Genomic DNA, 57,671 nt, shown 5'->3' with positions numbered 1-57,671 from the left:
TAATGCCGCCTTCGTTGACCGGCTGTAGCAAACGCGCCACGCGGATCGCCTCGCCGCGATACTCGGTATGATAGAACCACGCCAGCGCCGGATAAAGCCGGGTACGGGGCGTAGCGGGCGGCATGACGGGCAGATCGTTATAACCGGAAATGACCTTTCCGGAAGGGTCGACGACTTTGTAATAGAGTCGATCATTCATATTAAGCTCGAAGCTATCCAGCACCACCCAGGGCACGTTAACTTCCAGATGGTTATTGCGCACCACCAGCCGTTCCGATACCGTTCGCGCCGAGGAGAGCAACGTACGATCATAAGCCTGAGTGGCGGCCTGTAGCGCATTGACATAGCTGTTAAACGCCGACAGCCCCCATAGCAGAATCAGCGGCAACCCCAGGAACAGTAAGAGTTGCAGGTACAACGATTGCGGCTTAACCCACTTCATCGCCGCGCTCCAGCACATAACCCAGGCCGCGCAGCGTCGTAATTCGTACATCGCTTCCCTGAAGTTTTTTACGCAGTCGATGAATATAAAGTTCGATGCTTTCAGGGCTTACCTCATCGTTCAGGCTGAACACCTGTTCAAAAAGCTGCTGACGCGAGACCGGCCGCGTTCGTCGGTACATCAATACGATTAAGAGCGCCTGCTCACGCGGCGTCAGCGCTAACGGCTGTCCCTGTAACAGAAAATACCCTTCATCATGAAAGATCAATTCACCCAGTTGCTGAACTTCATGAACCTGCCCAGCGCTGCGTCGGAGCAAGGCCCGTAAACGAGCATCCAGCTCTTCCAGTTCAAAGGGTTTCGGCAGATAGTCATCCGCGCCGACGTTGAGACCTTTTACGCGATCCGCCACCGCGCTTCGCGCCGTGAGCAACAAAACGGGCAAGGTCTGACCGCGTTTACGCAGCCGTTGCACCACCTCCAGTCCATCCATTCCCGGCATATTGATATCCAGCACCGCCAGAGCGTACATTTCACTGTGCAGAAGATGGTCAGCCGCCAGGCCGTCAAATACGCAGTCCACGGCAAAGCCGTTTTGCACCAGCGCTTTCTCCAGCCAGTGAGCCAGCTCACGGTTATCTTCCGCCAATAAGAGACGCATATCACATCCTGTAAAGTTTCTGCCGCATTGAAAGGGAATTGAAAGGTTATTGTTTTAACAATCACGCAACCGAACTGCTACATGTCGGCTCACATAATCACAAAAATCTTCTTCCGAACCTGAAAAATCCGGACGTCCGGCGTGAGGATAAAAAATGAAAAAACAATTACTTCGTACCCTTACTGCAAGCATTTTATTAATGAGTACCTCTGTTCTGGCACAGGAGGCGCCGTCGCGAACGGAATGTATCGCGCCAGCCAAACCTGGCGGCGGTTTCGACCTCACCTGTAAGCTGATTCAGGTGAGTTTGCTGGAGACTGGCGCTATCGAGAAACCCATGCGGGTAACGTATATGCCCGGCGGCGTCGGCGCTGTGGCCTATAACGCGATAGTCGCCCAACGCCCTGGCGAACCCGGGACTGTGGTCGCCTTTTCCGGCGGTTCGCTGCTCAACCTGTCGCAGGGGAAATTTGGTCGCTACGGCGTGGATGATGTGCGCTGGCTGGCAAGCGTGGGCACTGATTACGGCATGATCGCCGTGCGTGCGGATTCCCCGTGGAAAACGCTGAAAGATCTGATGACGGCGATGGAAAAAGATCCCAACAGCGTGGTCATCGGCGCTGGCGCCTCTATTGGCAGCCAGGACTGGATGAAGTCGGCGTTGCTGGCGCAAAAGGCGAACGTCGACCCGCACAAGATGCGCTACGTTGCCTTTGAGGGCGGCGGCGAGCCGGTGACGGCATTGATGGGCAACCATGTTCAGGTTGTCTCCGGCGATCTCAGTGAAATGGTGCCTTATCTGGGCGGCGACAAAATCCGCGTCCTTGCCGTCTTTTCAGAAAATCGTCTGCCGGGCCAGCTTGCCAATGTCCCTACCGCTAAAGAACAGGGCTACGACCTGGTGTGGCCGATTATTCGCGGCTTCTACGTCGGGCCAAAAGTCAGCGATGCCGATTACCAGTGGTGGGTGGATACCTTCAAGAAGCTCCAGCAAACCGACGAGTTTAAAAAGCAGCGCGATCTGCGCGGCCTGTTTGAGTTCGACATGACCGGCCAGCAGCTCGATGACTACGTGAAAAAACAGGTTACTGATTACCGTGAACAGGCGAAAGCCTTCGGACTCGCGAAATAATCGCGGAGGCAATGATGAGCGATCGTATCTTTGCGGGTATCTGGCTGTTGCTCTGTATCGCCGGGCTATTCATCGCCTGGCAGATCCAAAGCGAATACAGCTATGAACCCGTCGGCCCCCGCCCTTTTCCGCTGGGGATTATCGGCCTGATGGCGCTCTGCGCGCTGGCGCTGTTATTACGCCATCCCGACACGGTGAGCTGGCCGCGCCGCCATGTTCTGCAAAAGCTAATTACCATGATCATCATCCTGTTGATGTATGCCTGGGGATTCGAATGGCTGGGTTTTCCCATCGCCACCGCGCTTCTCACCATGGTTATCGGGATGCTGTTCGGCGCCACGATTCCGGCGGCGGGTATCTCCGGCGCGGTATTGGGTATTCTGCTGTGGTATGCCTTTGACCGGCTGCTTGATGTCACCTTACCTCTCGGCGCCTGGCTGAGTTAACGGAGCAACGATGGATACCTGGATATATCTTTCTCAGGGCTTTGCGGTGGCGATGACGCCGGAAAACCTGGTTATCGCGTTGATTGGCTGCTTCGTGGGCACGATTGTCGGTCTGCTGCCGGGCCTGGGACCGATCAACGGCGTGGCAATCTTACTGCCGCTGGCCTTTGCGTTGCATCTGCCTGCGGAGTCGGCGCTAATTCTGCTGGCGACGGTGTACATTGGCTGTGAGTATGGCGGCAGGATCTCCTCCATATTGCTCAACGTCCCCGGCGATGCGGCGGCGATCATGACGGCGCTGGACGGTTACCCGATGGCGCAGCAAGGGAAAGGCGGCGTAGCGCTGTCGATTTCCGCAGTCAGCTCATTTTTCGGTTCATTAATCGCTATCGGCGGCATCATTCTGTTCGCCCCTTTACTGGCGCAATGGTCGCTGGCCTTTGGTCCGGCGGAATATTTCGCCTTAATGGTTTTTGCCATCGCCTGTCTTGGCAGCATGATGGCGCAAAACCCGCTTAAATCATTTCTGGCAGCGCTGATCGGTCTTGGCCTTGCGACCGTCGGCGTGGACGCCAACACCGGGGTTTATCGCTTTACCTTTGACAGCGTTCATCTTTCCGACGGCGTACAGTTTATCGTCGTGGTGATCGGCCTGTTCTCGGTATCAGAAATACTTTTAATGCTGGAACATACCAGCAGCGGGCAAACAATGGTCCGCAAAACGGGTCGAATGTTGTTCAACCTGAAAGAAGGCGCGCAGTGTATCGGCACCACCCTGCGTTCCTCCGTGATCGGCTTTTTTGTCGGCGTATTGCCCGGCGCCGGGGCGACCATCGCCAGCGCCATTACCTATATGACCGAGAAAAAACTCAGCGGCAACAGCGATAGCTTCGGCAAAGGGGATATTCGCGGCGTCGCGGCGCCGGAGGCGGCAAACAACGCCTCTGCCTGCGGCTCCTTCATCCCGATGCTGACGCTGGGCGTTCCCGGTTCCGGCACTACGGCAGTGATGATGGGGGCGCTGACGCTGTACAACATCACGCCAGGCCCGGCGATGTTCACCGAACAGCCGGATATCGTCTGGGGACTCATCGCTGCGCTGCTGATTGCGAACGTGATGCTGCTGATCATGAATATCCCGTTGATCGGTCTGTTCACCCGTATGCTCACCATTCCGCTGTGGTTCCTGGTACCCGCCATCGCTGCCGTATCGGCGGTAGGGGTGTATGCGGTACACAGCACCACCTTCGATCTGGTGCTGATGGTCGCACTTGGCGTGTTAGGGTACATTTTACGTAAAATGCACTTCCCCATGTCGCCGCTGATCCTGGGATTCGTACTGGGGGAAATGCTGGAGCAGAACCTGCGTCGCGCACTCTCCATCAGTAACGGCAATATGGCGATTTTGTGGCAAAGCGGCGTTGCCAAAGCCCTGCTGCTCATGGCGATCATGGTCATTGTCGTACCGCCAGTGTTACGTCTGATCCGTAAACACAGCCGTAAACCGCAGGTTGACGCCGGTTAATTGACTGCTGAAATACGTTGTACTTGTCCGGCCTACGCGCTCATGTGCCAGGCCGGGCAACCCCGCCAGCATCACTCTCCCCATAACTCGCTCATTTTACACCCCTTCTTGCCGTTGTCAGGCTCGTGGCGCCGTTAACCTCACCTTTCGTATTGTTAAATATTTATTGTTTTTGATCACAATAATTAAACAAAAACGGTTATTTCATACGCGTTCCTGGAAAATGTCGATATTTTTAATTTATGGCTACGAAATGAGCATCGCCATGTCTCCCTGACCATCTACCGAGAGGAATGATTCTGATGAATGCACTGACTGCCGTAAAAGCGAACACAGATGATTTAGCCCAACGCCATATTGGTTTCACTCTTGCCCCTTCGGCGCAGTCGCCGCGTCTGCTGGCGTTAACGTTTACGGCGGATACCACAAGACAATTTCTCCATCAGGTCGCGCAGTGGCCGGTGCAGGCGCTGGAATACAAATCTTTCTTACGTTTCAAAATCGGCAAGATCCTCGACGATCTGTGCGGCAATCAGCTACAACCGCTGTTGATCAAAACGCTACTCAATCGTGCACAAGGCGCGCTGTTGATCAGCGCCGAAGGGATCGATGATGTCGCACAGGCAGAAGAGATGGTCAAACTGGCGACGGCGGTGGCGCATCTTATTGGTCGCTCCAACTACGATGCGATGAGCGGCCAGTATTACGCGCGTTTCGTGGTCAAAAACGTCGACAACTCCGACAGTTATCTGCGCCAGCCCCACCGCGTAATGGAACTGCACAATGACGGTACCTATGTTGAGGAGGTGACCGACTACGTGCTGATGATGAAAATCGACGAACAGAATATGGAAGGCGGTAACTCGCTGCTGCTACACCTTGATGACTGGGAACATCTGGAGTCGTTTTTTACCCATCCGCTGGCGCGTCGCGTCATGCGCTGGGCGGCGCCGCCAAGCAAGAATGTTAGCCATGACGTCTGGCACCCGGTGTTTGATGTCGACCAACAAGGCCGCCCGGTCATGCGTTATATCGACCAGTTCGTCCAGCCAAAAGACTTTGAAGAAGGCGTCTGGCTCAGCGAACTTTCAGACGCGCTGGAAACCAGTCAAAACATCCTCTCCGTGCCGGTACCGGTCGGCAAATTCCTGCTGATTAACAATCTGTTCTGGCTACATGGACGCGATCGTTTTACGCCGCATCCTGACTTGCGTCGCGAACTGATGCGCCAGCGCGGTTACTTCGCCTACGCCGCCAGCCATTATCAAACTCACCAATAAGCGCCACGGCGAAGGAATTACGCGGATGTATGATTTTGTGATTATCGGCGGCGGCATTATCGGCATGTCGACCGCCATGCAACTTATTGATCTCTATCCGGATGCGCGCATCGCGTTGCTGGAAAAAGAGTCCGCGCCAGCCTGCCACCAGACCGGGCATAACAGCGGCGTGATCCATGCCGGGGTGTACTACACGCCCGGCAGCCTCAAAGCGCGGTTTTGTCTGGCGGGCAATCAGGCGACCAAAACCTTTTGCGATCAAAACAACATCCGCTACGACACCTGCGGCAAAATGTTGGTCGCCACCTCGGAGCTGGAAATGGCGCGGATGCGCGCGCTATGGGAGCGGACGGCGGCCAACGGCTTAGAGCGCGAGTGGTTAAGCGCGGCGGAGCTGCGTGAACGCGAACCCAATATCATTGGCCTGGGCGGGATTTTTGTCCCTTCCAGCGGGATTGTCAGCTATCGCGATGTCGCGACGGCCATGGCGAACCGCTTTCAGGCCAAAGGCGGCGAGATCATCTACCATGCCGAGGTCAGCGCGCTAACAGAACATGCCGCTGGCGTTATCATTCGCACCTCGCAAGGCCGAGAAATCGAAACCGCTACGCTTATCGGCTGTGCAGGGCTGATGGCGGATCGGCTGGTCAAAATGCTGGGCGTGGAGCCCGGTTTTATTATCTGCCCTTTCCGCGGCGAGTACTTTCGTCTGGCCCCGCGACACAACCGGATCGTTAACCATTTGATCTACCCGATCCCCGATCCGGCAATGCCGTTTCTCGGCGTCCACCTTACCCGCATGATCGACGGCAGCGTCACGGTCGGGCCGAATGCGGTGCTGGCGCTTAAACGCGAAGGCTACCGTAAGCGCGACGTTTCCTTCACCGACACCCTGGAGATTTTCCGCTCCGCCGGCATCCGCCGCGTACTGCAAAATCATCTGCTTTCCGGGCTGGGCGAGATGAAAAACTCGCTGTGCAAAAGCGGCTATTTGCGGCGAGTACAAAAGTATTGCCCCAGCCTGACCGTCAACGATCTCCAGCCCTGGCCGGCAGGCGTGCGGGCGCAGGCGGTTTCGCCGGACGGCAAACTGATTGATGATTTTCTGTTTGTTACGACGCCGCGTTCCATTCACACCTGTAACGCCCCCTCCCCGGCGGCGACATCCGCGATACCTATCGGCGCGCATATCGTCAGCAAAGTTCAGGCGCTACGCGAAAGCCAGAGCAACCCCGGACGTGCGCTGCGTGCGGCACGCAGCGTGGACGCATTACACGCCGCATTTACCCGTTAACCCTTCAGACAGGAAGCAATTATGCAACTTAACGACTCTACCCTGTTCCGTCAGCAGGCCTTTATCGATGGTGACTGGCGCGACGCGCGCGGCGGCGATGTCATCCCCGTTAGCAACCCCGCCAACGGGAAACCGCTCGGCAATGTGCCAAAAATGGGGGCGGAAGAGACGCGCGACGCCATCGACGCCGCCAATCGCGCCCTGCCCGCCTGGCGCGCGCTCACCGCCAAAGAGCGAGCCAATATCCTGCGTCGCTGGTTCAATCTGATGATGGAACATCAGGACGATTTGGCGCGTCTGATGACGCTGGAACAGGGTAAACCGCTGGCGGAAGCGAAAGGCGAAATTAGCTACGCCGCCTCGTTTATTGAATGGTTCGCCGAAGAGGGCAAGCGTATCTATGGCGACACGATTCCAGGTCATCAGGCCGATAAACGGCTGCTGGTGATTAAACAGCCCATCGGCGTCACCGCCGCGATTACCCCGTGGAACTTTCCCTCAGCGATGATCACCCGTAAAGCCGGCCCCGCGCTGGCCGCAGGCTGCACAATGGTACTCAAACCCGCCAGCCAGACGCCGTTTTCCGCGCTGGCGCTGGCGGAACTGGCCCGGCGCGCCGGAATTCCCGCAGGCGTATTTAACGTCGTTACCGGTTCGGCAGGCGATATAGGCGGCGAGCTGACCAGCAACCCGCTGGTACGCAAACTGTCGTTTACCGGCTCGACGGAGATTGGCCGCCAGCTAATGGAACAATGCGCCAAAGACATTAAAAAAGTATCACTGGAGTTGGGCGGTAATGCGCCGTTTATCGTCTTTGACGATGCCGATCTGGATAAAGCCGTCGAGGGCGCGCTGGCTTCGAAGTTTCGCAACGCCGGGCAGACCTGTGTCTGCGCCAATAGATTGTATGTACAGGACGGCGTTTACGATCGTTTTGCGGAAAAACTCAACCAGGCGGTAAATAAGCTCGCGGTCGGCGACGGTCTGCAAGCCGACGTTGCTATCGGGCCGCTGATTGATGAAAAAGCCGTGGCGAAAGTCCAGGAGCATATCGCCGATGCGCTGGAAAAAGGCGCCCGCGTCATTACGGGCGGTGAAGCGCACAAATTAGGCGGCAACTTCTTTCAACCGACCATTCTGGCGGATGTTCCTGATAACGCGAAAGTCGCCAAAGAAGAGACATTCGGGCCGCTCGCGCCTCTGTTCCGCTTCAGCGACGAGGCGGATGTCATCAGGCAGGCTAACGATACCGAGTTCGGCCTGGCAGCCTATTTTTATGCACGCGATTTAAGCCGCGTTTTCCGCGTCGGCGAAGCGCTGGAATACGGCATCGTCGGTATTAATACCGGCATTATCTCCAACGAAGTCGCGCCTTTCGGCGGCATTAAGGCCTCCGGATTAGGCCGAGAAGGTTCCAAATACGGCATCGAAGATTATTTAGAAATCAAATATATGTGCATCGGCCTTTAACAGGAGAGTCGCTAATGAATACCAATAACGCTTTAATGCAGCGCCGTCATAACGCTGTTCCTCGCGGCGTGGGGCAGATTCACCCGATTTTCGCCGAGCGGGCGGAAAATTGTCGGGTGTGGGATGTCGAAGGCCGTGAGTATCTCGATTTCGCGGGCGGCATTGCCGTCCTGAACACCGGTCATTTACATCCGGGCATTGTTTCAGCGGTCGAAGCGCAGTTGAAGAAATTGTCGCATACCTGTTTTCAGGTGCTGGCCTATGAACCGTACCTGGCGTTGTGCGAACGCATGAACCAGAAGGTACCGGGCGATTTCGCCAAAAAAACGTTGCTGGTCACGACCGGTTCAGAAGCGGTTGAAAACGCGGTGAAAATCGCCCGCGCGGCGACAAAACGCAGCGGCGCTATCGCGTTTAGCGGCGCTTACCACGGTCGTACCCACTACACGCTCTCTCTGACCGGGAAAGTACACCCGTACTCTGCTGGTATGGGATTGATGCCAGGCCATGTCTACCGCGCGCTTTATCCTTGCCCGCTACACAACATCAGCGACGACGACGCGATCGCCAGCATTGAACGCATCTTTAAAAATGATGCCGCGCCGGAAGATATCGCCGCCATTATTATTGAGCCGGTACAGGGCGAAGGCGGATTTTACGCCGCCTCTCCCGCGTTTATGCAGCGACTGCGCGCGCTATGCGACCAACACGGCATTATGTTGATTGCCGACGAAGTGCAAAGCGGCGCGGGCCGGACCGGTACGCTGTTCGCCATGGAACAGATGGGCGTTGCGGCAGATATTACCACGTTTGCGAAATCGATCGCCGGCGGCTTTCCGCTGGCAGGCGTTACCGGCCGGGCAGACGTGATGGACGCTATCGCGCCGGGCGGGCTGGGCGGCACCTATGCCGGAAACCCGATTGCCTGCGCCGCCGCGCTGGCGGTACTGGACATTTTCGAGCAGGAAAATCTACTGCAAAAGGCGAATACGCTTGGCAAAACGCTGCGCGATGGCCTGATGGAGATAGCGGAAACGCACCGTGAGATTGGCGACGTGCGCGGACTGGGCGCCATGATCGCCATTGAGTTGTTCGAAAATGGCGACCCCGGCAAACCGAACGCGGCTCTGACCGCCGACATTGTGGCCCGCGCCCGCGAGAAGGGGTTAATTCTGCTCTCCTGCGGTCCTTACTACAACATCTTGCGCATCCTCGTTCCACTCACTATTGAGGCCTCGCAGATTCGGCAAGGCCTGGAGATTATCGCCCAGTGCTTTGATGAGGCGAAACAAGCGTAATGTCCAATAAGCAGCGTCGGATGGCGACGTAACTGTCTTATCCGGCCTACAAAAACCGTTTCGATTGTAGGCCGAATAAGCCAGGCGCCATCCGGTAAACGAGCGCAATAACAATAAAGAGGTTTTAGGATGGGGCAATTGTCAGAATCACATGCATTAGGGGGCGGGCTGAAATCACGCCACGTCACCATGTTATCGATCGCCGGCGTCATCGGCGCCAGCCTGTTTGTCGGTTCCAGCGTGGCGATTGCAGAGGCCGGCCCTGCGGTACTGCTGGCCTATCTGTTCGCAGGACTTTTAGTCGTCATGATTATGCGAATGCTGGCTGAAATGGCCGTCGCCACGCCGGATACCGGTTCTTTTTCCACCTATGCGGATAAAGCGATTGGCCCCTGGGCCGGGTATACCATCGGCTGGTTATACTGGTGGTTTTGGGTGCTGGTTATTCCGCTGGAGGCCAATATTGCCGCCATTATTCTGAATTCATGGATACCAGGTATTCCGGTGTGGCTATTTTCATTAGTGATTACGCTTGCCTTAACCGGAAGCAATTTATTGAGCGTCAAAAATTACGGCGAGTTCGAATTCTGGCTGGCGCTATGTAAAGTAATTGCCATTCTGGCGTTTATCGCGCTGGGCGCGACGGCGATTAGCGGTTTTTATCCGTATGCCGAGGTAAGCGGTATCTCCCGGCTATGGGATCACGGTGGTTTTATGCCTAACGGCTTCGGCGCGGTGTTAAGCGCCATGTTGATCACCATGTTCTCTTTTATGGGCGCGGAAATCGTCACTATTGCTGCCGCGGAATCCGATACGCCGGATAAACATATCGTACGCGCCACCAATTCTGTTATCTGGCGAATTTCCATCTTTTACCTGTGTTCCATTTTTGTGGTGGTGGCGCTGATCCCGTGGAATATGCCGGGTCTGAAAAGCGTAGGTTCGTACCGTTCGGTACTGGAGCTGCTTCATATTCCGCACGCAAAATTCATTATGGACTGCGTGATTTTGTTGTCAGTGACCAGTTGTCTGAACTCCGCATTATATACCGCCTCCCGGATGCTCTATTCCCTTAGCCGCCGCGGCGATGCGCCTGCGATAATGGGAAAAACTAACCGTAGCAAAACGCCCTGGGTGGCGGTTCTCCTCTCTACTGGCGCGGCGTTTTTAACCGTTATCGTCAATTATTATGCCCCGGCAAAAGTGTTTAAATTTCTTATCGACAGTTCCGGCGCCATCGCGCTGCTGGTCTATCTGGTGATTGCGATTTCGCAATTGCGGATGCGTAAAATTCTGCTGGCGCAGGGCGGAGAAATTAAGTTGAAAATGTGGCTTTATCCGTGGCTCACCTGGCTGGTTATCGGCTTTATCTGCTTTGTTCTGGTGGTGATGCTATTTCGACCGGCACAGCAACTAGAAGTCATTTCAACGGGGCTGTTAGGGCTGGGCATAATAGGTACTGTCCCCATTATGTCTCGCTGGAAAAAACTGATAAGGTGGCAAAAAGCCCCCCTGCAAAACCTACGTTAGTTATTCCCGGCGTCAGCCGGGAAGCTTCTCAGGAGTAAAAGATGACCGCCCTTTCCCAACCGACGGCCATAGATGGCTATCGCTGGCTTAAAAATGACATTATTCGCGGCACTTATCAGCCGGATGAGAAACTGCGGATGAGTTTATTAACCGCCCGCTATGCGCTCGGCGTAGGGCCGCTGCGTGAGGCGCTGTCGCAACTGGTGGCGGAACGGCTGGTCACCGTGGTGAATCAAAAAGGCTATCGCGTGGCGTCCATGTCAGAGGCGGAACTCCTCGATATTTTTGACGCGCGCGCCAATATGGAAGCGATGCTGGTACGCCTGGCGATTGAACGCGGCGATGATGCGTGGGAGGCGGAGATCCTGGCGCGAGCGCATATGCTCAGTAAACTGGAAGCCAGCGATGCCAGTGAACATATGCTCGATGAATGGGATCAGCGCCACCAGGCGTTCCATTCCGCCATTGTCGCCGGGTGCGGCTCCCACTATCTGCTACAGATGCGCGAACGCTTATTTGACCTGGCGGCCCGCTACCGCTTTATTTGGTTACGTGAAACCGTTCTGTCCGTCGAGATGCTGGAAGATAAACATATCCAGCATCACACGCTAACCGAAGCGATACTGGCGCGCGAGGCGGCACGCGCCAGCGAATTAATGCGTCAGCATTTGCTGACGCCGATTCCCATTATTCGCCAGGCGATGGCAGGGAAAATGTAGCCTGGCGCGACCTGATAGCCATTATTCTTCAGGAATACGCAACACTTGTCCCGGATATATTTTTTCCGGGCTTTTCAGCATCGGTTTATTTGCCTCGAAGATTTTATTATACAGATTGGCGTTACCATACACTTGCTTTGAAATAGCGCTCAGGGTGTCGCCTGATTTTACGGTATAAAACTGACTTTCAGCCGCTGGCGTCGTGGTTTTAACCTGATCGTCAACGCTGCTAATCCCGGCGATATTCCCCACGGCAACCAGAATTTTTTCTTTTGCCTCCTGACTCAGCCCATCCCCCGTCACTGTCGCTTTTCCATCCGCAATTTGCACATTCACTTTGTCAGCGTCGGGTATTCCCGTTTTATTTAAATGTTCCTGGACTTTTTTCGCCTGATCGTCCTTATCATGATTAGCGGTTACCGCGTCCCAGAGTTTTTCACCTGCATCTTTTACAAAATTGAAAAGTCCCATATTCACCTCGCTTGTCAAAAATACACACAAAGAAAAGTGTAGCAGAGGGAATGAGGTTATCCTGATAAGCGGCGCTTATGCGCCGCCGGTGGCCGGTAATTAATGACGCATCTGAACCCAAAATGCGTGGATAAGCCCCGGAATATATCCGAGTAATGTCAGCAGGATATTAAGGATAAATGCCCAACCGAACCCTTTTCCTAAAAGTACGCCGAGCGGAGGCAAAATAATCGTAAATACAATTCTCCAGAAACCCATATACACTCCATACAAGCAAAATTAGTCATTGTTTAAAAAGAGATTTTATCTCTAAGCATAGTCAGTTTACCTGAGCCTGCCAGTCGCGCGCCGCGCTTTTACCCTCCTTTACGCTCTTTACGCTGGCATTAGGTTGATGTTTATTTTAGAATTAACTAAATTTAGAAAATACTTAAATAACTATGACAGAGCTTGAACAACTTCAGGCCAGCGCAGAACAGGCGGCGGCCCTGCTCAAAGCGATGAGCCACCCAAAAAGATTACTGATTTTATGTATGCTTTGCGGTTCGCCAAAAACCAGCGCAGGCGAACTGGCGCGCATTACCGGGCTAAGCCCCTCCGCGACGTCGCAGCATCTGGCGCGGATGCGGGAAGAAGGGCTGATTGATAGTCAACGCGATGCCCAGCGCATTCACTATTTCATTAAAAATGAGGCGGTTAATACGATTATCGCCACGTTAAAGAATCTCTATTGTCCATAAGGAGGCACGATGTCCATTGGGATAGTTTCCCCCCGTGAGGCGCAAGCGCTGATAGCGCAAGGCGCGAAACTGATTGATGTGCGCGACGCCGATGAATATCTGCGCGAGCATATTCCACATGCGCAACTGGCGCCGCTTTCCCGGCTTGAACAGGGCGATTTGCCCGCCAACCTGCGAGCGGAACAGATTATTTTTCACTGTCAGTCAGGTAAACGAACCAGCAGCAATGCAGCAAAACTACAGGCCATTGCCGCCCCAGCTCAGGTCAGTCTACTGGAAGGCGGTATCGACGGATGGAAAGCGGCAGGATTGCCCGTCACAGAAGACAAATCGCAACCGTTGCCACTGATGCGTCAGGTGCAAATCGCCGCCGGCGGGTTGACGTTGCTTGGGGTGATTCTGGGCTATACGGTCCACGGCGGCTTTTTCCTCATTAGCGGTTTTGTCGGGGCCGGGTTAATGCTGGCAGGCATGACCGGCTTCTGCGGAATGGCGCGACTACTGGAAAAAATGCCCTGGAATACCCGTACTCATTAAGCGGTACCTTCACCGCGCGTCGGTAGGTGTGTAGTAGACTGAAGGCGGGTTTATACCATTGTTCAACAGGAGAGCGTGATGTTCACACCAGGCGATATCGTACAGCCCCGAATGGGGGGGCCGAAACTGAAAGTGATTGAAGTCAACGAGGATCATATTGTCGCGGTACAGGTCGGTAATGAGCCGGGCGAAAAATTGATCCTCAAAGCGGCAGATGTCACCCCCTATTGCGAAGAGGGCGATTTTGGCGTGTGCTGATTTATCAGAATGAGCATGGCGCAACGTTCCCGGAGTCCCGATTAATAGAGACAGGAAACGAAGCGCCATCTGTTAAAAGCTATCCGTGATTAGATTAAGAAATCATCCAGAGATTTCCCCGCCGCCAGCGCCTGGGCAATCGGTTTAGGCGTACGACCTTGTCCGGTCCAGGTTTTTTCTTCGCCATTGAAATCAGTAAAACGATATTTTGCCGGACGCGGCTGGCGCTTTTTAGCAGAACGCGGCATTGCTGAATCCATGGCAAATAACTCTTCCGGGTTAATACCGTCTGCTTTCATCAGCTCCAGAAAGGCATTAATTTTCTCCTGCTTCTCGGCAAGCTGGCGTTGCTGCAATTCTTCTTCTTCGCGTCTTTCTTTAGTGACAACCCTGAATTTTTCGAGCATTTCTTCAAGAACGTCAATGGAGAATTCGCGAGCCATAGCGCGCAGCGTGCGGATATTATTTAAGTTCTGTAACATCAAATTCATATCAATAAAAACCTTTTAACGCAGAAAACAAAAACTATTACAGGCGGTATTGTATGCGATTATTGATTATATTTCCAGATCCTAAAGTTCATACAGATATACTCAGTATAACTCGATTAATTATATTAATCTGTTAACCAGAAGGTTATATTCATTACCCCCTGTGTGTTTCAGGTTATTCTGCCTACGGTATATCTGTAGGTTTCCCGTTCGGCTGTTTATAGCGTATTGCGTATCTCAGTAACCGCGATGGCCCTCACGGTGGCTGACCTTATACAGAAGTGAATATTTCAGCACAATAAGAGATTAACCATTCAAAAATCATCATCAGAGCTTTATGCTAAAAATCACCCTGCAATAGCTATAATTATGCTGAGAAAAGTAGAGCGCGTGCCGTTAGCCGAGAATACATCGCATCTGACAACATTTGGAATGTGGCTGAAAATCGCCAGAAAAACAATGCATTATAATGCATTGATTTAAAAGTAATTAATGGCTAACAACAACGAAAATCTCGCCGCGAGCAAAAAACACACAATCACAGAGTATTTTATCGACAAAAAGCCTATAAATAAAAATATTACACTAGTTGATAGTTATTATATAGGGATATACTCTATGCAAAGACAAAAGTGCTTTATGATTTCACTACCAACCATCGCCTCATTCTGATCGATACGCTACAAGGAGCATTAACATGTTCTCTCCACAGTCACGCTTGCGTCATGCCGTAGCAGACACGTTTGCGATGGTTGTTTACTGTTCTGTTGTGAACATGTTGATCGAGATATTCCTCTCCGGAATGAGCTTTGAGCAGTCGCTTTCTTCCAGGCTGGTGGCGATACCTGTCAACATTTTGATTGCATGGCCATACGGCGTTTACCGCGATCTGATTATGCGCGTCGCGCGTAAGGCAAGCCCGGCGGGATGGGCCAAAAACCTGGCGGATGTATTGGCTTATGTCACCTTTCAGTCACCCGTTTATATTATCATCTTGCTGACCGTCGGTGCCGGCTGGCATCAGATAGTGGCCGCCGTGAGTTCAAACATTGTTGTTTCAATGTTAATGGGCGCGGTTTATGGCTACTTCCTGGATTATTGTCGCCGCCTGTTTAAAGTGAGCAGCTATCATCAGGCTAAGGCGTAAGTTAACGTCGCGACTGGCATTGCCAGTCGCGCTTTTAGTCGCTTTTTTCGTCGCCAAAAAGCCCGTTCAGATAACGTTCTAACGCTATTCGGGAGCTAAAGCCGTGGGGAATACCGTAATGTTCGTGGGTCTCGCCGCCTAAATAGAGCGGAAAATTTTGGTAATGATCGCAGGTTTTAATATCCGAAGCCGGGTCAGCCAGTGATGAGCTACGGTCTTTTAATCTGGGATGAATGATCAGCGCGGTACGCCCCATACGCGCCTCGCGGTTAACATAAACATAATTCTCGCCGCGTCGATAACCATACGTCTTATTCGTCACCACATCGACGGTAAACCCTGCCTTTTCCAGTACCCGCGCCACCTCGTCAGGTCGTAAATACATATTTTATCCTCATTCTCTTGTACTGCGGGCTTACCTTACCCGATAGCGCGTTATCAACGCTTTCAGAAAAGTCCAGAAACGCATGATATCGCCGTAACAAGCCTCAGCAGGTAAAAATATGAACTACACTGAAAGCTACATCGAAATCAATGGAGGATCATATGCTTAACAAACCGAACCGAAACGACGTCGATGATGGTGTTCAGGATATTCAGAATGATGTCAATCGATTAGCCGACAGTCTGGAAGATGTCCTTAAATCCTGGGGAAGCGATGCGAAAGACGAAGCCGAGGCTGCGCGACGTAAAGCACAGGCGTTGCTGAAAGAGACCCGGGCGCGGATGCAGGGTCGTACTCGCGTAAAACAAGCCGCCTGTGATGCGATGGGGTGCGCGGATACGTTTGTGCGTGAAAAACCCTGGTGTAGCGTAGGAACCGCCGCAGCGGTGGGGATTTTTATCGGGGCGCTGCTTAGCCTGCGTCGCTAACGACGTGCGCTGCCGGATGGCGACATACTTTATTGGGCCTGCATCATTGCCACAGGCCCAGGTCGCGCCATTCGGCGAAACGGTTACTGTATCGCCTGTCGAAGCTGCCACGCGACCTGTTTCGCCATGCCAGCGGAAGTAATATTGGTAAACGACAGTAAAATGCCCCCCTTTCCTGATGAAACCACTCGCCAACGGCTTAGCGCCTGTACCGCCAGTCCGGCCTGATTCGCTTTTGCTACCTGCGCTTTATCATCGCCTTCAACCTCAATAACCAATTGAATACCGCCTTTCTGTAATGTCACGACAAATCCCTGTTCCGCCAGCGCCTCTTCAATCCATAACCGTCGCTGAGCATAATGTTGACGCATCTTTTTCAGATGCCGCCAGAAATGGCCATCACGGATAAAATCAGCCAGCGTGTGCTGCCATAACAACGGTACGCTACAGGGCATCAGCGACACCTGCTGGCGGAAATGCTCAATCTGCTTTATCGGCACCACCAGCCAGGCGGTACGTAATGCCGGAAAGAGCGACTTACTGAACGTTCCGGCGTAAATCACTCGCTGCGGGGCATCCAGACTCTTGAGCGGCGGAAGCGGTTTACCGTGATAACGAAATTCGCTGTCGTAGTCATCTTCAATAATCCAGGCCTGCACATTCGCCGCCCATGCCAGAAGTTGCCGTCGGCGAGTTAACGACAGCGCCACCCCCAACGGACTTTGGTGGGCGGGCGTCACCAATGCAAAGCGCCCCTGCGGGCAATCCCGCATCCCCGCCGCGACATTCAGCCCATCGGCATCGACCGGAATCGGCGCCAGCGTAATCCCCTCCTGCGTTATCACCGGGCGAATTAACGGAAAACCGGGATCTTCCACTCACATGCTGTCTCCCGGCACAGACAATGTACGCAGGATTAGCCGCATAGAATCCGCATATCCGGAGGTAATAAATACCTGTTCCGGCAGGCATTCAATGCTACGCGAAACCCGCAGGTAATCGACTATCGCCTGGCGCAAAATCACCTCGCCGCAGACGTCGCCTAATGCCAGATCGAAGCGCGTCTGCGTGCGCAACCGACGTCCCATCACTCGCGCCCACTTCTCGCGTGGAAAGAGATCCAGCGCCGGTAACCCCATCTGAAAGGGTTTCGGTTCCGGACTTTCTCCGGCAAAAACAGCGGGTATCGGCGGCGCCGTCTCAAACCGTAGAGCGTTGCTCACAAACGTGCCTGCCTGGCCACGTCGCTCCAGCCAGCCCTGCGCCACCAGCTCGCCATAGGCATTTTCCACCGTGGCGCGAGAAACGCCAAGTTCCTGCGCCCACGTCCGACTGGAAGGCAAACGCGTTCCGGGCGCGAGTTCTCCTTGCTCAATGGCCGTTTTTAACTGACGAGCGATGTGCTGATAGCGCGGCATATGGTCTGCTTTTTCTGTAAAAATATGGCCCTCTTTTACAGACCATTATAGTGCTACAGTGCTCGTCATCAACACGAGGAGAAACATGATGACAACGTTACGCCAACCCTATTATGAACTGAGCCCGGAGGTTTATAGCGCTCTGGTGCAGGCGAAAAACGCGCTGGAAAAGAGCACGCTTGACCTCACTCTGATGGAGCTGATTTACCTGCGTGTTTCGCAAATAAATGGTTGTGCATTTTGCCTGGAGATGCACAGTAAAGCGCTGCGTAAGGCTGGCGTAAATCAAGCTAAATTAGATGCGCTGGCAGGATGGCGGGTAAGCCACCATTTCAGCGAGCAAGAGTGCGCGGCGTTAGCCTGGGCGGAATCGGTGACGCACATTGCTGAGACCCACGCCGAAGATAATGTTTACCTGCCGCTGCTCGATCATTTCAGCGCGCGTGAAATCAGCGATCTGACCTTCGCCATCGGTTTAATGAACTGCTTTAACCGTCTGGCGATCGGTATGCGAATGTGACGCATTGTTGCCGGATGGCGCGGATGCCAGCCAACTCTGTTATGCGTCAACCTGCAGGCCGGATCGGGCGTTCACGCCGCCATCCGGCAAAAATTAGCCATGCCGCCCCTACCCCGCTGCGTTCATCAGCGGCGTTAAAATCAATCGAAAATTCCCATATCTTGTATGGTTGAATCTTAATTCAACTACATCTAGTATTTCCTGTATCAACACCCGACAATCCGACGCGTTTCATCGCGCCGTTTTCTCATTTTAAATGGAAATACGAATCATGAGCATTACTATTTACACTCGCAATAACTGTGTTCAGTGTCACGCCACAAAGCGGGCGATGGAAAGCCGTGGATTTGAATTTGAGATGGTGAACGTCGATCTGGTGCCGGACGCAGCGGATACGCTCCGGGCGCAAGGGTTTCGTCAATTACCGGTGGTGATGGCGGGCGATTTGAGCTGGTCTGGCTTCCGCCCGGACATGATTAACCGTCTGCACCCGACACCCCACGCGGCAAACGCATGAGCGCGCTCGTCTACTTCTCCAGCAGCTCTGAAAATACGCACCGTTTTATGCAGCGTCTGGGGCTGCCTGCCACGCGTATTCCGCTCAATGAACGGGAGCGAATTCAGGTAGACGAACCGTACATTCTGGTTGTGCCGTCATACGGCGGCGGCGGGATGGCCGGTGCGGTGCCACGACAGGTGATCCGCTTTTTAAATGATGAACACAACCGGGCGCGCATTCGCGGCGTTATCGCCTCCGGTAATCGCAATTTCGGCGATGCCTGGGGATGCGCTGGCGATGTGATAGCACAAAAATGCGGCGTACCCTGGCTGTACCGCTTTGAGCTCATGGGCACACAACGCGACATCGATAACGTCCGAAAAGGAGTAAATGAATTTTGGCAACAACTACCCCGGAGCGCGTAATGCAGGAAACCATGGATTACCACGCCCTGAACGCGATGCTGAATCTTTATGATAAAGCAGGCCATATTCAGTTCGACAAGGACCAGCAGGCGATCGACGCCTTCTTTGCCGCCCACGTCCGCCCGCATTCCGTGACGTTTGCCAGCCAGCATGAACGTCTGGAGACGCTGGTTCGGGAAGGGTATTACGATGACGCCGTCCTCGCGCGTTACGACCGCGCCTTCGTCCTCCGCCTGTTCGAGCACGCCCACGCCAGCGGCTTTCGCTTCCAGACGTTTCTTGGCGCCTGGAAGTTCTATACCAGTTACACGCTGAAAACCTTCGACGGCAAACGTTATCTGGAACACTTTGAAGATCGGGTGACAATGGTGGCGTTGACGCTGGCGCAGGGTGACGAAACGCTGGCCACCCAACTGACCGATGAAATGCTTTCTGGTCGCTTTCAGCCCGCCACCCCGACTTTTTTAAATTGCGGTAAACAGCAGCGTGGGGAACTGGTCTCCTGCTTCCTGCTCCGTATCGAAGACAACATGGAGTCGATCGGGCGGGCGGTGAATTCGGCGCTGCAACTCTCCAAACGCGGCGGCGGCGTCGCGTTTTTACTCTCCAATCTGCGCGAGGCGGGCGCGCCGATCAAACGCATTGAGAATCAGTCTTCCGGCGTGATCCCGGTGATGAAAATGCTGGAAGACGCGTTTTCGTATGCCAACCAACTTGGCGCGCGCCAGGGGGCCGGCGCGGTTTATCTCCATGCGCACCACCCGGATATTCTGCGTTTTCTGGATACCAAACGAGAAAACGCTGACGAAAAAATCCGGATCAAAACGCTCTCTCTCGGCGTGGTGATCCCGGATATCACCTTCCGGCTGGCGAAAGAAAACGCGCAAATGGCGCTCTTTTCGCCCTATGACATACAACGACGCTACGGCAAACCGTTTGGCGATATCGCCATTAGCGAACGGTACGATGAATTAATTGCCGATCCGCACGTGCGCAAAACCTATATTAACGCCCGTGACTTTTTTCAAACACTGGCGGAGATTCAGTTCGAATCCGGGTATCCCTACATCATGTTTGAAGATACGGTAAACCGCGCGAATCCTATTGCTGGTCGCATTAATATGAGCAACCTGTGCTCGGAAATTTTACAGGTCAATAGCGCCTCTCGTTACGACGATAACCTTGACTATACCCACATCGGGCATGACATCTCCTGCAATCTCGGCTCGCTGAATATCGCTCACGTCATGGATTCACCGGACATTGGCCGTACCGTAGAAACCGCTATTCGCGGCCTGACGGCGGTGTCGGACATGAGCCATATACGCAGCGTGCCCTCAATAGCCGCCGGTAATGCCGCCTCTCATGCCATCGGTCTGGGCCAGATGAATCTGCATGGCTATCTGGCGAGGGAAGGTATTGCCTACGGTTCGCCGGAGGCGTTGGATTTCACCAATTTCTATTTTTACACCATTACCTGGCATGCCGTGCATACTTCAATGCGGCTGGCCCGCGAACGCGGCAAAACCTTCGCCGGATTTGCGCAGTCGCGCTATGCCAGCGGCGACTATTTTACGCAGTATTTACAGGACGACTGGCAACCGAAAACGGCGAAAGTCAGGGCGCTATTTGCCCGCAGCGGCATTACGCTGCCCACACGAAAAATGTGGCTAAAGCTGCGCGACGATGTGATGCGCTATGGCATCTATAACCAAAATTTGCAGGCGGTGCCGCCGACCGGTTCGATTTCTTACATTAATCATGCGACCTCCAGCATTCATCCGATTGTAGCCAAAATTGAGATTCGCAAAGAGGGCAAAACCGGGCGTGTGTATTACCCCGCGCCGTTTATGACCAATGAAAACCTGGACATGTATCAGGATGCTTACGATATCGGTCCGGAAAAAATTATTGATACCTATGCTGAGGCCACGCGCCACGTCGATCAAGGACTGTCGCTCACCCTGTTTTTCCCCGATACCGCCACGACCCGCGATATCAACAAAGCGCAGATCTATGCCTGGCGAAAAGGTATTAAGTCACTGTATTACATCCGGCTTCGCCAGTTGGCGCTGGAAGGTACTGAAATTGAAGGCTGCGTATCCTGCGCGCTATAAGGAAAGCCATATGAAATTATCTCGTATTAGCGCCATCAACTGGAACAAGATCCAGGACGACAAAGATCTGGAGGTATGGAACCGGCTGACCAGTAACTTCTGGCTGCCGGAAAAAGTGCCGTTATCGAATGATATTCCGGCCTGGCAGACGCTGAGCGCCGCCGAACAGCAGCTCACCATTCGCGTGTTTACGGGACTTACGCTGCTCGACACTATCCAGAACATCGCAGGCGCGCCGTCGTTAATGGCAGATGCCATCACGCCGCATGAAGAGGCAGTGCTGTCGAACATCAGCTTTATGGAAGCGGTACACGCCCGCTCTTACAGTTCTATTTTTTCCACGCTGTGCCAGACGAAAGAGGTTGATGCCGCCTACGCCTGGAGCGAAGAAAACCCGCCGCTTCAGCGTAAGGCGCAGATTATTTTGGCTCATTACGTCAGCGATGAACCGCTAAAGAAAAAGATTGCCAGCGTCTTTTTAGAGTCTTTTCTGTTCTATTCCGGCTTCTGGCTGCCGATGTATTTCTCCAGCCGCGGTAAGCTCACGAACACTGCCGACCTGATTCGTTTAATCATTCGCGATGAAGCGGTTCACGGTTATTATATTGGCTATAAGTATCAGATAGCGCTACAAAAACTATCGGCAATCGAGCGTGAAGAGTTAAAGCTTTTCGCGCTGGATTTGTTGATGGAACTGTACGACAACGAAATCTGCTACACAGAAGCGTTATATGCGGAAACCGGCTGGGTTAACGACGTCAAAGCCTTCTTGTGCTACAACGCCAATAAAGCCTTAATGAACCTGGGTTATGAGGCGTTATTTCCGCCGGAGATGGCAGACATGAATCCCGCAATCCTTGCCGCGCTCTCGCCGAATGCCGACGAAAACCATGATTTCTTTTCCGGCTCAGGTTCATCTTATGTGATGGGGAAAACAGTCGAAACCGAAGACGAAGACTGGAATTTTTAACCTTACGGGCATGGGAAATAACGTTACATTTCCCATGCCTTTATTTCAAGCAATACCGGGTTAAATCGCGCAAATATTACAACATGTTCTACACTCAATACGAGTGAGATTATTCACCTGGATTCCACCAATTCAGGTGGATTTTTGCTGGTTGTCTCAAAAAATATCTCTCCCTCCCCATTCGCGTTCAGCCCTTATATCATGGGAAATCACAGCCGATAGCACCTCGCAATATTCATGCCAGAAGCAAATTCAGGGTTGTCTCAGATTCTGAGTATGTTAGGGTAGAAAAAGGTAACTATTTCTATCAGGTAACATATCGACATAAGTAAATAACAGGAATCATTCTATTGCATGGCAATTAAATTAGAAGTGAAGAATCTGTATAAAATATTTGGAGAGCATCCACAGCGTGCCTTCAAATATATTGAAAAGGGACTATCGAAAGAGCAAATACTGGAAAAAACGGGGCTATCGCTTGGCGTTAAAGACGCCAGTCTGGCCATTGAAGAAGGCGAGATATTTGTCATCATGGGATTATCCGGCTCGGGTAAATCCACAATGGTACGCCTTCTCAATCGCCTGATTGAACCCACCCGCGGACAGGTACTGATCGACGGCGTTGATATTGCCAAAATATCAGACGCTGAGCTTCGCGAGGTGCGCAGGAAAAAGATTGCGATGGTCTTCCAGTCATTTGCGCTCATGCCGCATATGACCGTGCTGGATAATACGGCATTCGGTATGGAATTAGCGGGCATCGCGGCGCAAGAGCGTCGCGAAAAAGCGCTGGACGCCTTGCGTCAGGTGGGGCTTGAAAATTACGCTCATGCCTATCCGGATGAACTTTCCGGTGGGATGCGTCAGCGTGTTGGGCTTGCCCGTGCGCTGGCAATCAACCCTGATATCTTATTAATGGATGAAGCGTTTTCCGCCCTCGATCCATTAATTCGTACCGAAATGCAGGATGAGTTGGTGAAATTACAGGCGAAACATCAGCGCACCATTGTCTTTATTTCCCACGATCTTGATGAGGCTATGCGTATTGGCGACAGGATTGCCATTATGCAAAATGGCGAGGTCGTACAGGTTGGTACGCCGGATGAGATCCTGAATAATCCGGCAAATGATTATGTCCGCACGTTCTTCCGTGGCGTGGATATTAGTCAGGTCTTTAGCGCCAAAGATATTGCCCGTCGCAGTCCGGTCGGCTTAATTCGTAAAACGCCAGGTTTCGGTCCCCGTTCGGCACTGAAATTATTACAGGACGAAGACCGTGAATATGGTTACGTCATTGAGCGTGGCAATAAATTCGTGGGCGTCGTGTCCATCGACTCATTAAAAGCGGCATTAAGCCAGGCGCAAGGGATTGAAGCGGCGCTTATCGACGACCCTTTAGTCGTTGATGCGCAAACCCCACTCAGCGAGTTGCTCTCTCACGTCGGCCAGGCGCCCTGCGCGGTGCCGGTTGTCGATGAAGAACACCAGTATGTTGGCATTATTTCAAAACGTATGTTGCTACAGGCTTTAGATCGCGAGGGGGGTAACAATGGCTGATCAAACGAATCCGTGGGATACCGCACAGGTGGCCGATACTACGACGCAAACGGCTGATGCCTGGGGAACACCGGCAGGCGTAGCCACGGACGGCGGCAGTACCGACTGGTTGAACAGCGCGCCCGCGCCAGCCCCTGAACACTTTTCTCTTCTGGACCCGTTCCATAAGACGCTGATCCCGCTGGATAGCTGGGTCACAGAGGGAATCGACTGGGTCGTCACCCATTTCCGTCCCCTTTTTCAGGGGATTCGTGTGCCGGTGGATTACATCCTCAACGGCTTTCAGCAACTGCTGCTGGGAATGCCCGCCCCTGTGGCGATTATTCTCTTTGCGCTGATTGCCTGGCAGGTTTCCGGCGTGGGCATGGGGATCGCAACGCTGATATCGCTGATCGCCATCGGCGCGATCGGCGCCTGGTCGCAGGCGATGATTACCCTGGCGCTGGTGCTGACCGCCCTGTTGTTCTGCGTCGTGATCGGATTACCGATGGGAATCTGGCTGGCGCGCAGCCCGCGCGCGGCCAAAATAGTTCGTCCGCTGCTGGATGCGATGCAGACCACGCCCGCGTTTGTCTATCTGGTGCCGATTGTCATGTTATTCGGCATCGGTAACGTACCGGGCGTGGTGGTGACGATTATTTTTGCTCTACCGCCGATTATACGCCTGACGATCCTGGGCATTAACCAGGTGCCTGCCGACTTAATTGAAGCGTCGCGCTCGTTCGGCGCCAGCCCGCGCCAAATGTTGTTCAAAGTGCAGCTACCGCTGGCGATGCCCACCATTATGGCAGGCGTTAATCAGACGCTGATGCTGGCTCTCTCGATGGTCGTCATCGCCTCGATGATTGCGGTCGGTGGGCTTGGCCAGATGGTACTACGCGGCATTGGTCGTCTTGATATGGGGCTGGCAACCGTCGGCGGCGTCGGCATTGTGATTCTCGCCATCATTCTGGACCGTCTGACGCAGGCCGTCGGGCGCGACTCGCGTAGCCGCGGTAACCGTCGCTGGTATACCACCGGTCCTGTTGGGCTAATCACCCGCCCTTTCGTTAAGTAACTCTCCTGACGCCCGGTGACGCTACGCTTACCGGGCTTACAACTCCCTACCATAATTAAAGGAACAACGATGCGACATACTGTGATATTTGCCTCAGCGTTTGCCACCCTTGTCACCGCCAGCGCTTTCGCTGCCGACCTGCCTGGCAAAGGCATTACCGTTCAACCTATCCAAAGCACGATTTCTGAAGAGTCCTTCCAGACGTTACTGGTCAGCCGGGCGCTGGAAAAGTTGGGTTATACCGTAAATAAGCCGAGTGAAGTCGATTACAACGTAGGCTATACCTCCATCGCCTCTGGCGATGCGACGTTTACCGCCGTGAACTGGCAGCCGCTGCATGATGATATGTATGCCGCAGCAGGCGGAGACAAAAAGTTTTACCGCGAGGGCATCTTCGTCTCCGGCGCTGCGCAGGGCTATCTGATCGATAAAAAAACCGCCGAGCAGTACAACATCACCAATATCGCTCAGCTAAAAGATCCGAAAATCGCCAAAATCTTCGATACCAATGGCGACGGAAAAGCGGACATGATGGGCTGCTCGCCGGGCTGGGGCTGCGAAGCCGTGATCAATCACCAGAATAAAGCGTTTGATCTGCAAAAAACCGTTGAGGTCAGCCACGGTAACTATGCGGCGATGATGGCTGATACCATTACCCGTTTTAAAGAAGGCAAGCCGGTGCTGTATTACACCTGGACCCCGTACTGGGTGAGCGACGTAATGAAGCCGGGTAAAGATGTCGTCTGGCTACAGGTGCCGTTCTCCTCTCTGCCGGGCGAACAGAAAAATATTGATACTAAACTGCCGAACGGCGCGAACTATGGGTTCCCGGTTAATACCATGCATATTGTCGCCAATAAGGCATGGGCGGAGAAAAACCCGGCGGCGGCGAAACTGTTCGCCATCATGAAGCTGCCGCTGGCGGATATCAACGCACAGAACGCCATGATGCATGCCGGTAAATCGTCTGAAGCCGATGTTCAGGGCCACGTGGACGGCTGGATCAACGCCCACCAGCAGCAGTTTGACGGCTGGGTGAAAGAAGCGCTGGCCGCGCAGAAATAAGATCGTTTTTTATGCCGGATAAGGCGCAGTTCATGCGCCGCTATCCGGCCAACGCAATCTCTCCTCAAAGCGCACGATTCATCACGTCACCGTTCCCCTTTATTCATCAACATCCGCTATGATTGTTTTCCCAGGAAATAATTATCTGAATCACGATTACCATAATGACGAAACCCACTCATGAGCTTAGCCCGGCGCTGATCGTTTTAATGTCTGTGGCCACGGGTCTGGCGGTCGCCAGCAACTACTATGCCCAGCCGCTGCTTGATACCATCGCGCATCACTTTTCGCTTTCCGCCAGCTCCGCAGGGTTTATCGTTACCGCCGCGCAGTTGGGCTATGCCGCTGGCCTGTTGTTTCTGGTGCCGCTCGGCGACATGTTTGAACGCCGAACGCTGATTGTCTCCATGACGTTGCTGGCGGCTGGCGGAATGCTGATCACCGCCAGCAGTCAGTCGCTTAGCATGATGATACTCGGAACGGCCTTAACCGGACTGTTCTCCGTGGTGGCGCAGATTCTGGTTCCGCTGGCCGCCACACTTGCGACGCCCGCCACCCGCGGTAAAGTGGTCGGCACCATTATGAGCGGCCTGTTGCTGGGGATCCTGCTGGCGCGAACGGTCGCCGGACTGCTGGCAAACCTCGGCGGTTGGCGCACCGTATTTTGGGTAGCGTCGGCGCTGATGGCGCTGATGGCCGTCGCGTTATGGCGCGGACTGCCAAAGCTCAAATCCGACACCCATCTTAACTACCCGCAACTGTTGGGTTCTGTATTCAGCCTGTTTATTCACGATAAGCTGCTGCGTACCCGCGCACTGCTGGGCTGTCTGACCTTTGCTAATTTCAGCATCCTCTGGACATCAATGGCCTTTTTGCTCGCCGCGCCGCCGTTTAGCTACTCCGAGGGGATGATTGGCCTGTTTGGCCTGGCGGGGGCCGCCGGCGCTTTAGGCGCGCGTCCGGCTGGCGGATTTGCCGATAAAGGTAAATCTCACCTCACCACCACGTTCGGCTTACTGCTGCTGTTACTCTCCTGGCTGGCTATCTGGCTTGGGCACACCTCGGTACTGGCGCTGATTATTGGCATTCTGGTACTGGACCTCACCGTTCAGGGGGTACATATCACCAATCAGACGGTCATCTATCGTTTGCATCCGGATGCGCGTAACCGGCTCACCGCCGGCTATATGACCAGCTACTTTATCGGTGGCGCCGCGGGGTCGCTGATTTCCGCCTCCGCCTGGCAACATGCCGGCTGGGCCGGCGTTTGTCTGGCGGGTGTCACGGTAGCCTTACTTAATTTACTGGTCTGGTGGCGAGGTTTTCACCGACAGGAAGCCGTAAATTAAGCGGATAGTGAGCGTTTACCTTTGTTTAAGCTCCTTAGGGTGTTAAGGAGCTCCCCAGTCTGTTAAGGTTATGCTATTCATTTATCATGGTTATTTTTATACCGGTGAAGAATAATATAATTCTATGGAAAGCCCTGCATCCCCATCTGCTCCCAGGCCAATAGCGCCCGTTCAAGGATTCGAAGGTCGTTCACCGATGGCTATCCGTGATATTCCGGTGGCTTTTGCATCGGGTTGTAAGGCCGTTTACCCGGCTTTCGCCCCTCCCGCTTATCGTTCTCTCCTGATTTTTTCATGCAGGCACTCACGCTTTTCTCGTCATTCCTGGATTTGCCGCAGGCGGCGCTTTACCGGGCCCAATGTTCCCGCTGACGTCTCAGTCTGCGTATCATTGGTTGCTTTATAGCCTGAAAGAATGATTTTGTATTAATAATACATTTACTTTATTTGTCACTGTCGTTACTATATCGGCTGAAATTAATGAGGTCATGCCCAAATGGATAGTTCGTTTACGCCCATTGAACAAATGCTAAAATTTCGCGCCAGCCGTCACGAAGACTTTCCTTACCAGGAAATTCTTTTGACTCGTCTTTGTATGCACATGCAAGGCAAGCTCCTGGAAAACCGCAATAAAATGCTGAAGGCTCAAGGGATTAACGAGACGTTGTTTATGGCGTTGATTACGCTGGAGTCTCAGGAAAACCACAGTATTCAGCCGTCTGAATTAAGCTGCGCGCTGGGTTCATCTCGCACCAATGCGACACGCATTGCAGATGAGCTGGAAAAACGCGGCTGGATTGAGCGTCGTGAGAGCGATAACGACCGCCGTTGCCTGCATCTGCAATTAACGGAGAAAGGCCAGGCATTTTTGCAAGAAGTGCTTCCGCCTCAGCATCATTGTCTGCATCAACTCTGGTCATCACTTAGCACAGCCGAAAAAGATCAACTTGAGCACATCACTCGTAAACTCCTGACGCGTCTTGATCAAATGGAGCAGGAAGGCACTGTTCTTGAGGCGCTGCGCTAAAGCGCCGACCCGCTCAAAAATCCAGATTAATAACAGGAAAGCGGACAGGCCGGCACGCATTACTGCGGCCTTTCTGACAACAGGTCGGCTCAGCCGATGTGAATAATAAGATCGTGGAGAACAACATGAGCGCAAATGCGGAGATCCAAACCCCGCAGCAACCGGCTAAGAAGAAAGGCAAACGCAAAACAGCGCTGCTACTTCTTACCTTGCTCTTTGTTATTATTGCCGTGGCATATGGAATTTATTGGTTTTTAGTATTGCGTCATATTGAAGAGACAGATGATGCTTACGTGGCAGGGAACCAGGTTCAAATCATGGCGCAGGTGTCAGGCAGCGTGACGAAAGTCTGGGCTGATAACACCGACTTTGTAAAAGAGGGCGATGTTCTGGTCACGCTCGATCAGACTGACGCCAAACAAGCGTTTGAAAGAGCCAAAACGGCGCTGGCCTCCAGCGTGCGCCAAACGCACCAGTTGATGATTAACAGTAAGCAGTTGCAGGCGAATATCGACGTGCAAAAAACCGCCCTGGCGCAAGCGCAGAGCGACCTTAACCGTCGTGTGCCGCTGGGTAATGCCAATCTTATTGGCCGGGAAGAGCTGCAACACGCCCGCGATGCCGTCGCCAGCGCGCAGGCACAGCTGGATGTCGCCATTCAACAGTACAATGCCAACCAGGCAATGATACTCAACAGTAATCTGGAAGATCAGCCTGCGGTTCAACAAGCGGCGACCGAAGTGCGTAACGCCTGGCTGGCGCTGGAGCGTACTCGCATCGTCAGTCCAATGACCGGTTATGTCTCCCGCCGCGCCGTCCAGCCTGGCGCGCAGATCAGCCCCACCACGCCGCTGATGGCCGTGGTGCCTGCAACCGATCTGTGGGTGGACGCTAACTTTAAAGAGACCCAATTAGCGAATATGCGCATTGGGCAGCCAGTGACGATTATTACTGACATTTATGGCGACGACGTAAAATACACCGGTAAAGTCGTCGGTCTGGATATGGGAACAGGCAGCGCCTTCTCCCTGCTGCCCGCGCAAAATGCGACGGGTAACTGGATTAAAGTGGTTCAACGTCTGCCGGTACGCGTCGAACTGGACGCCCGCCAGTTAGAACAACATCCGCTGCGCATTGGTTTATCGACGCTGGTCACCGTGGATACCGCTAATCGCGACGGTCAGGTACTGGCCAGCCAGGTACGAACGACGCCGGTTGCCGAAAGTAACGCACGCGAAATTAATCTCGCGCCGGTCAATAAACTGATCGACGACATCGTACAGGCTAACGCGGGTTAATCCTGAGGTGCGTGTGATGCAACAGCAAAAACCGCTGGAAGGCGCGCAGCTCGTCATCATGACGATCGCGCTGTCGCTGGCGACATTCATGCAGGTGCTGGACTCCACCATTGCCAACGTGGCGATTCCGACCATCGCCGGGAACCTGGGTTCTTCCCTAAGCCAGGGGACATGGGTTATCACCTCTTTCGGGGTGGCGAACGCTATCTCGATTCCCTTAACCGGCTGGCTGGCGAAACGTTTTGGCGAAGTCAAACTGTTCATGTGGTCGACGGTCGCCTTTGCCGCGGCTTCCTGGGCCTGTGGCGTATCCAGCAGTCTGAATATGCTGATCTTCTTCCGCGTGGTGCAGGGCGTGGTCGCCGGGCCGCTGATTCCGCTCTCGCAAAGCCTGTTGCTGAATAACTATCCGCCTGCAAAGCGCTCCATTGCGCTGGCGCTCTGGTCAATGACCGTCATTGTCGCGCCGATTTGCGGCCCGATTCTGGGGGGCTACATCAGCGATAATTACCACTGGGGATGGATTTTCTTCATCAACGTGCCGATTGGCATCGCCGTCGTCCTGATGACGTTACACACGCTGCGCGGACGTGAAACGCATACCGAACGGCGACGTATTGACGCCGTCGGGCTGGCGCTACTGGTGATTGGCATCGGCAGCCTGCAAATTATGCTCGATCGCGGTAAAGAGCTGGACTGGTTCTCCTCACAGGAAATTATCATCCTGACCGTGGTCGCCGTCATCGCCATCAGTTTCCTGATCGTCTGGGAACTGACCGACGATCACCCTATCGTCGATCTTTCTCTTTTTAAATCGCGTAACTTCACGATTGGCTGCTTGTGCATCAGCCTTGCCTATATGCTCTATTTCGGCGCCATTGTTCTACTGCCGCAGCTTTTGCAAGAGGTGTACGGCTATACCGCAACGTGGGCAGGTCTGGCGTCGGCGCCAGTCGGCATTATTCCGGTAATTTTGTCGCCGATTATCGGACGCTTCGCGCATAAACTGGATATGCGCAGGCTGGTCACATTCAGCTTCATTATGTACGCCGTCTGTTTTTACTGGCGCGCCTGGACGTTCGAACCGGGTATGGATTTCGGCGCTTCCGCATGGCCGCAGTTTATTCAGGGATTTGCCGTCGCCTGCTTCTTTATGCCGCTGACCACCATTACGCTCTCCGGGTTACCGCCCGAACGGCTGGCGGCGGCATCAAGCCTGTCGAACTTCACGCGAACGCTGGCGGGCTCCATCGGCACCTCGATTACCACCACTATGTGGACCGATCGTGAGTCGCTACACCATGCTCAGCTCACGGAGTCGGTTACAGCGTATAATCCAAACGCTCAGGCTATGTACGATAAACTGGAAGGCTTAGGGATGACGCATCAACAGGCGTCAGGCTGGATAGCCCAGCAAATCACGAATCAGGGGCTGATTATTTCCGCCAACGAAATCTTCTGGATGTCAGCGGGGATCTTCCTGGTGCTGCTCGGCCTGGTGTGGTTCGCCAAACCGCCCTTCGGTGCGGGCGGCGGCGGTGGCGGCGCGCACTAACTATCTGATAAAAGGGATCTGCGGATCCCTTTTTTAGTAGACCAACAATCAGAAGAAATATTTGAATCTCAGACGCCCGCCGTAACGCGCATCTTCACTGTTATCGCCATTATTCGGATTGGCCTCTACCCATGAAGCATAGGCACCGAGGTAGATGTTAAAGTTTTTCATATCCATCACGTTGGGGAATAAATATGAGGCATGAATAGTGTGAATGTCATAATTGCCGGGATCGGTGATCCAACAATCGTCCTCACAAACGGCATCGATATTAGTAGCATTGAAGGCTTCGATTTTGTTATGCGCATAGATATAACCCAGTTCAAATCGATGCCACAGCGCATTCACCCCAGCGGTAAAATCTGTCTCATCGGTCGCATCCATATAGGCGGTATTCAGGTTAATCACTGCGCCATCTTCCGGGTCAGTTTTTTGACCATTCCAGGTCATGGTAAAACCATAGCCCGTACGATCTGACTGATCGATCCACTTCCCATTCTCATAATAGCCATAGGCGTTGTTAACGACGTTACTTTCCATCGCTATCGCCGTTGAAAAACGCCCGTTTTGCCAGGCGATAACCGGACGGACGTAAGCCACGTTTTTATCGTTGGTTAAATCCATTCCGTGGTACTGCTTCTCTGTATATAACGTACTGCCATTTTCCAGCAATGTGTTAACTTCGAAATACCAGTTGTCGATGGTTTTACTCAGCAGGAAGTTACCCCCACTGTCGCTACGTCCCCGTCCTTCTTTCATCATATAGATATAGCCGTAACCGTCACTGTAAAGATCGTTCGCTGTATTCCCCGAATATTCAATAAACGTATCCTGATTCAGCGGGAACATATCGTAGGCTTCAAAACGACCAACCTTAATTTTCCAGTCATTCTCACGACCAAAGAAGAAAACGGCATCATCAAGGTTCATTTTTCCGGTCAGGTCCGCCAGAGGCTGTACAGAGAATCCGGCAAAATTACCGTTGTCCAGCCGCTGGTAGCCATCAAAGCCCAGCAACAAGCGCCCGTTAATATCCCAGCGTTCATTGGTTCCTGATGCCCAATCTTTATTCGCTGACGTTCTCATCGAGGTCAGGCTACCGGAACGGCTTGCCGCATCCATATTAAATTCGACATCGCCATAGAACTTAATATCGCTGAATCCGGATAAGGTCAGCTTCGGCGGCGTTTTATCTGCTGCAATGGGCTCGGCGGACTGGACATTCACCGTCGGCGTAGCGGCGACCTGCTGCTGTTTCAACGAGCGAATTTGCGCCTCGGCATCGGATGCCCGTTTTTCAGCATTAACAACACGTTGCTCCAGTTCAGCCAGACGCTGCTCAATAGTGATATTATTCGCTGCCCAAAGGTTATGAGAAAAGCAAGCACCGATCATCAGCGCCAAATATTTAGCCTTCATTTTTTATCCCTTAAGTTTGATGTATACCAGATAAGATTTGCTAAAAACCCCATCGACCGGCTATTAGTAGAGTCTTGTTATTACCTGGATATCTGGCGCATTCCATTATGTTTTTCTATTAATTATTTATGATTTTTAGTTTATGTGATCAATACACTCTGGCATCGTGAGTTATCCGCCTTTTCTGTTTACCAGATCACATTTTATTATTTAACAGGCCAGGCATTACTTAATTTAAAATGTATTCTTGCCGCAAATATAATAAATACAAATTATATTAAGCAATAAAAAACCCCGGTCATAAACCGGGGTTAATTTAAATACTGGAACCGCTCACCAATAAGACTAAATATGCAATTCCTGCAGTTTTTCTTTCGGCAGCGCCAGCTCTTTATTGCTGTTCACGCGCACATCACGCTCCAGAATATGACGGGCAATGTCCTGCGCTTCACTGAGCGAGTGCATCTGATACGTACCGCACTGGTAAACGTTCAGCTCCGGGATCTGGTTTTGATCCTGCACTTTCAGCACATCCGCCATCGCCGCTTTCCACGCGTCGGCAACACGCTGCTCGTCCGGCGTGCCAATCAGGCTCATGTAGAAACCGGTACGGCAGCCCATCGGCGAGATATCGATAATCTCAACGCCGTTACCGTTGAGGTGGTCGCGCATAAAGCCAGCAAACAGATGCTCAAGCGTATGAATCCCTTTTTCCGGCATCACTTCTTTGTTCGGAATGCAAAAACGCAGATCAAACACGGTGATTGCGTCGCCATGCGGGGTGTTCATCGTTTTTGCAACCCGGACCGCCGGCGCTTGCATCCGGGTATGATCGACTGCGAAGCTATCTAATAATGGCATTTAGTCACCTCCGATAATTTTTTAAAAATAAACTGAACTCTTTGTTCCGGGGCGAGTCTGAGTATATGAAAGACGCGCATTTGTTATCATCATCCCTGTTTTCAGCGATGAAATTTTGGCCACTCAGTGAGTGGCCTTTTTCTTTTGGGTCAGGCGTGTTTTGCAAGCCACGCGGCAAACGGCTCGGTATCCGCCGCCTCAATCTCCTGCTGACGACGTACTGAAGCGTCACGTTCAGCAATAAACTCTTCTTCCTGTAAAATCTCCAGCGGCTCTTCGCGTAACAGATTACGGTAAGCCTCACCGAACGCTTTCCCGGTGCCGCCAATGCCTTCATCAATCATAGACCGTAGGATCCGGGCGGAGAATGTCAGTTCAGGATTATCAAAGCAGGCGACCAACTCATCACACACCTTTTGATACTCCTCTCCCCCGTGGATACTGTCCAGCGTTTGCGCCACGCGTTTCAGATCGCGGAAGAGATCTTTCCCTACTTTAGGCAGCGGGAACTGCGCGGTTTCACAGCCAATCCCCAGGGTAAGGCCCGGCTTACGCCCTTCCAGAATAACGCGATTCCAGTTAGTACGCGTACATAACAGCTCATCGCTACTCATTTCCGGCGCATCGGCCAATACGCACCAGACCATAAACAGATCGAGGAAGCGCACCTGTTGCTCGTCTACGCCGATCGGTGAGAACGGATTAATATCGAGAGAACGAACTTCGATGTACTCAATACCACCACGCAGAAGCGCATCTGAAGGCGATTCGCCGCTGCGCGTCACGCGCTTGGGACGAATGGGCGCGTACAGCTCATTTTCAATTTGCAGAACGTTGCTGTTAATCTGTAGCCGCTTACCGTCTTTTTCCACACCAATCCGCGCGTACTCCTCGGAAGGGGTTTTAATCGCCCGCTTCAGACCTGCCACATACTCATGCAAATCGTTAAACGTAATTCCGAGATTGCTTTGCGACTTATTGGTATAGCCCAAATCACTCAGACGCAGCGACGTCGCATATGGCAGGTAGTACATACCGCAGTCTGTTTTTTCAAACGGTAATGTGGTTGGCTTCCCTTGCAGGAAAGAGGAACAAATGGCCGGAGACGCGCCAAACAGATAGGGGATGACCCAGCCAAAACGGTAATAGTTGCGAATCAGACGAAAATAGCCGGCAGAAATTTTTTCTTTTGCCGCTTCGCCTTCCGTAACGCCGCATTTCGCCTGCCAGAACGCCATCGGTAATGAAAAATTGTAATGCACGCCGGAGATGGTTTGCATCAAAGCGCCATAACGATTTTTCAGCCCTTCGCGATAGAGCGTCTTAAAACGCCCGGTATTGGATGTGCCGTACTGCGCCAGCTCTATGTCCTGCCCTTCCGCAATATAGCAGGGCATACTTAATGGCCACATCCGCTCATCGCCCAGTTTCCTGGCCGTATACCGATGGAGATCGCGCATAAAGGTGAGCATATGCTGGATATCGCCATCGACTGGCGTAATAAACTCCAGTAGGGCTTCCGCAAAATCTGTGGTAATCCATTTATGGGTCAGCGCTGAACCTAACGCTTCAGGATGACCTGTTGTCGCCAGCGTGCCATCAGCATTGACACGCAGCGTTTCGCGCTCTAACCCGCGCTGTATCCCCTTTAACGCCTGAGGATGTTTTTCCAGCCAGGCCAGAGCCTGTGATACGTCCGGGATCAAATTGACCTCCCGCCTGTCCAAATCGTTTTAATAAGCATAACTGTAATGGCGGCCATACATGCCAAACCTACAATTATTACCACCACATCATGCCCTGAACCGTCGCCGCTGCGAGCGCAACATAGCGCAGCGCCTTACCAAGACACAAAAAAAGATCGTCCGCCCCCACGGGATGCGCATCCATCCCGCTAACAGGCACAACAAATCACCGATGACCGGCATCCAGCTTAATAATAGTGTGGCTGCGCCATAACGCTTTAGCCAGCCAGTCGCTTTTTCCTGCCAACGCGACGTTTTGCGCAGCGGAAAGAAACGCCCAAGAATAACGTTAGTTACCCCTCCAAGGCTATTACCCATTGTTGCTGTTAAGACTAAGACCCAGGGATGACTGACGCCGGAGACCAGCATAGCAACCAAAACCACCTCAGAATTACCGGGTAACAGCGTCGCGCTGAGAAAACTACTGGCAAACAGAGACAGGAGCGACAGTCCGTCACTCACAATAGTCGGACATCCACGGCATCCATTCCCGCCGCCCGCGCCGCCTGTAAACCAAAATCGGCATCTTCAAATACCACGCACTGCGTCGGCATGACGCCCATCCGCTGGGCGCACAGTAGGAAGGTGTCAGGCGCGGGTTTGTGATGCTGTACGTGATCTGCCGCCACAACCGCATCAAAATAACGACGCAGCCCCAGATGCGCTAACAGGGCTTCCGCGATAGCGCTTTCGCTACCGGTACCGACCGACATGGGACGCCGCCCATGCCACGCTTTGACCACCTCAACCAGCGGCAGCGGTTCTACGCAGTCCAGCAGGATGCTTTTTACCGCGTCGGTTTTCTCACGCGCCAGTGACAGGGGATCAAGATCGGCATGGTTAAGCTCAATGATTGACTGGGCGATAAGCCAGGTTGGCGAACCGTTAAGCGCGACCATTGCCTGTTCATCAAAACGAAGACCATAGCGCCCCAAAACCTCACGCCACGCTTTGCGATGCGTGGGTTCGGTATCCAGGAGAGTACCGTCCATATCAAAAATCAAACCAGCATAACGTGCGTACATCGTGTTCTCGCAAACCGAATAACCAGACAGTACTTTATCGCAATTGGTTGATTTTGTCGCTAATAGAGATGAAGAGGTATATTCAGGATAAGGGGAAAAGCGATTGCGGGGCAGTGACGTATCCGGGAGGATTATTCGCCTTATGGGCCGTTGCTGACGCAACGTTATCCTTCCTGGTGCCAGCGGGGATTATAGCTATCTTATCTGCATCTTCATCGCTGAAAGTACGGAGAATATGGTGCATCCGGGAGGATTCGAACCTCCGACCGCTCGGTTCGTAGCCGAGTACTCTATCCAGCTGAGCTACGGATGCATTGGGAAACTTGCTTTACTGCTGATATTGATACCGCGGTGAAAGCCGTATCAAGTAAGAGATGGTGCATCCGGGAGGATTCGAACCTCCGACCGCTCGGTTCGTAGCCGAGTACTCTATCCAGCTGAGCTACGGATGCATCGGAAAACTTGCTTTACTGCCGATATTGATACCGCGGTGAAAGCCGTATCAAGTAAGAGATGGTGCATCCGGGAGGATTCGAACCTCCGACCGCTCGGTTCGTAGCCGAGTACTCTATCCAGCTGAGCTACGGATGCATCGGGAAACTTACTTTACTGCAGATTTTGATACCGCGGGAAAGCCGTATCAAGTAAGAGATGGTGCATCCGGGAGGATTCGAACCTCCGACCGCTCGGTTCGTAGCCGAGTACTCTATCCAGCTGAGCTACGGATGCAAATGGCGGTGAGGCGGGGATTCGAACCCCGGATGCAGCTTTTGACCGCATACTCCCTTAGCAGGGGAGCGCCTTCAGCCTCTCGGCCACCTCACCACACGCCTCTTACGAGTGCTTCGAAGAACTTGTTCTGCTCATCGTCGCTGCGTGGCGCACATATTACTTTCTGGGACTTATAAGTCAAACAATTTTTCCAGAGCTTTTATCGTTTGCACACTTCACGCTCAATTAGTCTGTAAAAAAGCCAAAAAGAGTGTTTTATCAACAGATAATTTGATGACACGCTGGCCGCCAAAAGCGCACCATATCAACAGTGAGGTTGAAAAAAGTCATGAAGGGACAACGCGGGCGAGCGAGAAGAGAGGCTGCGTCTCACCCGAAAAGTGAGACGCGAAAACCTTAGTAACTGGACTGCTGGGATTTTTCAGCCTGGATACGCTGGTAGATCTCTTCACGATGGACAGAAACTTCTTTCGGGGCGTTCACGCCAATACGCACCTGGTTGCCCTTCACCCCTAAAACTGTCACGGTGACCTCATCGCCAATCATGAGGGTCTCACCAACTCGACGAGTCAGAATCAGCATTCTTTGCTCCTTGAAAGATTAAAAGAGTCGGGTCTCTCTGTATCCCGGCATTATCCATCATATAACGCCAAAAAGTAAGCGATGACAAACACCTTAGGTGTAAGCAGTCATGGCATTACATTCTGTTAAACCTAAGTTTAGCCGATATACAAAACTTCAACCTGACTTTATCGTTGTCGATAGCGTTGACGTAAACGCCGCAGCATGGGCTGCGGCGCCAACGAACGCTTATAATTATTGCAATTTTGCGCTGACCCAGCCTTGTACACTGGCTAACGCTGCAGGCAGAGCTGCCGCATCCGTACCACCGGCTTGCGCCATGTCCGGACGACCGCCACCCTTACCGCCCACCTGCTGAGCGACCATCCCAATCAATTCCCCTGCTTTAACCCGGTCGGTCACATCCTTCGACACGCCCGCAATCAGAGAAACCTTACCTTCAACAACCGTTGCCAGTACGATAACGGTAGACCCCAGTTGATTTTTCAGATCATCAACCATGGTTCGCAGCATTTTCGGCTCAATACCAGCAAGCTCGCTGACCAGGAGCTTCACGCCGTTGAGATCGACCGCTTTACTGGAAAGATTTGCACTCTCCTGCGCTGCGGCCTGGTCCTTCAACTGCTGCAACTCTTTTTCCAGCTGACGTGTACGTTCCAGCACGGCGCGCACTTTGTCGCCCAGATTCTGGCTGTCGCCCTTCAGCAGATGCGCAATATCGTTTAAGCGATCGCTTTGCGCATGAACGGTGGCCATAGCGCCTTCACCGGTTACCGCCTCAATACGACGAATGCCCGCTGCGGTGCCGGACTCAGAGATAATACGGAATAGACCGATATCACCGGTACGACTGGCGTGAGTACCGCCGCACAGTTCGGTAGAGAAATCGCCCATGCTCAGAACGCGTACACGTTCGTCGTATTTCTCGCCAAACAGCGCCATGGCCCCTTTCGCCTTCGCCGCGTCGAGATCCATGATGTTCGTTTCAATCGGCAGGTTGCGGCGAATTTGCGCATTCACCAAATCTTCAACCTCACGAATCTCCGACGACTTCATCGCTTCATTGTGCGAGAAGTCGAAGCGCAGCACTTTATCGCTAACCAGCGAGCCTTTCTGCGCAACGTGTGTCCCAAGCACCTGGCGCAACGCCGCGTGCATCAGGTGCGTGGCGGAGTGGTTCAGACGGATACGTGCGCGGCGCGCTTCATCTACGTCAGCCTGTACCACATCGCCCACTTTCAGAGCGCCCGCAGACAATTTGCCGAGGTGACCAATCGCCTGACCATATTTTTGCGTGTCGTCCACAGCGAAAGTAAATCCAGCGCCTTTCAGCTCGCCTTTATCGCCAACCTGACCGCCTGATTCCGCATAGAATGGGGTCTGATCCAGCACGACAACCGCTTCCTGTCCCGCGTTAATCACTTCAACCGCTTTACCATCGACAAACAGCGCGGTCACTTTGCCGTTCAGTTCCAGATGGTCATAACCTTTAAATTCAGAAGCGCTGTCAACGCGGATCATCGCGTTGTAGTCCGCGCCAAAACCGCTAGCTTCGCGCGCGCGACGGCGTTGCTCTTCCATAGCGGCTTCAAAACCGGCTTCGTCGACTTTGATGTTGCGCTCACGGCAGACGTCCGCCGTTAGATCGACCGGGAAACCATAAGTATCATACAGACGGAAAGCGGTTTCGCCGTCCAGGGTATCACCCTGCAATTTCGCCAGTTCTTCATCCAGCAGCGCCAGACCGCGCTCCAGCGTACGGGCGAACTGCTCTTCTTCCGTTTTCAGAACCTGCTCGACCTGCGCCTGCTGACGTTTCAACTCTTCGCCTGCGGAGCCCATTACCTCAATCAGCGGCCCAACCAGCTTGTAGAAGAAGGTCTCTTTCGCGCCCAGCATGTTGCCGTGACGAACCGCGCGACGAATAATGCGACGCAGCACATAACCACGGTTTTCATTCGACGGCAGCACGCCATCGGCAACCAGGAATGCGCAAGAACGGATGTGGTCGGCGATAACGCGCAGCGATTTATTACCCAGATCGGTAGCGCCGGTGACTTTCGCTACCGCTTCAATCAACGTGCGGAACAGGTCGATGTCATAGTTAGAGTTAACGTGCTGCAGTACCGCGGCAATACGCTCCAGCCCCATACCGGTATCTACAGACGGTTTCGGCAATGGTTCCATCGTCCCGTCAGCCTGACGGTTGAACTGCATAAAGACGATGTTCCAGATCTCAATATAGCGATCGCCGTCTTCTTCCGGGCTTCCCGGAGGGCCGCCCCAGATGTGGTCGCCATGATCGTAGAAGATTTCGGTGCACGGACCGCAGGGACCGGTGTCGCCCATCTGCCAGAAGTTATCCGATGCGTATGGCGCGCCTTTATTGTCGCCGATACGAATGATACGCTCGCGCGGGATGCCGACTTCTTTTTCCCAGATCTCATAGGCTTCGTCGTCGGTTTCATAGACGGTGACCCATAAACGCTCTTTTGGCAGAGCAAACCAGTTTTCACCGGTCAGTAATTCCCATGCGAACTGAATGGCGTCGTGTTTGAAGTAATCGCCGAAGCTGAAGTTGCCCAGCATTTCGAAGAAAGTATGGTGACGTGCAGTGTATCCGACGTTTTCCAGATCGTTGTGTTTACCCCCCGCGCGTACGCAACGCTGGGAAGTGGTTGCACGGGAATAATTACGTTTATCGAGCCCAAGGAAAACATCCTTGAACTGGTTCATCCCGGCATTGGTAAACAACAGAGTGGGGTCATTGTTAGGCACCAGGGAACTGCTGGCAACTACCTGATGCCCTTTACTATGGAAAAAGTCGAGAAACGCCTGACGGATCTCAGCGGTGCTCTTGCTCATAATTATCCTGAAATCAAGCTACACTTCATCCTTCAGGCCGCCTCTGCGTTGGCTGCGAGTTTCCCGGTCACGCGTTCCCGAGGCTCACTTGCCGCTTTGATGCGGCTTGAATGATTTTGTGTATTTAAGGAATATTCGTCGCAGACGCTGTTCGCCGTTAAGCAACCCGCGTCCAGACGGAAAAAGTGGGAATAAGATAAGTTTTCTTTACCGGGAAGTAAAATCCCGTATGCGCTCAATCTGCAAAATTTCGCCATATTTGCTGAATATCGTCCATCAGATACCCGCGATAGAGCAAAAAGCGCTGTACCTTAACCTTTTCTGAAAAGTTTGAAGGGAGCGGCTCGCCATATTTGCGAACGGCCTGTTCACGTGCCATTTCACTCCAGTCAATTTCACATTCTCGCATCGCTTTTTCAGTCGATTCACGGGAAATGCCTTTCTGATTCAACTCCTGGCGAATACGTGCCGGGCCATAGCCTTTGCGGCTACGACTGGCGATAAAGCGCATCACGAAGCGCTCGTCATCAAGATAGTGATGTTCGTGGCACCAGGCGATCACGCGTTCATAATCGTCTGCCGTCGCATCAATCTCTTCCGGCCCATTTTTGCCCATCACCGGCGCGGAGAGTTTACGCCGTAATTCCTGCTCGCTGTGATCGCGGACAGCAAGAATACGTACCGCACGATCAAGGAGACGAGCATAAGCGGGACGGCGCGATGTGGGTTCACTCATAAAAAACCTTAACAGGGGTAAATGCCAAAAGGGCCGCATAAATGCAGCCCTTGATGGTAATTTAACGTTTTGCTGAATGGCGGCTTCGTTTTGTCCGACCCACCATCACCTGATGATTAAAAATCTTCGTTGGTTTCTGCAACGCCTTCGCTATCGTCAACGGCGAAATCGGGCGTGGCATTCTGATTACTCAACAGTAATTCACGAACCCTTTTCTCGATCTCTTTCGCTGTCGCCGGGTTCTCTTTCAGCCAGGTAGTCGCGTTCGCTTTGCCCTGGCCAATCTTCTCGCCGTTGTAGCTGTACCATGCGCCCGCTTTCTCGATCAGCTTCTCTTTCACGCCCAGGTCAACCAGTTCGCCATAGAAGTTGATGCCTTCGCCGTAGAGGATCTGGAACTCGGCCTGCTTAAACGGCGCGGCGATTTTGTTTTTCACCACTTTCACACGTGTTTCGCTACCCACGACATTATCGCCCTCTTTCACCGCGCCAATACGACGGATATCAAGACGAACAGAGGCGTAGAATTTCAGCGCGTTACCGCCGGTGGTGGTTTCCGGGTTACCGAACATCACGCCAATCTTCATACGGATCTGGTTGATGAAAATCAACAGCGTGTTGGACTGTTTCAGGTTCCCCGCCAGCTTACGCATCGCCTGGCTCATCATACGCGCCGCGAGGCCCATGTGAGAGTCGCCGATTTCGCCTTCGATTTCCGCTTTCGGCGTTAGCGCCGCTACGGAGTCGACCACAATGACGTCCACCGCGCCTGAACGCGCCAGCGCGTCACAGATTTCCAGCGCCTGCTCGCCGGTATCCGGCTGAGAACAGAGCAGGTTATCGATATCGACGCCCAGCTTGCGTGCGTAAACGGGGTCAAGCGCGTGTTCCGCATCGATAAACGCACAGGTTTTACCTTCACGCTGCGCAGCGGCAATCACCTGCAGCGTCAGGGTCGTTTTACCGGAAGATTCCGGCCCGTAAATTTCGACGATACGCCCCATCGGCAGACCGCCCGCACCGAGTGCGATGTCCAGTGAAAGCGAACCGGTGGAGATAGTTTCCACATCCATAGAACGGTCTTCACCCAGACGCATGATGGAGCCTTTACCAAATTGCTTTTCAATTTGGCCCAGTGCTGCCGCCAACGCTTTCTGTTTGTTTTCGTCGATAGCCATTATTACTCCTGTCATGCAACTTGGTATTGAACCGGATAGTGAATTCGTACTGTTGAAGCAATTATACTGTATGCTCATACAGTATCAAGTGTTTTGTAGAAATTGTTGCCACAGGGTTTGTAGCGCGTACGTCGTCGCCTGTCGACGCACCGATTCACGGTCGCCGCTGAAGCATTCCCGACGCGTAATCCCTTCTCCGCTGACGCTGGCGAAAGCAAACCACACCGTACCAACCGGCTTTTCTTCACTGCCGCCATCCGGCCCGGCAATTCCGCTAATAGCGACAGCAAAATCGGCGCGAGCGGCCTTCAGCGCCCCGATCGCCATTTCGACCACTACGGGTTCGCTGACCGCGCCATGCTGCGCCAGAGTCTCTTCACGCACGCCAATCATCTGCGCTTTGGCTTCATTACTATAGGTGACAAAGCCGCGTTCAAACCAGGCGGAGCTTCCGGCGGTGTCGGTAATGGCTTTCGCCAGCCAGCCGCCGGTACAGGACTCTGCTGTCGTTACGGTCGCCCCGCGCGCTTTTAACGCCAGCCCGACCTGCTCGCTAAGCCGCATCAGTTCACTGTCAGTCATCATGACCTCTGTCAGTTAGAAATCCTGCCGCACAAGATAGCACTTTCTCACCAGAGGTGGGGACGAGCAGTCGATTTTACGAGTCGGATTCCGAAAAAATGCCAGCAGGTTATTTATGCAGAATGAAATGAGGTAGCACATGACTAAATAGCAGTACCATGTCGCTAAATTTACACGCACGGAGAGAAAGCAAGGATGTCACTCAAAAAAACGGAAAGCACACAGCACAAACTGAAACAAACCTGTCAACTACGGCTGTGGTTAATTGTGGGTGGAGTATGTTCATTAGGAATGGGAGTACTGAATATATTGTCGTCAGGCTATTTTGAACCGTATGACGGCGGTCAAATTATCTTAGGTCTGGGATGTCTGGGATATAATCTGGCACTATCAAAGAAGATATCCCACTTGCAGGCAGAGAATCAGCCCAAAAAGCCATAATAATAGCGGAGGGGGTGCTCCCCTCCCTAAGCGTAAATTAGCGCACCCGCGCCAGCGCTACCGCCTGTCCCAGTTGCCAAACCGCCATCGCATAATGCGTGCTGTGGTTATATCGGGTAATGGTGTAGAAGTTCGGCAGGCCGTACCAGTACTGGTAGCCCGTACCGATATCCAGACGCAGCAGGCTGGCTTCCTGATGATTGCCCAACGATTGCTGCGGCGTTAAGCCTGCGGCGGCAAGCTGAGAGAGGCTGTATTTTGTTTTGAAACCATTCGCCAGTCCCGGCGCCTGACCATTCGCCGGCACCGCAACCGTATCGCCTTTCACCCAACCATGCGCCTTGAAATAGTTCGCCACACTGCCGATGGCATCTACCGGATCCCACAAGTTAATGTGCCCATCGCCATTGAAATCGACCGCATATTCTTTATAGGAAGACGGCATAAACTGGCCGTAGCCCATCGCGCCGGCAAAGGAACCTTTCAGATTGAGCGGATCGTCTTGCTCATCGCGCGCCATGAGCAGGAAGGTTTCCAGCTCGCCGGAGAAATATTCCGCCCGGCGCGGATAGTTAAATGACAGCGTCGCCAGCGCGTCCAGAATCCGCGTTTTCCCCATGATACGTCCCCAGCGGGTTTCCACGCCGATAATCCCCACGATGATTTCCGGCGGTACACCGTATACCTGCCAGGCGCGGTTCAGCGCGTCTTCATACTGATTCCAGAACGCGACGCCGTTTTGCACGTTATCCGGCGTAATAAATTGTTTGCGGTAGCGCAACCAGGCGCCATTTGGTCCAGCGGGCGGCTGAGTGGTCGGCGCTTGTCTGTCCATCAGACGCAGGACGTAATCCAGTCTTTTAGACTGCGAGAGGATCTCTTGCAACTGCTGACGGTCGAAACCGTGTTTACTGACCATTTTATCAATGAACTGCTGCGCATTAGGGTTGTTGGCGAAGTCGCCGCCCATTTGCATGACGTTATGCTGCGGCTCAAGCAGGAAGCCGCCGGAAGGCGTGCCCGTCGTCGCTTGAGTCTCGGAAGATTTTGGCGTGCTGCTACAGGCAGCAAGCAATACGCAAAGTGGAAGTAACGCTACATAACGACGCTTGAACATGAGACATCCATTAAACAAATTCAGCCAGGGAGAAGTATGGTAAAGCATCCCCCGCCGCACAAGGAAGCGGCACAAGAGAATAAATCACCTTTCTCCTCTTTTCAGTTTGTATCCGCTCCCCCACCCCCGCAATCTTTCAACTTAAAATATTTTTCTTTTATTTTGCGATCACAATAACACTTTTGAATCTTTCAACATGATTACAATGAACAGGAAATTAGCAAGAAAACTAAAAACCCTACAGGAGAGAACAATGATCGAAACCATTACACATGGTGCGGAGTGGTTCATCGGGTTATTCCAGAAAGGCGGAGAGGTGTTTACCGGTATGGTGACAGGTATTCTTCCGCTACTGATAAGCCTGCTGGTTATCATGAATGCGCTCATCAATTTTATCGGCCAGCAGCGTATTGAGCGTTTTGCCCAACGCTGCGCCGGAAATCCGCTATCCCGCTACCTGCTTTTACCGTTTATCGGAACGTTTGTTTTTTGTAATCCGATGACCCTGAGTCTGGGACGCTTTATGCCGGAGAAGTACAAGCCGAGCTATTACGCGGCGGCCTCCTATAGCTGTCACTCCATGAACGGTCTGTTTCCGCATATCAATCCCGGCGAACTGTTTGTTTATCTGGGTATCGCCAGCGGACTCACCACGTTAGGGCTTCCTCTCGGCCCGCTCGCGGTGAGCTATCTGCTGGTAGGTCTGGTGACGAACTTCTTCCGCGGTTGGGTCACCGATCTCACCACCGCTATTTTTGAGAAAAAAATGGGGATTCAACTTGAGCAGAAAGTTCATCTGACAGGAGCGGTATCATGACACGGGTTCGCATTGAGAAAGGCGCCGGCGGCTGGGGCGGCCCGCTTGAACTGGACGTTACGCCAGACAAAAAGATCGTCTATATCACAGCCGGTACGCGCCCGGCGATCGTCGACAAACTGGCGCAACTAACAGGCTGGCAAGCGGTGGACGGCTTTAAAGAAGGCGAACCGCCGGAAGCGGAGATCGGCGCGGCCATTATCGACTGCGGCGGTACGCTGCGCTGCGGTATCTACCCGAAACGCCGGATCCCAACCATTAATATTCACTCGACGGGTAAGTCCGGCCCACTGGCGCAGTATATTGTTGAGGATATTTATGTCTCCGGCGTAAAAGAAGAAAACATTACTCTTGTCGGCGAAACGCCTGCCAGTCCCCAGCCTGCCAAAACGACATTAGGACGTGACTACGACACCAGCAAAAAAATCACCGAGCAGAGCGACGGGCTGCTGGCAAAAGTCGGTATGGGAATGGGCTCCGCCGTGGCGGTACTGTTCCAGTCCGGTCGCGACACCATTGATACGGTCCTGAAAACAATCCTGCCGTTTATGGCGTTCGTTTCGGCGCTGATCGGCATCATTATGGCCTCAGGTCTTGGCGACTGGATCGCCCACGGCCTGGCGCCATTAGCCAGCCATCCACTGGGGCTGGTGACGCTGGCATTGATCTGCTCGTTCCCGCTGCTGTCGCCCTTTCTCGGCCCAGGCGCGGTTATCGCTCAGGTTATTGGCGTTCTGATCGGCGTTCAGATAGGTCTGGGCAATATCCCCCCGCATCTGGCGCTGCCCGCCCTGTTCGCGATTAACGCGCAGGCGGCCTGCGACTTTATCCCGGTCGGCCTGTCACTGGCGGAAGCGAAACAAGACACCGTTCGCGTCGGCGTACCTTCTGTGCTGGTCGGACGCTTCCTGACTGGCGCGCCCACGGTACTTATCGCCTGGTTTGTTTCCGGCTTTATCTATCAATAAGAGGTTCAGACATGAGCGTGATTTATCAAACCACCATCACCCGTATCGGCCAGAGCGCGATGGAGGCGCTCGGCGAACAGATGCTGATTACGTTTCGGGAAGGCGCGCCGGCGGATATCGAAGAATTTTGCTTCATCCATTGTCATGGCGAACTGACCGGCGCGCTGCAGCCTGGCGCGCGGTGTGAATTGGGCCAACATTGCTATCCGGTCACGGCGGTCGGCAGCGTAGCCGAGCAAAACCTGCGTGAACTGGGGCATATCACTTTGCGCTTCGATGGTCTGCGTGAAGCGGAATTTCCCGGCACCGTACACGTTGCGGGGCCTGTACCGGACGATATCGCGCCGGGCTGTATTTTGACGTTTGTCGCTTAAGGAGAAAAAACATGAATCAAGTTGCCGTTGTCATTGGCGGAGGCCAGACCCTGGGGGCATTCCTTTGCCGTGGGCTTGCAGAAGAAGGATACCGCGTGGCGGTCGTTGATATTCAAAGCGATAAAGCCGCGAATGTCGCCCAGGAAATTAACGCCGATTTTGGCGAAGGTATGGCGTACGGTTTTGGCGCCGACGCCACCAGCGAGCAGAGCGTGCTGGCGCTTTCCCGCGGCGTAGACGAGATTTTCGGGCGCGTCGATCTGCTGGTTTACAGCGCGGGTATCGCCAAAGCGGCGTTTATCAGCGATTTCCAGTTGGGCGATTTTGACCGCTCGCTACAGGTGAATCTGGTGGGCTATTTCCTCTGCGCCCGTGAGTTTTCCCGCCTGATGATCCGCGACGGCATTCAGGGGCGCATTATTCAGATTAACTCTAAATCCGGCAAAGTGGGCAGTAAACACAACTCCGGCTACAGCGCGGCGAAATTCGGCGGCGTGGGGTTAACCCAGTCTCTGGCGCTGGATCTGGCGGAATACGGCATTACCGTACACTCGTTGATGCTCGGCAACCTGTTGAAATCGCCGATGTTCCAGTCACTGCTGCCGCAATACGCCACTAAACTGGGCATTAAGCCCGACGAGGTGGAGCAGTATTACATTGATAAGGTACCGCTCAAACGCGGGTGTGATTATCAGGATGTGCTGAACATGCTGCTATTTTATGCCAGCCCGAAAGCGTCTTATTGCACCGGGCAGTCGATCAACGTAACCGGCGGTCAAGTGATGTTCTGACCGTGAATTGCCGGATGGCGCCGTAAGCCGGATAAGACGGTTACGCCGCCATCCGGCAAAACAACAGGAGCACATTATGGTTTCCACTCTGATTACCGTCGCCGTTATCGCCTGGTGTGCGCAACTGGCGCTGGGCGGCTGGCAGATTTCCCGCTTTAATCGGGCCTTCGATAAACTTAGCCAACAGGGGCGGGTCGGCGTCGGGCGCTCCGGCGGGCGTTTTAAGCCCCGGGTGGTGGTTGCCGTGGCGCTGGACGAACAGCAGCGGGTGACGGACACTTTATTGATGAAAGGCCTTACGGTATTCGCCAGACCGGTTAAAATTGCCGCAATGCAAGGAAAACATTTGCATGAATTACAGCCTGATGTGATCTTTCCCCATGATTCGCTCGCGCAGAATGCACTATCATTGGCGCTTAAACTGAAACATGGGTAATTTCGTTGTGAATGCGTATAGCTTGCGAAATTATCATTTTGCAACCAATACCCTAAATAATTCGAGTTGCAGGAAGGCGGCGACGCAGTGAATCCCAGGAGCGTACATCAGTACGTGACCGGGGTGAGCGAGGAAAGCCAACGCACATGCAGCGTGAAGTATGACGGGTAAATACATAAGTCAGGGTAATCACGCCTATGAAACCTCGTCAGCGTCAGGCCGCGATTCTGGAGCACCTGCAAAAACAGGGAAAATGCTCGGTTGAAGAACTGGCCCAGTACTTTGACACGACAGGCACCACTATCCGTAAAGATCTGGTCATTCTGGAAAATGCCGGAACCGTCATCCGCACCTATGGCGGCGTGGTGTTGAATAAAGAAGAGTCCGATCCGCCTATTGATCACAAAACGCTTATCAACACCCACAAAAAAGCGCTGATAGCCGCAGCCGCTGTGAAATATATCCATGATGGCGATTCCATTATTCTGGACGCCGGAAGTACCGTGTTACAGATGGTGCCGTTGCTTTCGCGTTTTAGCAACATCACGGTGATGACCAACAGCCTCCATATTGTCAACGCGCTATCGGAACTGGACAACGAACAAACTATCCTGATGCCCGGCGGCACCTTCCGTAAAAAATCGGCGTCGTTTCACGGTCAACTGGCGGAAAACGCCTTTGAGCAATTCAGCTTTGATAAACTTTTCATGGGAACTGACGGTATTGACCTGAACGTCGGTGTGACCACGTTCAATGAGGTTTACACCGTCAGTAACGCAATGTGCAATGCAGCACGCGAGGTGATTCTGATGGCGGACTCCTCAAAATTTGGTCGTAAAAGCCCCAATGTGGTGTGCAGTCTGGAAACCGTCGACAAACTGATCACGGACGCGGGGATCGATCCGGCATTTCGTCAGGCGCTGGAAGCAAAAGGGATTGAAGTAATCATAACCGGAGAAAGCAATGAGTGATGCACTACTAAACGCGGGCCGTCAGACCTTAATGCTGGAGCTACAGGAAGCCAGCCGTCTGCCGGAGCGTCTGGGCGATGATTTTGTCCGCGCCGCCAATATCATTATTCACTGTGAAGGCAAAGTGATCGTTTCCGGCATTGGCAAGTCAGGTCATATTGGTAAAAAAATCGCCGCGACGCTTGCCAGTACCGGTACTCCCGCTTTTTTTGTTCATCCGGCGGAAGCACTGCATGGCGATCTGGGGATGATTGAAAGCCGCGACGTGATGTTATTTATCTCCTATTCCGGCGGCGCAAAAGAACTCGACCTCATCATCCCGCGTCTGGAAGATAAATCCGTCGCGCTGCTGGCGATGACCGGTAAACCTCACTCTCCGCTGGGGCGAGCGGCAAAAGCCGTTCTGGATATTTCCGTCGAGCGTGAAGCCTGTCCGATGCATCTGGCGCCGACATCCAGTACCGTCAATACGCTGATGATGGGCGATGCGCTGGCGATGGCGGTCATGCAGGCGCGCGGTTTTAACGAAGAAGATTTCGCCCGTTCGCATCCGGCTGGCGCACTGGGCGCGCGTTTGCTCAATAATGTGCATCACCTGATGCGCCAGGGCGATGCAATACCGCAGGTGATGCTCGCCACCAGCGTGATGGATGCCATGCTGGAACTTAGCCGTACCGGGCTGGGGCTGGTGGCGGTTTGCGATGAGCAACATGTTGTGAAAGGCGTCTTTACCGACGGCGACCTGCGTCGCTGGCTGGTAGGCGGCGGCGCGCTCACCACGCCAGTAAGCGAAGCCATGACGCCCAACGGTATTACGCTCCAGGCGCAAAGCCGCGCCATTGACGCCAAAGAGCTCCTGATGAAACGCAAAATTACCGCCGCGCCAGTGGTCGATGAAAACGGCAAACTCACCGGCGCCATTAACCTGCAGGATTTCTACCAGGCGGGGATTATCTAATCCTTCAGTCCCAGACGCTTCGCCAGCCGATGCAGGTTGGCGACGTCGGTTTCCAGCGCCCGCGCACTGGCCGCCCAGTTGTGATTATTTTGCGCCAGCGCCTGGCGAATCATCTCTCGCTGGAAGTTCTCCGTCGATTCGCGCAAATTGCGGCAGGCCGGCAGCGCCAGAAAGCTTTCCGCAGACGGCGCGGGTAAAACGTCCTCTGACAAGGCAAAATGCTGCTCCTCCAGTACCACCTCATCCCCTGCCCGGGTCGCTCTCGCCAGTACAACCGCACGGTGAATGGCATGTTCCAGCTCCCGGACGTTGCCCGGCCAGCCATAGTTGAGCAAATGGCGGCGCGCGCCGGGACTCAGCACCACGCGGGACAGCCCCAGCCGCAGTCGGTACTGCTCGCAAAAATAGCCCGCCAGCAGCACCACATCATCGCCGCGCTCGCGCAGCGGCGGCACAAAGAGCGGGAAAACGCTCAGGCGATGGAACAGATCGGCGCGAAAACGCCCCGCCAGCACCTCTTCACGCAGGTCACGGTTGGTCGCCGCCAACACCCGCACATCCACGCGCAGGCTACGATCGTCGCCGACGCGCTGAATATCGCCATACTGCAACACGCGAAGTAGCTTGGCCTGTAGCGCCAGCGACAGTTCGCCAATCTCATCCAGAAACAGCGTACCGTTGTCGGCCATTTCGAACTTTCCGCTACGGTGGCTGATGGCGCCGGTAAATGCGCCTTTTACATGGCCAAACAACTCGCTCTCCGCCACGCTTTCCGGCAGCGCGGCGCAGTTGAGATAGACCAGCGGATTGACCGCTCTGGGGGAGCCCTGGTGAATAGCTTTCGCCACCAGCTCTTTACCGGTCCCCGTTTCACCGCCGATCAGCACGTTAAGATCGGAGCCCGCCACAATCTCGATCTCTTTTTTCAACTGCGTCATCGCCGGCGACAGACCGATCATGTGCGTCTCTTTTATCGGTTCAAACACGCCTGACGACCCCGGCAGCATGTTCTGGCTTTCCAGTTGTTCAATTAACAGCGCATTACTCAATGCCCCAGCGGCCAGCGCGGCGACAAGCCGTAGCTCTTCATCGCTAAATACCTCGAACTGCTCCGGCGTCATAGCATCAAGGGTCAGCGCACCGATGAGGTTCTGTCCGGCAAACAGCGGCAGACCAACACAGGCGTGGACTTTCAGGCTTTCCTGTCCGGGAATTAACCCGTCATACGGATCGGGTAAATCGCTATCAGCCGGAAAACGCACCACGTCCCCCGCGCGGGCGATGGCTTCCAGGCGCGGATGCCCTTCCAGGGTAAAACGTCTGCCGAGGACGTCCTGCGCCAGGCCATCAATCGCCAGTGGAATAAATTGTCGTGATTCATAACGCAACAGCGCCGAGGCGTCGCACGCCAGCACCTGACGCAGCGTAGTAATCAGCCGCTGAAAACGATCCTGATGCCCAATGCCGCGTTGTAACTCAATGGCGATGCCCGCCAATACCTCCACGGAAAAACTCATGGTTACCTCATTGTCATTTTGACAACCTATAGTGTCATATTGACAGCATCATTTATAGTCTTTTTGACTACACCAAAAATAAAAAACCAATATAACTTAATACAAATCAATAAGATGAAAAGTTGGCATACTAGCTGCAATAAGCAAAACAACTTTTTGTAAACGTTGAATGAATTGAGGTGGTTATGTCTATTCTGGTTAAAAATAATATTCATTGGGTCGGCCAGCGCGACTGGGAAGTTCGTGATTTTCACGGAACCGAATACAAAACGCTGCGCGGCAGCAGCTATAACAGCTATCTCATTCGTGAAGAAAAGAATGTGCTGATCGATACCGTCGATCATAAGTTTAGCCGTGAGTTTGTGCAAAACCTGCGCAGTGAAATCGACCTCGCGGATATCGACTACATCATCATTAACCATGCCGAAGAAGACCATGCAGGCGCGCTGACCGAACTGATGGCGCAGATCCCGGACGCGCCTATCTACTGTACCGCCAACGCCATTGATTCTATCAACGGCCATCACCATCACCCGGAATGGAATTTTAAGGTGGTGAAAACCGGCGATACGCTGGATGTCGGCAACGGCAAGCAGTTGATCTTCGTGGAAACGCCGATGCTGCACTGGCCGGACAGCATGATGACCTATATGACCGGCGACGCGGTGTTATTCAGCAACGACGCCTTTGGTCAGCACTATTGCGACGAGCGCCTGTTCAATGATGAAGTGGACCAAACCGAACTGTTTGAACAATGCCAGCGCTACTACGCCAATATCCTGACGCCGTTCAGCCGTCTGGTAACGCCAAAAATTACCGAAATCCTCGGCTTCAACCTGCCGGTGGATATGATTGCCACCTCACACGGCGTGGTATGGCGCGACAACCCAACGCAAATCGTGGAACTGTATCTGAAATGGGCGGCAGATTATCAGGAAGATCGTATCACTATTTTCTACGATACCATGTCGAACAATACTCGCATGATGGCGGATGCCATCGCGCAGGGTATCAACGAAGTGGACCCCAACGTGGCGGTCAAAATCTTTAACGTCGCCCGCAGCGATAAAAATGAAATATTGACCAACGTCTTCCGTTCGAAAGGCGTGCTGGTCGGCACTTCTACCATGAACAACGTGATGATGCCGAAAATCGCTGGTCTGGTGGAAGAGATGACCGGCCTGCGCTTTCGCAACAAACGCGCCAGCGCCTTCGGTTCTCATGGCTGGAGCGGCGGCGCGGTGGATCGACTGTCCACGCGCTTACAGGATGCCGGTTTTGAAATGTCCCTGAGTCTGAAAGCGAAATGGCGTCCGGATCTGGATGCGCTGGAGTTGTGCCGTCAGCATGGTCGCGACATCGCCCGTCAGTGGGCGCTTGCTCCGCTGCCGGAAACCACACAGCAAATCGCGCCAGCCGAAGAAATCACAACCTGCGCCGCCGCAGACCTCGGCCCTAAAATGCAATGCAGCGTATGCCAGTGGATTTACGACCCTGCGCTGGGCGAGCCGTTGCAGGATGTCGCGCCGGGTACGCCGTGGAACGACGTGCCGGATAACTTCCTGTGCCCGGAATGTTCATTAGGTAAAGACGTGTTCGACGTACTGGCGACGGAGGCAAAATGAGTCGGGGAATCATCATTATTGGGTCGGGCTTCGCCGCCCGCCAGCTCGTCAAAAATATCCGTAAACAAGATGCGCATGTGCCGTTAACCCTGATTGCGGCGGACAGCATGGATGAGTACAACAAGCCCGATCTCAGCCACGTTATCAGCCAGTCGCAGCGCGCCGATGATCTCACCCGTCAGTTAGCGGGGGAATTTGCTGAACAGTTTAATCTGCGACTGTTCCCGCATACCTGGGTTGCTGACATTGATGCCGATGCCCATGTGGTGAAAAGTCAGGATAAGCAGTGGCAGTACGACAAGCTGGTACTGGCGACCGGGGCGGCAGCCTTTGTGCCGCCGATTGCAGGACGTGAGTTAATGCTTACTTTGAATAGCCAGCAGGAGTACCGCGCCTGTGAGACACAACTGCGCGACGCGCAGCGAGTGCTGATTGTCGGCGGCGGTCTCATTGGCAGTGAATTAGCGATGGATTTCTGCCGCGCCGGGAAAACGGTAACGCTGATGGATAACGCCGCCAGCCTTCTCGCCTCACTGATGCCACCGGAAGTGAGCAGTCGCTTACAGCATCACCTGACCGATATGGGGGTGCATCTGCTGCTGAAATCGCAGTTGCAAAAACTGGAGAAAACCGAAGCCGGTATCCGCGCTACGCTGGTAAGCCAGCATAGTATTGAGGTCGATGCGGTGATTGCCGCCACCGGCTTACGCCCGGAAACCGCTCTGGCGCGCCGCGCCGGGGTAGTCGTCAACCGCGGCGTCTGCGTGGATAGCTATCTACAGACCAGTCACCCGGATATTTATGCGATCGGCGACTGCGCGGAGATCAACGGTCAGGTGCTGCCCTTCCTGCAACCAATCCAGTTAAGCGCGATGTACCTGGCGAAAAATCTGCTTGGCGGCAACGCGCCGCTGAAGCTACCGGCGATGCTGGTCAAAGTCAAAACGCCGGAACTGCCGCTGCATCTGGCGGGAGAAACTCAGCGCCGCGATTTGAGCTGGCATATTACCGCAGAATCTGACGGTATGATTGCCAAAGGCATGAGTGGAGAAGGCCAACTACGCGCCTTTGTGGTGAGTGAAGACCGCATGAAAGAGGCCTTTGCACTGCTAAAAACGTTGTCGGTATAAGCCTGTGATGCCGGATGGCGCCGCTTCGCGTCTTATCCGGCCTACGAGTGAGCATCTGTTTACAGGCCGGATAAGGCGCAGCCGCCATCCGGCGCCCTACACTTCACTTAACGCTCGCGCTGCGGCAATCACGCCCTGTCCAAACGACAGCCCGCCGTCGCCCGCTGGTAACCGCTGCGGAAATAACAATTTAAAATCAGAAAGATAAAAGGCAAGACGCGCGCGAAGTAAGCGGTTGTGTATCACCCCGCCGCTGAAGACCAGAGTGGTTATCCCCCGCGCCGTAGCCTGCTGGCGCATTAGCGTGGCAAACCCGCACGCCAGCGCATCATGAAAAGCCCAGGCGCGTTGCGCGGGCGTGGCCTGCCAGTTCAACCATTGCCGCCAGAAAACAGCGACGTCCAGTTGAGCGCCGTTAAGCGGCATCGTTACCGGATGCTCAACGTTAGCGCATTGAGAGGCCAGCGCCTCCAGCGCGCAGGCGGCCTCGCCCTCATAGCTAAGCGATGCTGGCGCGCAGCGAAGCGCGGCAGCCACCGCGTCAAACAACCGCCCGCAGGAAGACGCCAATGGGGCATTGACGCCGCGCTCAATGGCGCGCGCCAGGACATTCCAGTTTTGCTGTTGCAGCCCCGCTGTCTCCGGATAATCCTGCCAGTCCGGCACAAAGCGCAGGCACTGCGCCAACAGATTACGCCACGGATGTTTGGCAGCCAGATCGCCTCCCGGCAGCGCCACGGCGGGTAAACCGCCTAAATGTTCGCACTCGCGATAATTGACCCGCAAACATTCTCCGCCCCATAGCGCGCCATTCTCACCCATGCCGATACCGTCTACCGTCAGGGCAATCACCTCTCCACCGTCCAGCGGCCAACCATGCTCGGCCAGGCAAGCCGCCGCATGGGCATGATGGTGTAACACCGTCTCTGTCGGTAGACGCATCTCACTGGCCCACTGACTGGAAACATAGCCCGGATGCGCATCACAGACGATACGCTCTGGGATAAAATCGTAGATTGACTGGATCAAACGCAATGCCTCGCGCCACTGCGCCTGGATACCGTCATCGCTGAGATCGCCTAAATGCTGGCTGACAACTGCCTGTTCGCCGCGTACCAGACAGAACGTGTTTTTCAGATCCGCGCCCAGACAAAGTATCGGCGGCACATCGCGAAATCCGGGCGGCAACGCAATCGCGTCCGGCACGTATCCCCGCGAACGACGCAGCATTTCGCCGCTGTCGCGCACGACAGAGTCGTCCATGCGCTGTACAATGTCGCGATTGTGCAACAGAAAACCATCGGCAATATCGTGTAAATCGTCCAGCGCCTGTTCGTTGGTGATGGCGGGCGGTTTGCCGCTCAGGTTGCCGGATGTCATCACCAGCGGGTAATTGAGCTCCTGCAACAAGAGGTGTTGCAATGGGTTGGCTGGCAGCATCACACCCACCTCCGTAAGTCCTGGCGCGATGCCCTCACTCAGCGAAGGTACATACTGCTTATCCACCAGCACAATCGGGGCCGCTGGCGTGGTCAGCAGCGAACGCGCCGCGCTCGGCAGCGTTTGCGCCGTGGGCAACATCACCGCCAATGGTTTCGCCGGGCGATGTTTACGCGCCCGCAGCATCGCCACTGCGTTATCGTTGCGCGCATCGCAGGCCAGATGAAAACCACCCAGCCCTTTAACGGCAATAATGCCTCCGGCGTTCAGTTGGGCGACCGCCGCCTGCAAAGCCGCCTCTTTTTCCGCTCGTTCATGTTGGCTCCGCCACTCAAGATGCGGCCCGCATGACGGACAGGCAACGGGCTGGGCATGAAAACGGCGATCGTACGGATCGCGGTATTCGCTGTCGCATTCCGGACACAAGGGAAACGCCGCCATCACCGTAAATGGCCGGTCATAGGGCATAGCACGAATAATGGTGAAGCGTGGTCCACAGTGGGTGCAATTGATGAAAGGATAACGGTAGCGCCGCTCGCCTGGGGTATTCATCTCGGCAAGACATGCCGGGCAGGTCGCCGCATCCGGCACGATTTGCGTGTTCATCGAACCGCCTGCGCTCTGACGAATAGCGAAATCCGTCGGCGCGCGCTCCCATACCAACGACGCGTGTTCAACGCTGTCAATGCGCGCCAGCGGCGGGCAATCCTGATAGAGCGCGGCAATAAATTGCGACGGTTCTTCCAGCAGCCGAACGACGACGCCGTCGCCGTCATTACACACGTCGCCGTGTAATCGCAACTGCTGCGCCAGCTGCCAGACAAAAGGACGAAAACCGACGCCCTGTACTTTGCCCCGAATGCGTAGCTGTACGCCGGAAGGTGTGTCTATCGCCATCTTATTTTCCCGCCATCATCGAACCCGGATGCCTGATGGCGCGACGCTTATCAGGCCTACAACCGCACGGACCGTAGACCGGATAAGGCATTGATGCCGCCATCCGGCAATGCTTTGTGGCGTATTCTACGCGCAATCGCAGAAATCAGAAAAGCAGCGATGCCGTTGAATCCAGCGCCGCACGACGGCGTTTTTCCGCGCTCAACTGTTCAAGCTTATTGCGGTCAACGCAGATGAGGGCGTGCGTTGGGCAAGCGGCCATACAGGCCGGACCGGCTTCACGGTGGTGACACAGATCGCACTTGTTGGCTTCGGCTTTTTCGGCACGCACGTTCAGCCCCGCGCCGCTATTGCGAACCACCGGACGTACCACCACTTCCATGGCACCGTAAGGACATGCCACTACGCAAGTTTTACAGCCAATGCAGCGCTCCTGCATCACATGAACAAAGCCTTTGTCACGGCTGATGGCGCCATTCGGGCAAACGTTGGCGCACGGCGCGTCTTCACACTGGCGACACAGCGTTGCCGTGGAAACATTCACGCCTTTGATGACATGGATACGAGGTAAAAAGGTTTCAGGGGTCAGCGATGCGCAATCCTGATTTTCCTGATGGGATACGACGCAAGCCACTTCACAGGTACGGCAACCAATGCACTTACTCGCGTCTGCAATGATGAAACGGTTCATCAAATTCTCCAGCAATAACAGATGATGTGCCGATATATACACGAATCGTGCCAATTTTTATTTCATTGTTATTTAAGAATATTATTTCTATTTTCGTGAGCATTTACGTGTCATCGTCACAAGTGTCGATGACACGTAATGTCGCCAGTGGTGGTCAAGATTTGCAGTGATAGCTAGCCAACTCTGCACCGCAACTGGCATCAATCCTGATTAACGCCTGGCAATACGTTACCGCGTATTAAACAGCGCTGCGTAAGGGAAAGATCGTCCGTTTGCGGATTCCTTCCGGCAATAGGTTTGATAATTAATTTACGGCCAGGATAGTGATTAAAACGGGTCAGCGCCGGATAACTCAACCGGCCAAACCAGCCGTGTACGCGCTGCCAGCGGGCGTCCTTCACCTGATATAAATTGGTTATCCAGTAGCCTGAGTCAAACTGCATATCCAACAGTTGCGTGCGACCATTGCCCTGTAAATCAAGCAAATCATCGACGCCAGTATCGGTGGCGGTATAAAACCCCCACGGTTCAAAGACGCAGGGGCGGCCATTCTTGAGAAAGGTGAAAATGATGTATTGCGCGCTCGGCGCCAGGCCCAACCC

At 53.7% G+C, this 57,671-nt stretch carries 56 protein-coding genes, 5 tRNA genes and 2 pseudogenes (2 of these 63 running past the window's edge); 36 read left to right on the top strand and 27 right to left on the bottom strand.

Annotated features, from left to right (window positions below):
* Together J4728_RS13855 and tctD are read right to left on the bottom strand one after the other, a co-directional pair.
* On the bottom strand, positions 1-442 hold the 5' end (the start) of the coding sequence (locus J4728_RS13855; protein WP_208211899.1) for a sensor histidine kinase. 974 nt of this gene lie to the left of the window's left edge; only the first 442 of its 1,416 coding nucleotides appear in the window; its start codon is at positions 440-442; its stop codon lies beyond the left edge, outside the window.
* Entirely contained in the window at positions 429-1,103 is a 675-nt protein-coding gene (gene tctD, locus J4728_RS13850; RefSeq protein ID WP_208211898.1) for a transcriptional regulator TctD, read from the bottom strand. The genes J4728_RS13855 and tctD overlap by 14 nt, the downstream gene beginning before the upstream one ends.
* Positions 1,104-1,257: 154 nt before the next feature.
* On the opposite strand from tctD, the gene J4728_RS13845 reads away from it, so the two are divergent.
* From J4728_RS13845 to csiR, 9 genes are all read left to right on the top strand, one after another.
* Positions 1,258-2,235, top strand: coding sequence for a Bug family tripartite tricarboxylate transporter substrate binding protein (locus J4728_RS13845; protein WP_000744416.1), 978 nt, complete (start codon positions 1,258-1,260; stop codon positions 2,233-2,235).
* A gap of 11 nt (positions 2,236-2,246) precedes the next feature.
* Positions 2,247-2,681, top strand: coding sequence for a tripartite tricarboxylate transporter TctB family protein (locus tag J4728_RS13840; RefSeq protein ID WP_001574835.1), 435 nt, complete (start codon positions 2,247-2,249; stop codon positions 2,679-2,681).
* A gap of 10 nt (positions 2,682-2,691) precedes the next feature.
* Positions 2,692-4,206 carry a tripartite tricarboxylate transporter permease gene (locus J4728_RS13835; protein WP_000382036.1) on the top strand — a complete coding sequence of 505 codons (1,515 nt, stop codon included), beginning with the start codon at positions 2,692-2,694 and terminating at the stop codon, positions 4,204-4,206.
* 302 nt (positions 4,207-4,508) lie between these two features.
* A complete protein-coding gene (glaH, locus tag J4728_RS13830; protein WP_000993090.1) occupies positions 4,509-5,486 on the top strand; it encodes a glutarate dioxygenase GlaH in 978 nt (325 codons plus the stop codon).
* Positions 5,487-5,511: 25 nt separating this feature from the next.
* Positions 5,512-6,780 carry an L-2-hydroxyglutarate oxidase gene (lhgO, locus tag J4728_RS13825; RefSeq protein ID WP_053444878.1) on the top strand — a complete coding sequence of 423 codons (1,269 nt, stop codon included), beginning with the start codon at positions 5,512-5,514 and terminating at the stop codon, positions 6,778-6,780.
* Between the two features lie 21 nt (positions 6,781-6,801).
* Positions 6,802-8,250, top strand: coding sequence for an NADP-dependent succinate-semialdehyde dehydrogenase (gene gabD / locus J4728_RS13820; protein ID WP_001176523.1), 1,449 nt, complete (start codon positions 6,802-6,804; stop codon positions 8,248-8,250).
* 14 nt (positions 8,251-8,264) lie between these two features.
* A complete protein-coding gene (gene gabT / locus J4728_RS13815; RefSeq protein ID WP_001095554.1) occupies positions 8,265-9,548 on the top strand; it encodes a 4-aminobutyrate--2-oxoglutarate transaminase in 1,284 nt (427 codons plus the stop codon).
* Between the two features lie 129 nt (positions 9,549-9,677).
* The gene (gene gabP, locus J4728_RS13810) at positions 9,678-11,078 is read left to right on the top strand and encodes a GABA permease (protein WP_000531282.1); all 1,401 of its coding nucleotides are present in this window, start codon (positions 9,678-9,680) and stop codon (positions 11,076-11,078) included.
* Positions 11,079-11,119: 41 nt separating this feature from the next.
* Complete coding sequence (gene csiR / locus J4728_RS13805) at positions 11,120-11,797, top strand: DNA-binding transcriptional regulator CsiR (protein ID WP_000126152.1); 678 nt, start codon at positions 11,120-11,122, stop codon at positions 11,795-11,797.
* A 21-nt stretch (positions 11,798-11,818) separates the two neighbouring features.
* On the opposite strand, the gene lysM is transcribed toward csiR, so the two are convergent.
* Positions 11,819-12,268, bottom strand: coding sequence for a peptidoglycan-binding protein LysM (lysM, locus tag J4728_RS13800; RefSeq protein ID WP_000522406.1), 450 nt, complete (start codon positions 12,266-12,268; stop codon positions 11,819-11,821).
* Between the two features lie 99 nt (positions 12,269-12,367).
* Positions 12,368-12,526, bottom strand: a complete 159-nt coding sequence (locus J4728_RS13795) for a YqaE/Pmp3 family membrane protein (RefSeq protein WP_000508175.1) — start codon at positions 12,524-12,526, stop codon at positions 12,368-12,370.
* 182 nt (positions 12,527-12,708) lie between these two features.
* Between J4728_RS13795 and J4728_RS13790 the strand changes: the two genes are divergently transcribed.
* From J4728_RS13790 to J4728_RS13780, 3 genes are all read left to right on the top strand, one after another.
* A complete protein-coding gene (locus J4728_RS13790) occupies positions 12,709-13,008 on the top strand; it encodes an ArsR/SmtB family transcription factor (RefSeq protein WP_000137432.1) in 300 nt (99 codons plus the stop codon).
* A 9-nt stretch (positions 13,009-13,017) separates the two neighbouring features.
* A complete protein-coding gene (locus tag J4728_RS13785; RefSeq protein ID WP_000022011.1) occupies positions 13,018-13,545 on the top strand; it encodes a rhodanese family protein in 528 nt (175 codons plus the stop codon).
* 78 nt (positions 13,546-13,623) lie between these two features.
* Positions 13,624-13,803 carry a hypothetical protein gene (locus tag J4728_RS13780; RefSeq protein WP_000494942.1) on the top strand — a complete coding sequence of 60 codons (180 nt, stop codon included), beginning with the start codon at positions 13,624-13,626 and terminating at the stop codon, positions 13,801-13,803.
* 89 nt (positions 13,804-13,892) lie between these two features.
* Here J4728_RS13780 and stpA read toward each other — a convergent pair whose 3' ends face one another.
* Positions 13,893-14,294 carry a DNA-binding protein StpA gene (gene stpA / locus J4728_RS13775; protein WP_001051100.1) on the bottom strand — a complete coding sequence of 134 codons (402 nt, stop codon included), beginning with the start codon at positions 14,292-14,294 and terminating at the stop codon, positions 13,893-13,895.
* 697 nt (positions 14,295-14,991) lie between these two features.
* On the opposite strand from stpA, the gene alaE reads away from it, so the two are divergent.
* Positions 14,992-15,441, top strand: a complete 450-nt coding sequence (gene alaE / locus J4728_RS13770) for an L-alanine exporter AlaE (protein ID WP_000492669.1) — start codon at positions 14,992-14,994, stop codon at positions 15,439-15,441.
* Positions 15,442-15,475: 34 nt separating this feature from the next.
* Here alaE and J4728_RS13765 read toward each other — a convergent pair whose 3' ends face one another.
* Positions 15,476-15,826, bottom strand: a complete 351-nt coding sequence (locus J4728_RS13765) for a DUF2002 family protein (protein ID WP_000281304.1) — start codon at positions 15,824-15,826, stop codon at positions 15,476-15,478.
* Between the two features lie 161 nt (positions 15,827-15,987).
* Here J4728_RS13765 and J4728_RS13760 point away from each other — a divergent pair, with 161 nt between their 5' ends.
* Complete coding sequence (locus J4728_RS13760; RefSeq protein ID WP_001519557.1) at positions 15,988-16,314, top strand: DUF883 domain-containing protein; 327 nt, start codon at positions 15,988-15,990, stop codon at positions 16,312-16,314.
* Positions 16,315-16,397: 83 nt separating this feature from the next.
* Here the strand turns inward: J4728_RS13760 and J4728_RS13755 are convergent.
* Positions 16,398-17,732: pseudogene (locus J4728_RS13755) on the bottom strand (PLP-dependent aminotransferase family protein).
* An 88-nt stretch (positions 17,733-17,820) separates the two neighbouring features.
* Here J4728_RS13755 and J4728_RS13750 point away from each other — a divergent pair.
* From J4728_RS13750 to emrB, 12 genes are all read left to right on the top strand, one after another.
* Positions 17,821-18,252, top strand: coding sequence for a carboxymuconolactone decarboxylase family protein (locus J4728_RS13750; protein ID WP_000209807.1), 432 nt, complete (start codon positions 17,821-17,823; stop codon positions 18,250-18,252).
* A gap of 271 nt (positions 18,253-18,523) precedes the next feature.
* Positions 18,524-18,769, top strand: a complete 246-nt coding sequence (nrdH, locus tag J4728_RS13745; protein WP_000028870.1) for a glutaredoxin-like protein NrdH — start codon at positions 18,524-18,526, stop codon at positions 18,767-18,769.
* Entirely contained in the window at positions 18,766-19,176 is a 411-nt protein-coding gene (gene nrdI, locus J4728_RS13740) for a class Ib ribonucleoside-diphosphate reductase assembly flavoprotein NrdI (protein ID WP_001275401.1), read from the top strand. Before nrdH ends, nrdI begins: the two co-directional genes overlap by 4 nt.
* Complete coding sequence (nrdE, locus tag J4728_RS13735; RefSeq protein ID WP_208211897.1) at positions 19,149-21,293, top strand: class 1b ribonucleoside-diphosphate reductase subunit alpha; 2,145 nt, start codon at positions 19,149-19,151, stop codon at positions 21,291-21,293. Before nrdI ends, nrdE begins: the two co-directional genes overlap by 28 nt.
* A 10-nt stretch (positions 21,294-21,303) precedes the next feature.
* Complete coding sequence (gene nrdF, locus J4728_RS13730) at positions 21,304-22,263, top strand: class 1b ribonucleoside-diphosphate reductase subunit beta (protein WP_208211895.1); 960 nt, start codon at positions 21,304-21,306, stop codon at positions 22,261-22,263.
* 354 nt (positions 22,264-22,617) lie between these two features.
* On the top strand, positions 22,618-23,820 hold the full coding sequence (gene proV, locus J4728_RS13725) for a glycine betaine/L-proline ABC transporter ATP-binding protein ProV (RefSeq protein WP_000985529.1): 1,203 nt from the start codon (positions 22,618-22,620) through the stop codon (positions 23,818-23,820).
* Positions 23,813-24,877 (top strand): glycine betaine/L-proline ABC transporter permease ProW, encoded by a 1,065-nt coding sequence (gene proW, locus J4728_RS13720; protein WP_000775021.1) that lies wholly within the window; start codon positions 23,813-23,815, stop codon positions 24,875-24,877. Before proV ends, proW begins: the two co-directional genes overlap by 8 nt.
* A 69-nt stretch (positions 24,878-24,946) precedes the next feature.
* Positions 24,947-25,942, top strand: coding sequence for a glycine betaine/L-proline ABC transporter substrate-binding protein ProX (gene proX, locus J4728_RS13715; RefSeq protein WP_021000684.1), 996 nt, complete (start codon positions 24,947-24,949; stop codon positions 25,940-25,942).
* A 164-nt stretch (positions 25,943-26,106) separates the two neighbouring features.
* Positions 26,107-27,291 (top strand): MFS transporter, encoded by a 1,185-nt coding sequence (locus tag J4728_RS13710; protein ID WP_000165758.1) that lies wholly within the window; start codon positions 26,107-26,109, stop codon positions 27,289-27,291.
* A gap of 496 nt (positions 27,292-27,787) precedes the next feature.
* Positions 27,788-28,318, top strand: coding sequence for a transcriptional repressor MprA (gene mprA / locus J4728_RS13705; RefSeq protein WP_000378431.1), 531 nt, complete (start codon positions 27,788-27,790; stop codon positions 28,316-28,318).
* Positions 28,319-28,443: 125 nt separating this feature from the next.
* Entirely contained in the window at positions 28,444-29,616 is a 1,173-nt protein-coding gene (gene emrA / locus J4728_RS13700; RefSeq protein ID WP_001275605.1) for a multidrug efflux MFS transporter periplasmic adaptor subunit EmrA, read from the top strand.
* Between the two features lie 16 nt (positions 29,617-29,632).
* Complete coding sequence (emrB, locus tag J4728_RS13695; RefSeq protein WP_001187298.1) at positions 29,633-31,171, top strand: multidrug efflux MFS transporter permease subunit EmrB; 1,539 nt, start codon at positions 29,633-29,635, stop codon at positions 31,169-31,171.
* A gap of 48 nt (positions 31,172-31,219) precedes the next feature.
* On the opposite strand, the gene J4728_RS13690 is transcribed toward emrB, so the two are convergent.
* The 15 genes and pseudogenes from J4728_RS13690 to pncC form a co-directional block, all read right to left on the bottom strand.
* Positions 31,220-32,590 (bottom strand): carbohydrate porin, encoded by a 1,371-nt coding sequence (locus tag J4728_RS13690; protein ID WP_000645137.1) that lies wholly within the window; start codon positions 32,588-32,590, stop codon positions 31,220-31,222.
* A gap of 345 nt (positions 32,591-32,935) precedes the next feature.
* A complete protein-coding gene (gene luxS / locus J4728_RS13685) occupies positions 32,936-33,451 on the bottom strand; it encodes an S-ribosylhomocysteine lyase (protein WP_001130194.1) in 516 nt (171 codons plus the stop codon).
* Between the two features lie 149 nt (positions 33,452-33,600).
* Positions 33,601-35,157 (bottom strand): glutamate--cysteine ligase, encoded by a 1,557-nt coding sequence (gene gshA, locus J4728_RS13680; RefSeq protein ID WP_000611821.1) that lies wholly within the window; start codon positions 35,155-35,157, stop codon positions 33,601-33,603.
* Between the two features lie 76 nt (positions 35,158-35,233).
* Positions 35,234-35,658 (bottom strand): annotated as a pseudogene (locus tag J4728_RS13675) (YqaA family protein).
* Complete coding sequence (gene yqaB / locus J4728_RS13670; RefSeq protein WP_000271296.1) at positions 35,655-36,221, bottom strand: fructose-1-phosphate/6-phosphogluconate phosphatase; 567 nt, start codon at positions 36,219-36,221, stop codon at positions 35,655-35,657. Before yqaB ends, J4728_RS13675 begins: the two are co-directional and overlap by 4 nt.
* A gap of 236 nt (positions 36,222-36,457) precedes the next feature.
* Positions 36,458-36,534: transfer RNA gene (locus tag J4728_RS13665), tRNA-Arg, on the bottom strand.
* A gap of 62 nt (positions 36,535-36,596) precedes the next feature.
* Positions 36,597-36,673, bottom strand: a tRNA-Arg gene (locus J4728_RS13660).
* 62 nt (positions 36,674-36,735) lie between these two features.
* Positions 36,736-36,812: transfer RNA gene (locus J4728_RS13655), tRNA-Arg, on the bottom strand.
* A 61-nt stretch (positions 36,813-36,873) separates the two neighbouring features.
* Positions 36,874-36,950: transfer RNA gene (locus J4728_RS13650), tRNA-Arg, on the bottom strand.
* A gap of 3 nt (positions 36,951-36,953) precedes the next feature.
* Positions 36,954-37,046: transfer RNA gene (locus J4728_RS13645), tRNA-Ser, on the bottom strand.
* Between the two features lie 303 nt (positions 37,047-37,349).
* Positions 37,350-37,535, bottom strand: a complete 186-nt coding sequence (csrA, locus tag J4728_RS13640) for a carbon storage regulator CsrA (protein WP_000906486.1) — start codon at positions 37,533-37,535, stop codon at positions 37,350-37,352.
* Between the two features lie 234 nt (positions 37,536-37,769).
* Positions 37,770-40,400: an alanine--tRNA ligase gene (alaS, locus tag J4728_RS13635; RefSeq protein ID WP_023193278.1), complete on the bottom strand. Its 2,631-nt coding sequence runs from the start codon at positions 40,398-40,400 to the stop codon at positions 37,770-37,772.
* 235 nt (positions 40,401-40,635) lie between these two features.
* A complete protein-coding gene (gene recX / locus J4728_RS13630; RefSeq protein ID WP_001294863.1) occupies positions 40,636-41,136 on the bottom strand; it encodes a recombination regulator RecX in 501 nt (166 codons plus the stop codon).
* A gap of 116 nt (positions 41,137-41,252) precedes the next feature.
* Positions 41,253-42,314, bottom strand: a complete 1,062-nt coding sequence (gene recA / locus J4728_RS13625) for a recombinase RecA (protein ID WP_000963150.1) — start codon at positions 42,312-42,314, stop codon at positions 41,253-41,255.
* A gap of 84 nt (positions 42,315-42,398) precedes the next feature.
* Positions 42,399-42,896 (bottom strand): nicotinamide-nucleotide amidase, encoded by a 498-nt coding sequence (pncC, locus tag J4728_RS13620; RefSeq protein ID WP_010835022.1) that lies wholly within the window; start codon positions 42,894-42,896, stop codon positions 42,399-42,401.
* 195 nt (positions 42,897-43,091) lie between these two features.
* Here pncC and J4728_RS23980 point away from each other — a divergent pair, with 195 nt between their 5' ends.
* Positions 43,092-43,337 (top strand): hypothetical protein, encoded by a 246-nt coding sequence (locus tag J4728_RS23980; protein ID WP_243771283.1) that lies wholly within the window; start codon positions 43,092-43,094, stop codon positions 43,335-43,337.
* Between the two features lie 37 nt (positions 43,338-43,374).
* Here J4728_RS23980 and mltB read toward each other — a convergent pair whose 3' ends face one another.
* The gene (gene mltB, locus J4728_RS13615; RefSeq protein WP_000476822.1) at positions 43,375-44,454 is read right to left on the bottom strand and encodes a lytic murein transglycosylase B; all 1,080 of its coding nucleotides are present in this window, start codon (positions 44,452-44,454) and stop codon (positions 43,375-43,377) included.
* Between the two features lie 253 nt (positions 44,455-44,707).
* Between mltB and srlA the strand changes: the two genes are divergently transcribed.
* The 7 genes from srlA to gutQ all read left to right on the top strand — a co-directional run bounded on the left by srlA (position 44,708) and on the right by gutQ (position 49,769).
* Complete coding sequence (gene srlA / locus J4728_RS13610) at positions 44,708-45,271, top strand: PTS glucitol/sorbitol transporter subunit IIC (protein WP_000573335.1); 564 nt, start codon at positions 44,708-44,710, stop codon at positions 45,269-45,271.
* Positions 45,268-46,239 carry a PTS glucitol/sorbitol transporter subunit IIB gene (locus J4728_RS13605; protein ID WP_000199033.1) on the top strand — a complete coding sequence of 324 codons (972 nt, stop codon included), beginning with the start codon at positions 45,268-45,270 and terminating at the stop codon, positions 46,237-46,239. The genes srlA and J4728_RS13605 overlap by 4 nt, the downstream gene beginning before the upstream one ends.
* Positions 46,240-46,250: 11 nt before the next feature.
* Positions 46,251-46,613, top strand: a complete 363-nt coding sequence (gene srlB / locus J4728_RS13600; protein WP_000111555.1) for a PTS glucitol/sorbitol transporter subunit IIA — start codon at positions 46,251-46,253, stop codon at positions 46,611-46,613.
* 11 nt (positions 46,614-46,624) lie between these two features.
* Entirely contained in the window at positions 46,625-47,404 is a 780-nt protein-coding gene (srlD, locus tag J4728_RS13595; RefSeq protein WP_001077372.1) for a sorbitol-6-phosphate dehydrogenase, read from the top strand.
* Positions 47,405-47,480: 76 nt separating this feature from the next.
* Positions 47,481-47,840, top strand: a complete 360-nt coding sequence (gutM, locus tag J4728_RS13590) for a transcriptional regulator GutM (RefSeq protein WP_000255198.1) — start codon at positions 47,481-47,483, stop codon at positions 47,838-47,840.
* Positions 47,841-48,037: 197 nt separating this feature from the next.
* Positions 48,038-48,811, top strand: a complete 774-nt coding sequence (gene srlR / locus J4728_RS13585; protein WP_000804536.1) for a glucitol operon DNA-binding transcriptional repressor SrlR — start codon at positions 48,038-48,040, stop codon at positions 48,809-48,811.
* Positions 48,804-49,769 (top strand): arabinose-5-phosphate isomerase GutQ, encoded by a 966-nt coding sequence (gene gutQ / locus J4728_RS13580; RefSeq protein WP_001278206.1) that lies wholly within the window; start codon positions 48,804-48,806, stop codon positions 49,767-49,769. The genes srlR and gutQ overlap by 8 nt, the downstream gene beginning before the upstream one ends.
* Here the strand turns inward: gutQ and norR are convergent.
* On the bottom strand, positions 49,766-51,286 hold the full coding sequence (norR, locus tag J4728_RS13575; protein WP_208211893.1) for a nitric oxide reductase transcriptional regulator NorR: 1,521 nt from the start codon (positions 51,284-51,286) through the stop codon (positions 49,766-49,768). The two genes, gutQ and norR, sit on opposite strands and share 4 nt — an antisense overlap.
* Positions 51,287-51,471: 185 nt before the next feature.
* Here norR and norV point away from each other — a divergent pair, with 185 nt between their 5' ends.
* Both norV and norW read left to right on the top strand, forming a co-directional pair.
* Positions 51,472-52,911, top strand: a complete 1,440-nt coding sequence (norV, locus tag J4728_RS13570; RefSeq protein ID WP_208211891.1) for an anaerobic nitric oxide reductase flavorubredoxin — start codon at positions 51,472-51,474, stop codon at positions 52,909-52,911.
* Positions 52,908-54,041 (top strand): NADH:flavorubredoxin reductase NorW, encoded by a 1,134-nt coding sequence (gene norW / locus J4728_RS13565; RefSeq protein WP_023193282.1) that lies wholly within the window; start codon positions 52,908-52,910, stop codon positions 54,039-54,041. Before norV ends, norW begins: the two co-directional genes overlap by 4 nt.
* A 96-nt stretch (positions 54,042-54,137) precedes the next feature.
* On the opposite strand, the gene hypF is transcribed toward norW, so the two are convergent.
* The 3 genes from hypF to J4728_RS13550 all read right to left on the bottom strand — a co-directional run.
* On the bottom strand, positions 54,138-56,378 hold the full coding sequence (gene hypF / locus J4728_RS13560) for a carbamoyltransferase HypF (RefSeq protein WP_208211889.1): 2,241 nt from the start codon (positions 56,376-56,378) through the stop codon (positions 54,138-54,140).
* A 145-nt stretch (positions 56,379-56,523) separates the two neighbouring features.
* Complete coding sequence (gene hydN, locus J4728_RS13555) at positions 56,524-57,069, bottom strand: electron transport protein HydN (protein ID WP_001078791.1); 546 nt, start codon at positions 57,067-57,069, stop codon at positions 56,524-56,526.
* A 200-nt stretch (positions 57,070-57,269) separates the two neighbouring features.
* Positions 57,270-57,671: the 3' portion of a hypothetical protein gene (locus tag J4728_RS13550; RefSeq protein WP_080194054.1), read on the bottom strand. 408 nt of this gene lie beyond the right edge of the window; only the last 402 of its 810 coding nucleotides appear in the window; its start codon lies off the right edge, out of view — the gene reads right to left on this strand; the stop codon is at positions 57,270-57,272.

Source organism: Salmonella sp. 32070601201500089SM, assembly GCF_017573605.1.
Taxonomy (GTDB): Bacteria; Pseudomonadota; Gammaproteobacteria; order Enterobacterales; family Enterobacteriaceae; genus Salmonella; species Salmonella enterica.
Note: the sequence above shows the minus strand (reverse complement) of the source record. Positions and strands in the feature narration are given on the sequence as shown.

Coding starts and splice junctions, on each gene's coding strand:
- tctD (WP_208211898.1), bottom strand. CDS start 1,103: ATGCGTCTCTTATTGGCGGAAGATAACCGTGAGCTGGCTCACTGGCTG.
- J4728_RS13845 (WP_000744416.1), top strand. CDS start 1,258: ATGAAAAAACAATTACTTCGTACCCTTACTGCAAGCATTTTATTAATG.
- J4728_RS13840 (WP_001574835.1), top strand. CDS start 2,247: ATGATGAGCGATCGTATCTTTGCGGGTATCTGGCTGTTGCTCTGTATC.
- J4728_RS13835 (WP_000382036.1), top strand. CDS start 2,692: ATGGATACCTGGATATATCTTTCTCAGGGCTTTGCGGTGGCGATGACG.
- glaH (WP_000993090.1), top strand. CDS start 4,509: ATGAATGCACTGACTGCCGTAAAAGCGAACACAGATGATTTAGCCCAA.
- lhgO (WP_053444878.1), top strand. CDS start 5,512: ATGTATGATTTTGTGATTATCGGCGGCGGCATTATCGGCATGTCGACC.
- gabD (WP_001176523.1), top strand. CDS start 6,802: ATGCAACTTAACGACTCTACCCTGTTCCGTCAGCAGGCCTTTATCGAT.
- gabT (WP_001095554.1), top strand. CDS start 8,265: ATGAATACCAATAACGCTTTAATGCAGCGCCGTCATAACGCTGTTCCT.
- gabP (WP_000531282.1), top strand. CDS start 9,678: ATGGGGCAATTGTCAGAATCACATGCATTAGGGGGCGGGCTGAAATCA.
- csiR (WP_000126152.1), top strand. CDS start 11,120: ATGACCGCCCTTTCCCAACCGACGGCCATAGATGGCTATCGCTGGCTT.
- lysM (WP_000522406.1), bottom strand. CDS start 12,268: ATGGGACTTTTCAATTTTGTAAAAGATGCAGGTGAAAAACTCTGGGAC.
- J4728_RS13795 (WP_000508175.1), bottom strand. CDS start 12,526: ATGGGTTTCTGGAGAATTGTATTTACGATTATTTTGCCTCCGCTCGGC.
- J4728_RS13790 (WP_000137432.1), top strand. CDS start 12,709: ATGACAGAGCTTGAACAACTTCAGGCCAGCGCAGAACAGGCGGCGGCC.
- J4728_RS13785 (WP_000022011.1), top strand. CDS start 13,018: ATGTCCATTGGGATAGTTTCCCCCCGTGAGGCGCAAGCGCTGATAGCG.
- J4728_RS13780 (WP_000494942.1), top strand. CDS start 13,624: ATGTTCACACCAGGCGATATCGTACAGCCCCGAATGGGGGGGCCGAAA.
- stpA (WP_001051100.1), bottom strand. CDS start 14,294: ATGAATTTGATGTTACAGAACTTAAATAATATCCGCACGCTGCGCGCT.
- alaE (WP_000492669.1), top strand. CDS start 14,992: ATGTTCTCTCCACAGTCACGCTTGCGTCATGCCGTAGCAGACACGTTT.
- J4728_RS13765 (WP_000281304.1), bottom strand. CDS start 15,826: ATGTATTTACGACCTGACGAGGTGGCGCGGGTACTGGAAAAGGCAGGG.
- J4728_RS13760 (WP_001519557.1), top strand. CDS start 15,988: ATGCTTAACAAACCGAACCGAAACGACGTCGATGATGGTGTTCAGGAT.
- J4728_RS13750 (WP_000209807.1), top strand. CDS start 17,821: ATGACAACGTTACGCCAACCCTATTATGAACTGAGCCCGGAGGTTTAT.
- nrdH (WP_000028870.1), top strand. CDS start 18,524: ATGAGCATTACTATTTACACTCGCAATAACTGTGTTCAGTGTCACGCC.
- nrdI (WP_001275401.1), top strand. CDS start 18,766: ATGAGCGCGCTCGTCTACTTCTCCAGCAGCTCTGAAAATACGCACCGT.
- nrdF (WP_208211895.1), top strand. CDS start 21,304: ATGAAATTATCTCGTATTAGCGCCATCAACTGGAACAAGATCCAGGAC.
- proV (WP_000985529.1), top strand. CDS start 22,618: ATGGCAATTAAATTAGAAGTGAAGAATCTGTATAAAATATTTGGAGAG.
- proW (WP_000775021.1), top strand. CDS start 23,813: ATGGCTGATCAAACGAATCCGTGGGATACCGCACAGGTGGCCGATACT.
- proX (WP_021000684.1), top strand. CDS start 24,947: ATGCGACATACTGTGATATTTGCCTCAGCGTTTGCCACCCTTGTCACC.
- J4728_RS13710 (WP_000165758.1), top strand. CDS start 26,107: ATGACGAAACCCACTCATGAGCTTAGCCCGGCGCTGATCGTTTTAATG.
- mprA (WP_000378431.1), top strand. CDS start 27,788: ATGGATAGTTCGTTTACGCCCATTGAACAAATGCTAAAATTTCGCGCC.
- emrA (WP_001275605.1), top strand. CDS start 28,444: ATGAGCGCAAATGCGGAGATCCAAACCCCGCAGCAACCGGCTAAGAAG.
- emrB (WP_001187298.1), top strand. CDS start 29,633: ATGCAACAGCAAAAACCGCTGGAAGGCGCGCAGCTCGTCATCATGACG.
- J4728_RS13690 (WP_000645137.1), bottom strand. CDS start 32,590: ATGAAGGCTAAATATTTGGCGCTGATGATCGGTGCTTGCTTTTCTCAT.
- luxS (WP_001130194.1), bottom strand. CDS start 33,451: ATGCCATTATTAGATAGCTTCGCAGTCGATCATACCCGGATGCAAGCG.
- yqaB (WP_000271296.1), bottom strand. CDS start 36,221: ATGTACGCACGTTATGCTGGTTTGATTTTTGATATGGACGGTACTCTC.
- csrA (WP_000906486.1), bottom strand. CDS start 37,535: ATGCTGATTCTGACTCGTCGAGTTGGTGAGACCCTCATGATTGGCGAT.
- alaS (WP_023193278.1), bottom strand. CDS start 40,400: ATGAGCAAGAGCACCGCTGAGATCCGTCAGGCGTTTCTCGACTTTTTC.
- recX (WP_001294863.1), bottom strand. CDS start 41,136: ATGAGTGAACCCACATCGCGCCGTCCCGCTTATGCTCGTCTCCTTGAT.
- recA (WP_000963150.1), bottom strand. CDS start 42,314: ATGGCTATCGACGAAAACAAACAGAAAGCGTTGGCGGCAGCACTGGGC.
- pncC (WP_010835022.1), bottom strand. CDS start 42,896: ATGACTGACAGTGAACTGATGCGGCTTAGCGAGCAGGTCGGGCTGGCG.
- J4728_RS23980 (WP_243771283.1), top strand. CDS start 43,092: ATGTCACTCAAAAAAACGGAAAGCACACAGCACAAACTGAAACAAACC.
- mltB (WP_000476822.1), bottom strand. CDS start 44,454: ATGTTCAAGCGTCGTTATGTAGCGTTACTTCCACTTTGCGTATTGCTT.
- srlA (WP_000573335.1), top strand. CDS start 44,708: ATGATCGAAACCATTACACATGGTGCGGAGTGGTTCATCGGGTTATTC.
- J4728_RS13605 (WP_000199033.1), top strand. CDS start 45,268: ATGACACGGGTTCGCATTGAGAAAGGCGCCGGCGGCTGGGGCGGCCCG.
- srlB (WP_000111555.1), top strand. CDS start 46,251: ATGAGCGTGATTTATCAAACCACCATCACCCGTATCGGCCAGAGCGCG.
- srlD (WP_001077372.1), top strand. CDS start 46,625: ATGAATCAAGTTGCCGTTGTCATTGGCGGAGGCCAGACCCTGGGGGCA.
- gutM (WP_000255198.1), top strand. CDS start 47,481: ATGGTTTCCACTCTGATTACCGTCGCCGTTATCGCCTGGTGTGCGCAA.
- srlR (WP_000804536.1), top strand. CDS start 48,038: ATGAAACCTCGTCAGCGTCAGGCCGCGATTCTGGAGCACCTGCAAAAA.
- gutQ (WP_001278206.1), top strand. CDS start 48,804: ATGAGTGATGCACTACTAAACGCGGGCCGTCAGACCTTAATGCTGGAG.
- norR (WP_208211893.1), bottom strand. CDS start 51,286: ATGAGTTTTTCCGTGGAGGTATTGGCGGGCATCGCCATTGAGTTACAA.
- norV (WP_208211891.1), top strand. CDS start 51,472: ATGTCTATTCTGGTTAAAAATAATATTCATTGGGTCGGCCAGCGCGAC.
- norW (WP_023193282.1), top strand. CDS start 52,908: ATGAGTCGGGGAATCATCATTATTGGGTCGGGCTTCGCCGCCCGCCAG.
- hypF (WP_208211889.1), bottom strand. CDS start 56,378: ATGGCGATAGACACACCTTCCGGCGTACAGCTACGCATTCGGGGCAAA.
- hydN (WP_001078791.1), bottom strand. CDS start 57,069: ATGAACCGTTTCATCATTGCAGACGCGAGTAAGTGCATTGGTTGCCGT.